Raw genomic sequence first — 57,671 nt, forward strand, 5'->3', positions numbered from 1 at the left:
TAATCAACATACCAACCAGGATCGCCTTCAGTTATTTTTCTAAAACAGTTTTTATCGCTATTTCTTTTTAATTTCGGAGATATAGAATTAAAGTAATCTATTAATTGGTCTTCAATCTTACTAATTTCTGTTCAATGTTTTATATTCTTTATATTAAAGAATATGAGATAATTTAATTGAGCAGTTTTAAAAGACTTTTCAACACTACTATTTATTACATAATAAAATATTGTTTCTAAAACCGTGCTATTTAAAATATTTTTTGCGTTTCTTTTAGCTTCTTTTCTAGTTGCTTTGTGTAAGTGCTCTGTTGCATGCCCCTTTTTAAAGTGGGTCTGTAAGAGTTTTAAAAGACATTATTGACCTTTTGTTCTATAATAAACTGCCATAGTAACATTTCTAGTTCTATCTGTAGGTGATCAAAAACAAAGGAACTAAAATCTCTGATTTTTTCAATTTCAGAATCTACTAGATCATCACCAAACTATTGTCTATATTTATTTCCTTTATTTTTGTGCGAGGCATTAAATGTCCCACTAAAATTTATAGATTTTTTAATTTTAAAAACTGTAAAACGGCTAACATCGTGTTTATGGCGATTTGGTTTATTTTTAATTTTTTCATTAGTTATATCGATATAAATACCTTTTCTTTTTTTCTCAAAATTTGTCAAATTATGGATTTCTATTTTTTTATATTTCCAAAATTTCTGTTACAAACATAAATCAAATATCACCATGTGTATTTAACTATTCTTTTAATTTAATGTCACCATAATTTTAGGCCCGTATCTTGTAATATAAAAAATATTTTTATTACCATGTTTCTTTTTATAATCATCATAACTATTGTGAATTTTATGAGGTATTTCACTTAAAAAATGGTTACCTCCACTTCCTTTTATTTAATGCGGGATGCAAATTAAAAGCGATTGGCTTAATAATGTGTAATTTATCATTAGCCGCATAACATGTTCTAATGATATTCAATGTATTTAGGACTAATTTCAAGCTCGTATAAAACTATATTAATCATATTTCTTTAACTTTACTGTATTTTATAAATTGATCTATGCATTTATATTATCAATAATATAAAAATCAATAAATGAAAAATAAAAACCGCCAGTGGCGGTAAATTCGGCATAAAGCCTTATTTTAGTACATACTATTCTTAAGCAAGATCAGATTGTGATCAAATTTCTGTACGTAATCATTATAAAGGATTTTTTAATAAATGTTAAAAAAATATTTTAAAACCCATTAATTAGCGTGAAAAATGAGCCACCAATATTTTGAACTTGTTTAATTATACATTTTGCATAATTTCTAATAAAAAATATAAAAAAATAGTTCTACTAGGAATAGAATAATTTATAAAATTACAATTTTATTTATATCTCCTCTTATTTTTTTATAAATCTTCATTAATTGATCGCATTAAATCTATTTCTCTTTGTGAAATAAGACCAGTTTTAACAAAAGATTCTAAAATTTCTGTTTTTTTAGATAACATTTGATTGCGCTAATATCTAGCTTTTTGGTGTTTTACATTTTTTAAGCCGCCGATATTTCAAGAGGAAGCTTTTTACTATATGCTATTTTCTCATACATTTGAATGTCATTTTCATTTAATTCAAAAGCTTTATATCTTTTATTGTTTATGTGAAAATAGTATTGTTGATCTGCACCGACCATAAAAGTTACATCATTTTTTGATGTGACTTTTATTTTTTGATTTTTTTCATTTTTAGGAATATATTTTTTATTTTTAAATGTTACAATTCCATTAAAAATTTGTCTTTTAATTGGCAAATCAAAATAAGCTTCAAGAGTTGCACTGTTTGGTTTTCTAAATTCATTTTTTTCAGAATCGGTAATTGATTTTCTTGTTTTTATATCATTAAGCATTGCAATAATTTCGTGTCTATATTTATTAGCGTCTTGGTTTGTTTTAATATTTCTATCTTTTAAAAATATTGGAATTCTATTATGTGAATTCTCTAAAAACTTTCTATATGTGGTTTTTCATTAGATACTGATGTTGTTATAAATTCAGTAGCTAATTTTGTGACTGCATTATACAAAATAGTGCTAGATTCAAGACTATTTATGAAAATTCATTCTATTATCACTAATCATTATCTTTGGTATCTCATATTTATTAATCATATTTTGAATAATAATTTAATAACCTTTTACTGATTTACGCTTTTTATCAAAATAAAGTGATAAAACTTTTGAACTTGAAACATCGCTACATGCAACAATTCTTCATAAGGTTTGATCAACAAAAAATGAATAGATCCATCAAGTTCAACACATTCGCCTATATTTACTAATTTTCTTTTTGAGGTTATGTTTAGTTTTGCAATCTTTTTTAGGCAAAATATTTGGCTTATAAGGTATATTTTTTACAAAAGTTCTTTGTCTTTTTATTGTATTTTTATGAGCAAAAGCACTTAGAAATCCGCTTTGCGTAAGTCTTCTTGTTAATTGACTATATGATATTTTTACATTAGTTATTCTCTCATAAAACAAACACTAAGACATATATTAATTACAAGAGCTATTTTTGTTCCAGTAATTAATTTTTTGCTTTCATATTTTTTTGATAATTGATAATTAAATCATTACTGTAAATCTTTTTCTATCGCCTCGTTGATTGCCATGTGCTAAGTTAACCTCTTTTTTGCATAATTTAGCATTTTTTAATTTTTGTTTTAATATTTTTTTGGTTGATATTGAACATTTTGCTTTCAAGGATAATTGCTTATTTGTTAAATTGGAATATGTAATTATAACATCTATTTTTTTGTTTTCTATTTAATTGAAAATAGTTTAATTCTATTTCGCGCATAATAAAACCACCTATTATATATGTTAGGTGGCTCATTTTTGTTGCGATTTAGCGATTTTTTATGAAATTACAATTTTTTTAAAGAAATTAGCCACCATTGTCTTAAAAACTTCTTCTAAATCATTTTCATTATCTTTTGAATAATAGTATGTAGTTAGTAATTTTGTGTTTTTACTCAAAAGATCCTTTGTTGAAGAAATAATAATTGGTGATTTTTTTTGTATACGCGTTTCAAATATGTTAATTAACAAGTCAAAAAATCATTGGGATTTCAAACCTAAACTAAGATTTGCAATGAATAATACATCAACATTATTCAAATAATAACATATTGATTGTTTTTCTTCTTTATTTGATGATAGAAAATTATATAGTTCATTAGCATTTAAAAAGGCTACTGTCTTGCCTTGGCTAATTACATTCATTAGGGCTATATATTTAATAATATCATTGCTTATTGTAAAATTGGTTCCTCATAATCAAATGTTAAAATCAAAAACGCCTTTTCCGGTGATCATTGTTCTAAATTTAGCTCTAATATCTTCACTAGCAATAGTTTTAGGCAATGAGTCGATAAAAATTTTTGTTGTTTTTTTTAAAGCAACAACATCAGACGAATTGTTATTTTTTTGAAAATATTTCTTAAATATTGGATCTAACTCTGTGATTGATGTTAATCAGAATTTTTCTAGTTGTTGGCTTCTTATTATCTCCTTATCATTACTATAATCTTCAGCCAAAAAACCATAAATATCAACAAACAGCTTATAGTCAGGCTTTTTATGATTTTTGATAACTGAATCATGATATCTTTGTAAGATACCCATACCCTTTTTTATTTGTTTTTCATTAAGGTTTAATCTTTTAATTTCTGCTTGAATAAAATCCTTTGAAAGAACTTCATTCCTTAATTCATCAATATTTATTTTTTCATTAGGTGATAATATTGAATCAAAAATCTTTTTCTCCATTATTTATTCCTTTTAGTCATCTCATGTTAGTACATCGTTTAAATCATCATTAATATTATTATATTTTTTACTAAATAAAGAATAGCTATTATTTCTATTTAGAGAAGCTTGACATAATTCATTATCGATTAAATATGCATCATATAAGTTTCTTCTTGCAAAGTCATTGGCTATTTTTAGGATGTAATTGCATATAATGGCATTATTTATAGAAATTGAATATTTTATTATATTGTTAATAGCATTATCCTTAAAATTTAATGACTTTATTTTTTTTAGCATCAAAATTTGCGATGGACTGAGTTCTTTTCTTGTATGGTAACTAATATATTCTTCTGAAGTGAGATCTTCAATTAATTCATGTTCATTAATAATTTTAAAATCAAAGCAATCTTCCTGCTGCAAAGAAATTTTTTCACTAGAAAAGACCTCAAAAAAGTTTTTTGAAACATTATTAAATTCTGTTTCATCATAATAATAAAATGCATTATTCTTAATTAAATTATTATATAAAACTTCACCTAATTTATTTTTTAACAAATTAGCGATAAGGGAATTTTTTACAATTCCATTGGCACATAGTGGTTTTATTAATTTAAATAATAAAGTGCCATCTTTGTCCTGCAGGGTTTTAATTAGACCTAAACCCTCTAATTTATTTTTAGCATCTTTTATTTGGTTTATCGACATAACTAGAAATTCTGAAGTTTTGGCTAAATCATATTTCTTTAGTCTATTTATATTATATAAATCATATAAATGTTGATAGAAAGCAACACCCAGACTTCCAATAATAGGAGAATAGAAGGTTCTTAAATTAATTAAATCTTTTGAAGAAATATCAGCTGAATTATCAACCAAAAATTTAATTTGATCCATTTTTATCCCCCTCTTGTTTATATATTTGTTTTTGCATAAAATTAATTTATGTTAAAACGCATTTTTACTTGATAGCAAAATTATTTTATGGGACTAAGAGAATGTTTTGTCTCATTTTTATTAGTTTTTTTTGGGCTAAGTATTTTTAGTGTAATTTATAGACATCGTTAATAGCCTTTATCATCTAAATTTAAGAAAAATTTATAAAAAAAATTCAGTTTTCTACATGAAAATGTTTAAAAAAATAACTGTTTTTGGGTTAAAAATGGCTAGTTTTGATTACTTATAAAAATATCTTTTTGATTTAAGTTGAATTCTATTATTTTTATTTAAAAATCATTATTATAGAATTTTTATTTAATATTTTTTTATATCCTTTCAACGTCTCTAATTTAAAATTAAACTTAATATTATTTTATAATTAAACTATGAAATTAAATAACTTACATCTTAATACGACGTTTTCTTTTTTAGAAAGTACAATAACTGTTGATGAAGCAATAAAACAAGCTCTTAATAGTGGTATAAATTATCTTGCCTTTACAGAAAAGAATCATTTTTTTAGCTTAGCTGAAGCTAATAAAAAATGCATGGAAAATAACATTAAGGCTAATTTCGGGCTTGATGTAAAACTAATGATTGATGACCAATGATACCAATTTATCTTGTTTGCTAAGCATCAAAAAGGTTTTGAGATCCTTAAAAAGCTATCTTATCAATTATTAAATAATGAAATAATTTATCTTAATGATATTCTTAATTTTGAAGATGATATTGTTATTATAGAAAACCCTATTTTAAGCTACTTTAAATTAACTAAAAATGTTATAAACAAATCGAATTATTATATAGGATTCACAATCATAGATATTGAAAAAAATAAAGAATTTTGTTCTTATTTTCAGAATATTTTGGTTGTAAATAATTTTAACACAGTCGATTTTCAGGATTTTATGATTATAGAATTACTGAATAAAATGAATAATAAGACAAATAATATATTGTTTGATGGTACTTTGTTTTTTGATGTTGATGATGGAGATGGCTTGATGAATAAATTAGTAAATAGAACTAATGCATTTGTTGAGTCAATATATTTTGAACATCAAAAAAATAAATATAATTTGCCATTTTTTAAAAACGAACAAAACCTTGATTCAAAAGGCTATCTAAAATTTTTAATATGAGAAAAAATTAAAAATAATACTAAAATTAAGGCACTTTTTGAAAACCAAGCTTATAAGGATAGACTATTAAAAGAATTTCAAATTATTTCACAATTAAGATTTGAGGATTATTTTTTAATTATTCAAGATTGAATTAATTGGGCTAGAAAAAAAGGGATTTCAATTGGCCCTGGAAGAGGTTCTGCAGCTGGTTCGTTGGTTTCATATATTCTTGGAATTACAGAAATTGATCCAATAAAATACAATCTTATTTTTGAGAGATTTCTTAATCCTAAAAGAATTTCAATGCCTGATATTGATGTTGATGTTCAGGATGACCAGAGACATGAAATTATTAATTATCTTGTACAAAAATATGGGTATGAATGTGTTGCTAATATTGTAACTTTTTCTGTTCTAGGTAAAAAATCTGCGATTAGAGATGTTTTGAGAACTTATAAAGATGTATCTTCCGATAAAATAAATCAAGTTTCAAAATTAATTTCGTCTGATGACAGAAGTTTATTTGAAGAAGCAAATAAAAATACGGCATTTATTAGTGCTTTGCAGCAAATTAAGCCAACAGATAATTCTTTTGCTAAGAACGTTATCAACCAAACGTCTCGAATTTCTGGTTTCTATCGTCAAACAGGAACACATGCCGCTGGAATTGTAATATCATCAAGGCCAATAATGGAGCTTGTGCCGACTTTTAAAAATATTGATAATTTTCAACAAACGCAGTTTAGCATGGAATACCTTGACTATTTTGGTTTAATAAAGATGGATATTTTAGGCCTTAGAACCCTATCGACAATTAAGCAAATTGAAGATGAAGTTAAAAAGAAAACAAAAAAGGATATCAATTGAGACATTATTGATTATAATGATCAAAAAACATTTGATCTTCTTTCACAAGGAAATACTTCCGGTATTTTTCAAGTGGAAAGTCCTATAATGATTAAGGCCTTAAAGCAAATTAAGGTAAGCACGTTTGAGGATATTAGTGCTATTATATCATTGAATAGGCCAGGACCAATGGCTTATGTATCAAGCTATGCAAAGAGAAAAGCAGGTATAGAACCAATACCAAGCATCTCGTTGGAATATGATGAAATTGTTAAAGATACATATGGAATTATAATTTACCAAGAACAAATTATGCAAATAGTTCAGAAAGTAGCAAATATGACTTTCGAAGAGGCTGATTTGTTTAGAAAAATTATTTCAAAAAAGAAAGCTGATGAAATGAATGATATTAAGGATTCATTTATTGGGCAAGCAACTAAAAATGGATATAGTTTAGAAGTGGCTAATAAAATTTTTAGTAATATTGAAAAGTTCGCTGATTATGGATTTAATAAATCGCATGCCGTCGCTTATTCAATGCTAACATTTAAAATGGCTTATTTAAAGGCGAATTTTCCATTAGAGTTCTATAGTTCATGCATTACAAGTTCAAACGGAGCCCAAGCGACGATTTCAAAATATGCAAATGAAGCAAAAACCATGGGCATTCAAATTGTTAGTCCAGAAATAAATCTTTCAACAAATAAGGCAATAATTTCTGATAATAAAATAATTTTACCATTAGGTTTAATCAAAGGCATTGGTCCCGAGATAATAAGGATAATTATTAATGATCGCAAAGTAAATGGCCAATATAAAAATTTCTTACATTGTTATTTTAGCCTGTTTAAAATTAAAACATTTGGCAAATCGACATTAGAGACATTGATTAAGGCTAATGCATTGCGAAATTTTAAATTAAGTCAAAAAACAATGCTTGAAGAGATTGATTCATCTTCGAATTCTAGTGTTTTTGTACAACAAAATTTATTTAAAAATACAGTTGATATTGTTGATAAAATCATTAATTGTGAACCACAAAATGTTTATGAAGATGAAACTCAAATAGTTGAAAAAAATGAAATTGAATTGCTTGGCCAAATATACAATTATTCAACAACACAAAACTACGAGATTGACGGCAATAGATTAATAGATACAAGACCTAATAATGAGTATGTAATGATTGTTCAATGTGTTAATGTAGTAGTTGGAAATGATAAAAATGGTAGACAATATCAAAGAATTGATTTTCAAGATTCAAGTTTTAAAGTAGTTGCTTTTATGTTTAGAGTTGATCCTGAGCTATCCAAACTTAAACGCAGACTTGTAAAAATTAAATTTATAAGAAAATTAGATAATAAAATTATTTTAAGAAATTACGAGGTAATTAAATAATGAAACAAAAAATATTAATTATTGATGGTACTTATTTAACGTATCGTTCTTATTTTGCAATAAATAAGAATAATACTTATTTAACAAACGCAGAAGGCGTTTCAACAAGTACAATATTATTATTTTTTAGAACATTGTTTAATCTTATTGAAGAATATTCACCATCACATATTTTTATAGCATTTGATGCAGCGGGAAAAACTTTTCGTCATAATTTATATGAGCATTATAAGGAAGGCCGAGCAAAAATGACGAATGAATTTTATAATCAAATGACTATAATAAGAAAATTACTTACATCTTTAAATATTGTAAATATAGAAAAAACAGGGGTTGAAGCAGATGATTTAATTGCCAAGGTATGTTTTGAATATCCCTTGATTGAAAAGATAATTTTTTCAGCCGATCAGGATCTTAATCAATTAATTAATGAATATACTTCAATAATTAAAAAAACAAAAGAAGGAATTGTTATTTTAACGCCAAAAAATTTTAAATCAATTTATGGCATTAACCCTAATCAAGTAGTTGATTATAAGGCCATAGTCGGTGATTCAAGCGATAACTTTTTTGGTGTTAAGGGTGTCGGGTCTAAGACAGCTATAAAACTTCTTGATCAATATCAAACCCTCGATAACATTTATGAAAATCTAGAAAATTTATCATCTTCTAGGCTTGCGCAAAAATTCATTGATTATAAATCTATTGCATTCAGAGATCAACATATTGCTAAATTAGTTACTAATTTTGAATTAGAAGGTATTGAATTAAATTTATTAGATATAGCGAATGTTGAGCTAACCCTTGACGCCGTAAAAATTATTGATGAGTTTCAACTTAATTCAATAAGAAGAGCATTTTTTAATAAAATAAAAATTATTAATTAAAGCCCTATTTCAGTAAGAAAAAACGCACAAACCAGGTGCGTTTTTTAATGTTATTATGAGTTATCTTTCTTGGTTAATTCTTCTTCATATACTTCTAAATTTCTTTGGTGAAGTGCTAGTTTTTCTTGTTTTTCTTTAATTTTATCCTCACTAGCATTTTTCATAAAGTTTGGGTTATTAATAAAAGTTTTATTAAATTCTATTTCTTTTTTCGTTTTTTCAATTAACTTTTTAAGTTCAATAATTTCGTTTTCCTTATCTTCTTTGCTTTGTTTAATGAAGACCTTGGCAAAGGAGGTTTGGATAGACAAGTCATTATTTTCACCAATAACAAAATTTGACAATTTAAAGATTATTAGTTGTTGATTTTCAGAAATATCGAAGTTTTCGATAAAGTAGTTTAATGTAATGTTTTTAGATATTTGTTTTTCTTCACGATATTTTCTAAACGTGGTAATTAGTTCGATTAGGTTGTTTATTTCATTTGAATTAAATGTATCTTCAATTGTGTAGTTGGCAAGTGCATTATCCCAAAGCTCCTCGTTGTATATTTCTTGAAACAAATAATCTGTAACAAAAGGCATATATGGTTGAAGCATTATTAAGATTTCTCTAAATAAATAATGAATAAAATAATCATTTTTTTTGAATTTTAAAAACTCTAAATATCATGATGAAAATTTATTGATCATAAATTCTTGAATATGTTTATAAACAACGGTGAATTCATAGTTTTTCATTGCTTCATCAATTTTAGATGTCATTTTTAAAAATTCTAGTAATATTCATTTATCGAAATTGTCTAATTTTTCATATTGCAACTCGCTTTTAATATTAATAGGAATATTTTTTATTAGGCGACCAATGTTTCAAATTTTATTGATAAATAACCTTGCGCTTTGAATTTTTTCATCTCCAAAATTAATATCTAATCCAGGTGTGCAATTAAATATTAAAGACATTCTCAAAACATCTGATCCATATTCGCCAATAACCTTAATTGGGTCAATACCATTGCCAAGTGATTTAGACATTTTGCGTCCGTGTGAATCCCTTACTAACCCATGCAATAAAACCTCTTTAAATGGTATCTTGTCCATAAATTCTAGGCTTTGAAAATACATTCTTGATACTCAAAAGAAGATAATGTCATATCCTGTTACTAATAAACTTGTAGGAAAGTATCTTTTTAATTTTTCTGATGATTGTGGTCAGCCCAAAAATACAAAAGGCGCTAATGCTGAGCTAAATCAAGTGTCTAAAACATCGCTATCTTGAATTCATTCATTACCAGGTTTTTCAGTTTGTACTTTAATTTCGTTGCCTTTGTATCATACCGGAATTCTATGACCTCACCAAATTTGTCTGCTAATTGTTCAATCATGAACATTTTCCATTCATTTGACTAGATTATCCTTAAATCGTTTAGGTATTATTTTTACACCTTCCATAGAATCTAGGTTTTTTAGAAGTTGTTCTGAAAGTGAATTCATTTTCACAAATCATTGTGGTTTTACTAATATTTCGATTGGTTCTTTGGTTCTTTCACTATAGCCAATATTTGAAATAATATTTTCTGTCTTGTAAATAAAACCTTTTGTTTCAAGATATTGTGCAATTTTTATTCTTGCTTCGAAACGGTCTAAACCCTGAAACTCCTTCGCTAATGAGTTCATTAAACCATCATCGTTAATACACTCGTTGATGCTAAGACCATAGTTTTTGATAATTTCAATGTCATCAATAGCATGAGCTGAAACTTTCATCGCCCCTGTCCCAAAATTGGGATCAATATTTTCTGAACTAATAATTGGAATTTCTTTTTTGGTTAATGGATGAATTACTGTTTTATTTTTTAGTGAATTAAAACGTTCATCATTTGGATTTAAGGCAATTGCAACATCGGAAAACATTGTTTCAACACGGGTGGTAGCTACAAGCAAGTAATTATTCTTATCATTTTTAAATGGATATTTAATGTAATACATTTTTTGATTAGTTTCAGTGGGTATTACCTCAATATTAGATAATGCGGTTTTTAGCTTTGGATCCCACAAAATCGCTTTTGTATCACGATAAATCAATCCTTTATTATACATATCAATAAAGACTTTTGCAACCGCTTCTGACGCATCCTTATCAAGAGTAAATCGTTCGCTATTATAATCAAGTGCTAATCCAAGTTTTGCTCATTGGTCATTAATGTTTTGCGAATATTCATCTTTTCATTTTCAAATCTCTTTAATAAATTTTTCTCGTCCTAGTTGATATTTATTTCTTCCGCTCTCTGATAATCTTTTTTCAACAACGGCTTGTGTTGCGATGCCTGCATGGTCTTTGCCGGCCACTCACATAACATCAAATCCCTTTATTTTTTTATATCTAATAATTGTATCTTGAATATATGTATCTAAGGCGTGCCCGATATGAAGCTTTCCAGTTACATTTGGAGGCGGTAAAATTATTGTAAAAGGAGGTTTTTTGATATCATGTGTTGAAAAGGTTTTCATATCTATTCACTTTTGATGGCGTCCTTGTTCAACGAGTTTGTGATTAAAATTCTTATCCATGTTATCTCCTAAATTTGTAGCAATGTTTTGTATACTGAAATCAATAATTTTCTCCTCATCGTAATTTCTTTTATCCTTAATAGCTTTTTCATTCTTATTTAATGAGCGATCAAATGAAAAAATATCTCTTATTTTTTTATTCTGAGTGTTATCTTTGTTTATTCATTTAGATAATTGATTTCACTTGCAACTTATATAATGATCTGGTTCAATTTCATATTCAAAAATATTTTCAATTTCATCAATATTATCAATAAATTCTTCATAGTTAGATAATAGGTAATCATCTTTTTTGTCTAACATTTTTTTAACAACCGGATTTATCGGGTTGTCTACAACAATGTTTGTTTTACCTCTCTCAATAATTCGCGAGTTTATCATTATTTGCAAATCTGTTGTTAACTTACTGGCCGTTTTTATATCGCTTAATAAGTAAATCCCGATGGCTTCATTTTCAAGAATGTATTCATTTATTTTATTAAGTACTTCGATTTGGTTTTTAGCATCAATTTTATCAATGTTGTTTCCGATTACAATTAAGCTTGGATTGTTGATTAAAATTTTACTTAGCTCAAGAGCAATTTTTTCATCCTTAGAAAGATAAGACAATTTCATAGTAAGTTTGTCCAACGAAAGGTTTGCATTTAAAAGGATTCTATAAATATTGGATTTAAAAATAATTCTTTTCATCGCTTCTTCAGCGTCGCTTGTTTCAAAAATTCTTTTATAGATTAGAAACTGATTAAAAAGATTATTAAGTAAGAAGTTTAATTCTTTTAGATTAAAAAATGCTCTTAAAAAAGGATTCAAAAAGGTTAATTCTTGATTAAAATCTTCTTCAAATTCAATTTTATTTAATGAGTGGAGGTTGGTTAATAATTCTTTTATATTTTTAAATATTTTTTTAGCATTTTCTATATTATTTTGAAAAACATTTGCTAATTTCGAATTGTAATTTTTTGTTTCATCCCTAATACTTTTACCGATATTTTCAACATTTCAATGAAATTCTGCTTGTTTTTCTTCAAACTTATACTCGTATTCCTTGATTGTTGAAATATCAATATAATCACTAGTTTTCTCATTATTGTCTTCTTTGTCTACAAGTAATAAGCTTGGGGAGCGATTTTTTTTATTTTTTAGCGATTTAAATCTTTCGATAAATGAGCTAAAATTGTTGGTTATCATTGAATTAGCAATTAATTTTATTTGCTTTTTTAATTGTGTTCTAGTTCAGTAAGTTCCTAATAAACTAATTTCATTGATTATATTTTTTCTCAAATCATATAAATCATCAATAAACGAAAGTAGGGAGGTGCGATTTAGAAGCGAAATTAGAAAGAAATGTTTTGTTAAAAAACGCTGTATTATTTTATTAATATAATATCTACCATAATAGTGATTAAAAGAATCAATTTTAAGATTTGTTTTTAAATGAAATTTATTTAAAAGAATTTCACTGCTGAAGCTTTTTCTTAATCTAGAAAAATATTTATTATTTTCCTTTTTAACTTGTTTTTTTTCTTTTAATTTGTCTATTATTTTTTTTATCTTAGTTAGTAATTTACTTTTAAAACCATGATTTGAGTTTATGTCTTTTTTGGAACATATTTCAAGATAATTAGTTTTGGCTTCTTTATATTCATTATATTGCATTAACGACTTTCCAGAAACATAGTTCTTTATTGTTTGCTCTATATATGTAAAGAAAGATTGCTCATGATTTTGTATATTTTTTGCGATATTATGAATAATGCCTGAGAGATTTTGCATTAGTAAAATTTGGTCATTTTGATTTAATTTATTAAGATTTTGCACATTATTTTTTGAGAGTATTAATTTTAATTCATTTACTAATGGTTCTAATGAGTATTGAAGTTGGTAATTTGTTTTAGAATATTCTAATCTAAAATGGTATCTCGAATCTTGGTAGACATCTTTTCAACTATTTTTAAAGATATTATTAAATGAGCTAGTAACTTTATTTTCTTTTATATAGTTTTTCAGATAAGCAAAAACAGTTTCTTCTGATTTTGTTTCAAATAGCTCATCGCTTTCAAAGCCATATGCAAGATTATCACGGAAATTTTGGTTTGAATCTATCATATAGAAATTTTCATCATCTTGTTTAAATTCGATAAATCCTTGAAAATCTTTGATTTTATTATCTCTATCTATCAAGAGATTGAAAATGTTTTTTTTAGATTGAATATTATCGGCAATAATGCCTAAAATACTGCTTTTAGAAAGCTTAAAATTTAAATCATTAATAAGATATTCGAATGAGTAATAATTATTTTTTTTGATCTTATTTATTTTTTTTAGTTCTTGAACTCTAAAACCAGTAATTTTTTTCTTATTCATTAGAATCTGTCACCTTCCTTTGTTTTAACTAGCGATGCAACAACTCTATATGTTGCAAGTATGACAGCTAGATTAAAGAAAATCTTAACAGGACCCGTTAATGTTTGACCAGTAAAATTAACTCAAAAATCAGTTTTTAATGTTTGAGTATCGGCTCATGCGAGTAACACGGTGTTTGCCAGTTCTAGTAGAGCACTAAATGAAATAATAGCCATAACTTCAAGGAACGTTTGGTATTTTTTTCTCACAAAAAGGCGATATATAACAACAAATAAAATCATTCCAATAAAACCAGATGTCGTTAGTAGAATATAAAATGTTTTATTTTTAACAAAACGATTGTGTTCGAATATTGAATTGTCAAGTTTAGAAAATATAGTTACAATGATTAAAATTTGCAAGGATAATAGCACTAAAGTAGAAATAAATGAGAAATTCATCATTGCCGTAGGTCTTGGCTTGTTCTCTAAAATAATGATTTTAACTTCATAGAATGCAATTTTTTCTGAAAAATATTGTAAATCTTCAGAATTCCCTTTTGCTAGTGCTTCAGCAAACTGAATTTTAAAAAATTCTACAATTTGTTTATATTTATATATTCGGTAGTTTCTCGAAAAGAAAAGTTCATTTATGTTAAAAAAGTAATATGATGCTATTCCTGGAATAAATCCAGCAATAGCCACTGCAATAGTATATAAGAAACTATAATATGTAGGAACTAGAGCAAATGAAATGAAATCTGCCAATACTCCTGTGATCATTCCGACAAACGGTCCGAAAATAAAACCTGTAATTTTTATTGGTAGGCCTATAAAACCAAATTTAAATGATGGTAGGGCGCTAATTGGTAAAATTCTTACTGAAATTAGAAAGAAAACAACAGAGATGGCAATTAAAACACCCACAAAGGCAATTCTCTTTGGGTTTCATTTTTTGAATGAAATATTTGTTTGTGATCTTAGCCATCTAATATAATGACTCAAGCCGCCTGGTAACTTTGAATTCATGCTTTTCCTTCGCTATCTTTTTAATAATAATTATATTATTATATTCTGAAACTACTTATAAAGTATGGTTATGCTTTGCTAATATTTTCTTGAAAATCACTTATTTTTTTCGAGAATGGGTAAATTAATAAAAGTTTTATAAAAGCTAGAATTAACTATTACGCCAGTGTAGATAAAATATGACATAACACTTAGTAATAAAATGATATACATAAATGATGCGACAACACCAAATTTCTTATAATCAAATACTGAGGTTAGAGATCCAAAAATTAAAATGTATAGGGTAGTTGGCACTGTTACTATTAGTGCGCCGGGATTTACATGTGAAAATTTTAGTTTAAAGTTAGGTGCAAATTTAAAGAAAAATAAAAATGCTACATATGTTATTATTGGTAAAAATAAAACTGTTGGAATTCAAAAAATAAGTTGAAATTCTCAGGGTAACATTTTAAGTGTTGTTGTGTGATCAACATTAATACTAAATACATTCTTTAATATAAAGTTAAGAAAAGCTGATGTAACTAATAAAAAAACTACGAGTAATACTGTGATAATTATGCTTGTTATAAATCCCTTGATTCGTGTTCTCCACATTGAGGATGAAGTTTTTTGTTCGTATAGAGCATCAAATGATCAAATAAATTTGCTATAGCCCTTTGATGATATTCACAATATAGATATGGTAAGAAAAATAAATGCAGCAATTCCGCCTGGGCTACTTCAAATTTCTGAAAATGCCGGAATAACGTTTTCAATACCGGGAATTAGCTGGCCTAGAATTGTGACTTTGATAACAATCTCTAACTGAGAATTTATTGCTCCAATAATTCCTATAACTAAACCTAGAGTCGGTATAAATGAAAGAAAAAGGTACATTGCGTATCCTGTTGGAACAAAGGCAAATTCATTTGAGTTTATTTTAGCATATGTCGATCTAACTATTTCTTTTCCTTTTACTTTCGAACTTCGCAAGTAATTTGGAATAGCAACAAAGAGAATCCCATATATAATTGCCTTTAAAGCCTTTTCAAAAAAGTTTTGTTTATTTTTATTTTTTATTACTTGTTTTGCTGAAATAGAATTAGCATTATTATTTAGTTTTTTTTCTTGGTTTTTATCATTATTTCAACCGGTCTGGAGTAAGTTTTTATTCCTTTTTTTCATAAAGATCCTTAATTATTTGGCTTAGCTCAATTGCATTTGCTTTCCCAGCAGTTTTTTTCATTACTTGGCCAAGCATAAATTTTGAAGCTCTGTTGAAATTTATTTCAAATTCTTTGTTTAAAGTTGGGAATTCATTTAAAATTTCTTTAATAATATCTGTTAATGAAATTTCCTTGTGTTCAATGAAAAGGTTATTTTGTTTAATTATTTCATCAATATCATTGTTTTCGTTTTGATTAATTAGAATACTTAGGATGGTTTTTATGCTGGTCTTTTGTATTTTTTCATCTATTGCATATTGAATGATTTTTGACATAACATCAATATTTAGTTTTAGCTTTGATAATAACAAATTATTCTGATTTAGAAATGAAACGATTTCGGCAAAGAAAATATTTACGCTCTTTTTAAAATCTGTTGTGTTGAGCATATCAATGAAACTTGCATATTCCATATTTTCAATTAATTGCATAATTTGAACATTATTTAACCCATATTTTAGATAACGCATTTCTCTTTCATATGGTAGTTCTTCAATGGTAATGCTATCAACAAATTCTGGTTTTAGTTCGATACAAGGGATATTGGGGTCTGGAAAATATTTATAATCAATTGAGTCAGATTTTGAACGCATTGTTATAGTTTTTAGTTTAGATTCATCAAATCTTTTTGTTTGTTGCGAGAAAGTTTGGCCGCTTTCATAACATGATGTTTGCCAATTATATTCATATTCTATTGCTTTTTCAATATTGGAAATTGAGTTTAAATTTTTTACTTCAACTCTTGTGTTTAGGTCATTAGTTCCTTTTTTTCTAACAGAAATATTTAAATCAACTCTTAAGCTACCTTCATTCATTTTAGCATCGGAAATGTCAAGAGCTAGCACAATTTTTCTTATTGCATCAACATATGCAACCGCTTCTTTAGCACTATGAAGAACTGGATTAGAGACAATCTCGATTAACGGAACACCTGAACGATTGTAGTTTAGTAAGGTTTGATTGCCTTCATGAAGAGATTTAGCTGTATCTTCCTCTAGGTGAATTCTCTCAATCTCAATATCTTTTCATTCATTATTGACTTTAATTTTTATTTTTCCATTTTTGCCAATTGGATTAAATTGTTGTGTAATTTGGTAGCCTTTTGTTAAATCTGGATAAAAATAGTTTTTTCTATCAAAATGAATATTATGGTCGATTTCCATATTTAAAGCTTTTGCTAATTTTATTGCCTTAATGATGGCTTGTTTATTTACGATCGGTAATGAACCAGGATATGCTAAATCAATGTGCGATACATAAATATTAGGGTTGGATGTATAAAGATTAGGTTGTGATGAAAACATTTTAGTTTTTGTATTAAGTTCAATATGTATTTCAATACCAATAACTAATTCTCAATTTTTATCCATTTATTTCTCCTAGTTTTTTTTCAAAATATAATGCTTGGCTAAATAACTTTTTGTCATTATTTCTTTTTGTATCAAAAGCAATATTGAATGGTAAATGGTTTTTTAAATCAATACCAAGTTTCATTGTTAATGATGGATTCCCAACTAGATTTGCATAAGTTAAAATAAAATCTAAATATGATTTATATTTTGACCCATTTTTAATATTGGGAGCAACATCATTAGAGGCAGGATAAACAAAAACATCAGCTGTGTTATGAATATTTTCAAAATATTCAACCAAGACTCTTCGCATCTTTTTGGCTTTTACAAAGTATCTAATTTGATTATTGGCTTTGAGAAAAAAAGATCCTAGAATTAGACGTGATTGAACCATTTTGCCCAGATATTTTGATCTGGTTTTTTTGAATGTATCAATCCAATCCTTGCCTTCTTCTCTTAATCCGAAGGAAACACCAGTAAGATTGGCGAGATTTGAAGAAGCTTCCGAAAAGGCAATTATTTTGTAAACTACATCTATTGAGTTAAGAAGCTTTATATTTTCTTTAATTTTAATTAGTTTAATTCCATCTTTTTCCATCACATTAAGAAAGTTTTTGTATGATTTAGCAATTTCTGGATTAAGTTTATCAAAACAATCTAAATAGGCAATAGATTTTGGCTTTTCTTCTTTAATCTCATCATATTTAAAACTAAGATCAATTGAAGTTAAATCATTTTTCAGATCTTGCTTATACAATATTGATGATAATTTTATTAGGTCCTTAATGTTGTGTGTAAAATAAGCCACAGTATCCAATGAAGAAGCAAATGCAAAAAGTCCATATCTACTAATTGCTCCATATGACGGTTTAAATCCAATCTCGCCGATATTTGAAGCAGGTTTTCTTACAGAGTCTCCGGTATCTGAACCAATTGCAAAGTCAATATCTTTACTAAAAGTGGCAGCAGCTCCTGACGATGATCCACCAACTAGATATTCTTTATTTAAAGGATTTTTTATTAAACCAAAGGCAGAATACTCCCCCGATCCCCCGAGACCGAATTCATCAAGATTTGTTCTAGCAACACATGTTGACCCATTTTCTTCGAGCAATTTAATAACACTAGCTTTATATCCAGGTCTGAAATTGCGCAAAAACAAGCTCGAGGCTTTACATTCAACATTTATGTCAGCATAGTTATCCTTTATTGTGTATATTGTATTGGATAGTGGAAGACTACTATCATTTAATTTAGCATCTTTGAAAATGTAGGATATAGCATTATTATCATCTTGTAATAATTTATCAATTATATTTTGAATATTTTTATTCTTCATGAACAACTCTTTTCATAATAACTAGATCTTCATTGCTATTATATGCGTTTTTAAGAAGTTTTTCTTTGTCAATTTTAGTGCAATCGCATATTTCGTCGTCTCTTAAGTCATTAAAAGAAATTTTAGATTCGTTGATATGCGATAACGGTTTTATATTGACTAGATTTATTTCATCAAGATCAGTTAGCGATTGGTTAATTGAATCTAATAATTTTTTGGCCATATTAATAACTTCATCAGATGGGTCTAGTAATAAATTATTTGCTATTGTTTTTAGTTCTTCATCGTTCATTTTTGGTCCTTTTTATCAACGCGGTTGAGATATAAAAATTTGATTATTATATTCATTAAATTCATCAGGTAAATTTTGAAATTTTATTGAATATGAATGCAAATATAATCTTTTTGCTTTTTTTCCACCATATTTAGTATCTCCCAAAATTGGAGATTTTAGATATTCAAGAGTAGCCCTGATTTGGTGCTTTTTTCCTGTAACAATTTGAGCGTAACTACGGTTTCCTTCCTTAAAGAAGATGGTTCTAGCTTTTATTCCAAAATCTGGATTTACTCGCATTTTTTCATTTTTAATATCTTTTTCAAGGCGTACAGTTATGTCAAGCTTTTCTTCGTTAAAGTCTGCAACAAATTGATAAATTTTTTCAAAATATTTTTGATACTCATCAAAAACTACTAAGGTTTTATAGTTCTTTGCATATACCACTAAACCACTAGTTTTTTTATCAATTCTGCCGATTGAAGCCGGTACAAAAGAAGAAGTTTTTTTAAAATTTAGATATTTATGAACTTGGTCATCTAGGCAATTTTCTTCTGAATGCATTGCGATGTTTGTTGCTTTATCAACAATTAAAATATTTTTATCCTCATATATAACTTTAAAATTAATATTTGCAGTATTTCTCTTTTTTGGTTTTTGAATTTCAGAAATTCCATAAACAATAATTTCATCGTCTAACTGTAATTTATATTGCTTATCGTTAGTTTTAACTCCATTTACTCTTATGTCTTTTTCACGGAAAATTTTTTCAATTCGTGATTTCGGGACATTGTCACATACTTTTAATATGTATTTATAAAGAATACGATCCACATCATCTTTTTTTGCTCTAAATTTATTCATTATATGTTTCCTCTACAAATAATTCATTATTGGATGCGTCGACTCTTTGAGAATCAAATAAGTCAAAATTTTCATCAGCCATTTCTTCTTCGATATTCGAGTAGCGGCTAAATTCAGGAAAAGGAGGAAGTTCAGCTAGTGTTTTAATTTTAAAATAATCATAAAATTTGTTAGTTATTCCATAAATGATGGGATTACCTGGGGTTTGAGCTACACCTACCTCCTCAATAATTCCTTTTTCTAATAAACTCGCAACAATTCCGTCACTAACAACACCTCTAATGTTTGAAATCATTGAACGAGTTACTGGTTGTTTATATGCAACAATTCCGGCTACTTCAATAGCTGCATTTGAAAGTCTTTGCTTCTTGACAATTGTAACTAGTTCAGATATATATTCCTTTACAGCCTCAACTGTAAGAAATTTATAAACATCATTGAATTCATAAACCTTAATACCATGATCTTGGTTATTAAAAAAAGTCTTGAAATCTCTTAATATTTTTCTGCCTTCTTGGATGGTGTTTAATTTAAAAATATCTTTCACTTGTTCCGAACTTAATCCTTCACTTCCTTGAACGAATAGTAGTGCTTCAATTATTTTATTCTTCATATTCTATTCCTTTTTTAAATTTGATAATACCTTCATCAACATCTTGTTCTAAAATAACAATTTGTTGTCTTGCAAGATCCAAAACGGCCAACATTGTTATGACAAAATGGCCTATTGTTGGGACATTAAAAATCTCATTAAACATAACCTCATTTTTATTAACAAAAAGACTGATTATTCTCTTTTTTTGATCCTCAGGATTTACAGCAACTGTTGATATAGTAATATTTCTAATTAATTCTGAATATGTTCGTTCAAACATTTTTCTTAATGTTATAACTAACTTCGAGCTATTAGAATGTCCATCAAGAATTGTTGAATCAACTTCTTTAACAAATCCCTCGGTTTCTTCTGGTTCTTTTGAAAACAAGTTTTGTCTTTGCTCTTCTTGTTTTTTTAATATTGAGGAAATTTCCTTAAACTTTTCATATTCCGCAATTTGTTCAAGCAATCTTTTCTTTTCTTGTTTGATTTCCTCTTCTGCTTCTGGGTCTTGTAATAACATCCTTGCTTTTAATTGAACTAGTGTTGCAGCCATAACTAAATATTCTGATGCAAGATCAATTTCATAACTTTCTATGTGTTTAATAATTTCCAAATATTGAGCAGTCAATTCAATTAAATCTACCTCAAAAATACTAATATTCTTTTCTCTTATTAGTGTTACTAAAAGGTCAAGTGGACCATCAAAATTAGAAAGTTTAAAAATATGTTTATCGCTTTCGGTACTTGTGTTGATTTTTTTGTCATCTTCTGAAGATAACTTACTTGATTTTGGTGTGTTTGTATGGTTCATAATATTGATTATTCTCTATTTTCTTTTCGTAAAAGTATTTTTTATGGTTTCATCTGATGAGATATTTTGATCTTGATATTTGCTTGAAACAATATTTTTAACTCAGTTAGCAAAATCTTTTTTATCTAGTGTTTGAAATTGCTGAGGTTTTATTGAAGGGTGAAAAATTACCTTAACAACAAGCTTTCCTTGTCTTTTATTATCAAGAGCATTAGCTGCATTATTTATTGTTACTGGTACAAGGGGAATGTAGGTTGATTGAGCTGTTAGAAATACACCACTATTAAAATGAGCTATCTTGCCATCTCTTGTTCTAGTGCCTTCAGGGAAAATAACACCACAAGTTTGGTGTTTTTTAACATATTGCCCAAAATCTCTTAGAATTGCTAACGCTTCCTTTGGCTTTTGTGTATTTATGTAAAAGGTGCTAATTAGTTGACTAATTTTGTAAATTGATTTCTTTTGTTTAGCTTCCTCTCTAGCAACAAATGTCATTGGTTTTGATTTTCTTTCGCCATTACCATGGTTTCATAAAGCTGAAGCAATAATTAAAGGATCTAGATAAGTTGAATGATTAGGCGTTAAGAAACAAGGCCCACTTGGAATATTTTCAAATCCTTCAACTTCAACCTCGACATTCAGGTGTCGCAAAATATTTGAACTATATTTGTGGATAAAATGTTGTTTTTCCACGTCTTTATAATAATCTGGCATTGCTCTATTTCTTTTTGCTTTTGCCAAAAGTCTCACAAAGTTGTGTAGTAAAGGAATAAATCTAAGAAATTTTCTTGTTTTTAGTGTCATAAGTTTTTCTCCTTGTTTTATTTTTTAGGATTTAAATGCAACAGCAACAATATAACCATCTTCACTAGTTGTAGATAATTGGTAATTGGCATATGTATATCTTCCAGCATTCGTTTTTTTGATTAGTATGTTTTTAAAACTAAATATTGAATTGTCAATTTTGAATATGCACTCTTTTAATGCCCATCTGGTTGCTAAAAATATTGGTTTTTTAGAGTCGCTGATTTTTAAATATTCTTCAATTTCAATTGGGTGTAAAATTTTTTTAATGGCGTTGGTGGATATATTTATAAACCTATTAATTTTAGCCATATCAATTGAAATCATAAAACTCCTTAATAAATAATTATTAATTATAATTTAATTAATAAATATTATGATTACAAAAGGAAAAAAATACCAAGCTATTAAACTGGTATTTTGCTATTAATTATTCATCACATAGTGGATCAAATGGAGAAATCGTAAAAATAGGTTTATTAAATGATTCAATTATTTCTTTATCTAAATATTTCTTATCAACAATAGCCATGTAATTATAATCAGTAAATCATTGGTCGCTCATTGACCAAAAACCTTTTGATCCCCGATCGCTTCCTCAACTATTTTCGACCTTTCAATTAATTGCTTTTCCTTGGGAATCTAGGTTTACTCCTACCATATTCATTGCATGAGCAATTACTGAAGCTCTTGATTCGAACTTTTCAGCTTTTGAGAAGTCTGGCGTTTTTGTTAGTGTTAGATCAAAATTGTAAAGTTCGGAATCTAGGATGCCCTCTCTATTTCCAAATGTAGAAACATCGCATCCAAATCATACCGGGTCCCCTGCTTTAATTTGATTAATCATAATTTTTTTCATTATCTCGATATCAATATTAATCATTGTTAAGGGAGTACCGCCAACCATATTATTGCATAGAGGGGCTTGGATGACAGAATTATGTGGAAACTTATTTCTCGGATCAGATACAAGAGTGATTTTTGTTTCAATATATTTGCTTAGGTATTTTTGATAAAACTCAACTGGCGTCATTTTGTCTAATGATACATATTTTTTATCCTTATTCATATATTCGAATTTGAATTCCTTCGGTGGTTTACCTAATGATTTTATTAAAATGTTATAAACATCTTCTAGTGCTTTTTCTTTTAGTAAAGAAACTTTATTTAAATCATTTGTTTGCAAAAATGTTTGTCTCATCTTAGCAGTATAAGCCTTTAATCTTCAATTAATTTGTTCTACCATTTCACTTGTGGCTTCAGAACTGAATGATTCATTCATTGCATCTTTTGTTACAATTCCATATTTCTTAATAAGATTTGTAAAGAAATCTCAATAGCCACCATCTGAAACTGGGTTAGTATTAAAATATCTAAATAGGCGATCTTCATTCTCTAATTTTAGTCCTTCATTTTCAATTCAATTTAAGTAGAAATTTGCCTTTTCTAATTTATCAAAGAAATGAATATAGTTTTGTGAAAGTTCTAATGATTCAACATTAAATTCTTCCATTAGTTTAGTTCTAATAGAGTTTAAGCCAGCAAAAATTCAACATCTTCCTGATGCTTTTTGATTAGTAATATTCCCTACTTTTGTTTCATGAGAAAAAACGAAATTATGTTTTTTTATTGCCTCATTGTTTATTGAGCTTTGTTTTAATCCATTTTTAAAAATGGCTGATTCAATAATTTTGTTATTTATATTATTTTCATAATTTTCTTCAAACTTGTTAATTAATTCAAAATTAATTTCTGACATATTTTTATATTTTCTCCTTATTTTATTTAGATTATTTTGATTTGGTACAAAATTCCGTCACTCTTATAATATCTTCAAGTTTACCAATAAACGTAATTAGGTCACCATTTTCTATTTCAAAGTCGCCGCTAGGAAGAAATCAACTTTCGCCTCTTTGAATTAATGAAACTGATACGGAGTATTTGCTTCTAAATTCTGTTTCTCTAATTTTCTTGCCAATTATTTCATGATTTTTAATCCCGACTTTTGAACTAACAAATCCATCTTGAATTTCAGTAATACATTCCGAAAAATTTGTCAAAGCATTATCTGAAACTAGGATAGCTGTTTTTGTTCCTGCTTCTTCTTCTGGAGAAACGATTCACTTGACACCAATTTGTTTTAAAACACGTGAATGACGAGAATTTGATGCTCTTGCAATTACTGTTTGCACACCTATTTCTGCTAGCGCTGCAACAATTTCAATGTTGTCTGATGTCGCAACGATAACGACATCAAATTCCTTAACATTAATTGATTCAAGAGTTTTTTTATCAGCACAATCAGCGACGTAAATGTTTTCAACTTCATCTTTAAATGGTAGAAGGTGTTTTTCATCTTGGTCAATTAGTACTAATCGAATATTGTTCGTTCTATCTAAAAGAAGTTTTCTTACAACCGCTTGTCCAAAACGGCCAATGCCGATTACACAAATTTCCCTTGCCTTTTTAAAAAGTTTCATATTTTCTCCTAAACTATTTTGATGATTACAAAATCATATACTAATAAATTTTAAGACTTTTATATTTAAATAAAGTAAAGTAATTTCAAAAAGATAACCCTAGCAAATGATTGAACTATTCAATCTAGTTGTCTGCAGATATAAATTATTAAATTTTTCTTTTTAATTTAAGTTGCCTTTTTAAATTTTAACATTTAAATTTTTTTAGTCAATTTCACCAAAAATATATTTTTTTACCTTTTGCTATATAATATAGCAATGATAAAAAAGCATCATATACCTAAAAAAACTAATATTTTCCTAAGATTTTTACGTAAGCTTGGGGTGGTAAGATATATTTTTATAATATATATCTTATTTACTATTCTTATGTCACTTTTGTTATTCTGAAACATATCCCATAAGGCCGATATAAAGGAACCAGTTAAATATATAGATGCACTTTTCGTATCTTCATCAGCATTTAGCGACACCGGGCTAACGCCATTAGTCACATCCGATACATTTAATACCTTTGGCCAGTTTTTGATTGCCTTAAGTATGGTTGTTGGTGGAATTGGAATATTTACATTTAAGATTTACATTTTTCAATCTATATTGGGTTTGAGATCTAACATCTTTAGCAATATGGTTTCTCAAACAGAAAGAGGTTCTATAACTGTTAGTGAAACAAGAAAGATGATTAAGATAGCAATTTCGTTCTTAATTATTACAACTGCTGTTGCTTCATTTATCTTTACAATGCTTTTATATTTGAGACCAAATTCAAATTTTATAACACAAGAGTTAAAAGAAACTAGCCCTTTATTGTTTAATAATAAAGTCGTTTTGAAGGCTAATGAGATACCATATAATAACTTTCTTCAATCATTAAAGTATGGAATTTTTCATGCGATTAGCTCAATAAATAATGCGGGATTTGACTTGTTTGGAAATAAGAGTTTACAACCTTTTTATAATGATTATGCTTTTCAAATAGTGACAATAATAACCTTTTTGATTGGCGGAATAGGCTTCCCGGTGATCTATGATATATGAAAAAAAATTCAATCAGTCAAGTTAGACCAACCACATCATAGATTTAATTTATTCACTAAATTTACAATAATAACTTATCTAATTACTACTGTATTAGGTTTTAGCATAAGTGTTATATTGGAATATAGTTCTAAATCAGAAACTACTTTTTGATATCAAAAGGAATATGGAACTGTGGGCGACAAACTCTTTGCTATATACTTTCAAGTTAGTTCAACTAGATCTGCTGGTTTTTCGACTGTAAATTACTATAATTTTACACACTCAACCGTTTTATTACATAGCATCCTTATGTTTATCGGCTTTTCACCAGTTTCAACTGCAGGTGGTATTCGAAATACAACAATAGCAGTTATTTTTCTAAGCATAGTTACAATGATGACTGGCCGCAGTAGAATTAACGCCTTTAAGAGACAAATTGGTAAGGAAACTCTTATTAAAGCAGTCAATGTTTTTACTCTATCTATTGTCTTGATATTTATTGTATCAATTGTTAGTTATTCAACTCTTCCGACTCAAACTAAACAAATTGGTGATGTTAATTATCCAATTATTTTTGCAACATTTGAAGCATGCTCAGCTTTTGGCAATACTGGTTTGACAACAGGACTATCTTCAAATTCACACAACTTGCATATTGCTGGCAAATTAAGTCTTATTTTTATCATGATAATTGGACAATTCGGTATTCCTCAGACTATCAAAATATTTGGTCGAGGAAGAAAAGCACCAGAATACTATCAATATATCTATGAAGATGTATCGATTGGTTAGGAGGTTTCTCATGAAAACGAAAGAAATGATTAAAAAAGTTACTAAAATAACTGTTGGTTTATCACTTGGATTAGTAATCCCAATTACTTCTATTTCTTGTGATAATAAAAAAGCATCAGATCAAGCAAAACCTAAAATTCAAAAGAAAAATATTCAAAAACCAGTTAGCGGAAAAATAAATTATGTTGCCATCGGTGATGATTATGCAGCTGGAAATAATAATAGTTTTAATGCTCATAGTAATAACTTTTTTAGCAAAGAAGATAATGAAGTATACGGAATTTCATATGCCTCATATTTAGCTAATTCAATCTCGCTAATCAATGATGATGAAACAATATTAAATAGATATGAAAATCTGGGTTTATCTTATTCTACTACTGATGCTTGATTGCATTTATTAAAACCAACCAATACTAGCAATTTAAATGAATTTAATGAGGTAATAAATCTAAATAAAAAATTAGGTTTGTATAATGCTAATTTGAATAGTAAAAAGGTTATTAGTAATATTAAAGAATCAAATTTTATAACCATTTCATTAGGATTTAATGATATCTTTAAGAAAGATGAAATTTTGTCATTAGTATTAAGACAATTTAAAGATAAAAAAGAAGAAAATCAATTTATTGTAGGCTATAATAAAATTATTTCAGCAAGAATTGCACAATTGTCAAAAAATTATACAGAGATAGTTAGGGAAATAAAACAAATAAATCCTAATATAAATATCAATCTAATTGGATATAGTGCGCCCTTAATTCATACTATCAATATTCAAGGTAATTTTCAAAATAACGTTTTGAAAACAACAACAGATTTATTGAATAAAACAATTAGCAATATCGCCGACAGTGAGAGTTTAAACTATTATAGTTTTTCATCTGAAAATAGCATTTATGAAAATGCTGAACAATTTTCGACTGATTATTTAAGTATCTTTCCAAGTGTCAACGGTTATAAAAAACTTGCGCAGGACATATTTGCAAAAATGTCTACAAATATTACAGAATATAATTCATTATTCAATAACAATGAATTTTCAAATCACAATAAAGCAATTTCATTTATAAAAAAAGCAACAACAATTAAATCATTAATTTTTGGAGTAGTTGGAAATAATGTAGATACATTTAAGAAACCGTATCCATTTGAAAAAAATTCGAAAAATAGTAGTCTTATTGCTTCTGAATCAAGCAATGTTTTTGCTCAAACTGTTTTGGCTGAATTTAGTAGTAAAATAAAAATGCTAAATAATGAACAACTTAAAACTTTTATTGATAACGTTCTTTCAATTATTGGCATTAATGATAAAGAGGCAAAAACATGATTTAATGAATTAATAAATTCATTGATATCTAAGCGTAAAAATAATTTAATAGTTTCATTATTTGAACAGCTGTTTGATTCAGTTTATGTTCAACACTTTCTTAATAAGGCGAATATCAAGGTTTCACAATTATTGGCAAAAAAATCTCCTCAAAATACTTTAACATCTGAAATTAGGAAAATTCTTACGCAAGAATTTCAAGATAAAAACAGCATATACTTAATCTTAAAATCAGTATTAAATTCTAACTATTTATCTAAAATTGAAAATAAGGTTTTTATTAGACAAAATTTAGCGTCATTAATTAAAATATTATTTTCAAACAAATCTATTAAGCAACTATTTCCACAAGAGCTATTGCTATTATGAGATAAGAAAACAATGGATAAAAATATAGTTGTAAAATTTGATAATCTTGTTAATAAGGCAGTGGATAATTTATTAAGCAAAAGCGAATTATATTTTGCTAATACTAATTTTGATGGTTTTATAAATGATATTTTGAGGGACTCTAAGAAAGAAATTATTTCTCTATTTCAAGCAATTGTTGATTGATTAACCAAAGATAAGGGATCTCTAAAAAAGATTATTGATAAGATTGCAACCTCCTTAAAAAATGTTTATAGAGTGCCGCAAGAAAGACTTGATGACATTAAATATTTCATTCAAACAACAGTGGAAAATCTAAAGGATTTTAAGTATTCATATGAACTTCTTGATCTTTTTGTAGAAACTACACTCGATTCATACAAAGATAATAAGTTGTTAGATACACATTCATTTATTAAAGCATTTGTTAAGGGGTTGCTATTTAATACAAAGGATGCCAATAAAAATAATCGTGTCTTTTTTGCTCTAATTAGCAATGTTCCTAGATCGCCTAATATTGATCTTAATAAATACTATAATGGAATAAAATATCTCGGAGTTGGATTGGTGCAAGCGGAAAACATAATAAATTCAAATAATATAAGTAACCTGCTTGATGATCAAACAAGAGAAGCTATGCTTACATTGCTTAGAAATATTGCAAATAATTCTGATAACATTTTGAATATAACAGGTAAGAACTATATAAAAGACTTATTTTCATTATTGATTGACGATATCACTGCAAAGGGTAGCTTATTTAACCAAATTTTAGATAGACTTGGAGACTATGTTGTTATACATCCATTAATTAATTTCATTAAAAAACAAGGTTATGAGAAACAAATACTATCAGCAAATCCCGAATTTAATAATATAGAAGAGTTTGTAAAGTCTAGTTATTCTTCATTATATAAATCAGTTAATAATAAGATAATTATTGATAAGCTAAAATTTTTGGTAAATGACATTGTTGATAATGGTAAGCTATATGACAAAAGTTCACTATTTGCTTTTGTTGTTTCAACCTTAAAAAGAGTACAAGAAAATGGATTGATAACATTAGTAGAGACTTTATTGCAACAAATATCGAGTAAGGAAAATACTAAATTATTAGTGAATGTTCTTACCTCATACATTAATTCATCGTTAAATGTAAAACTAACCAATGTTGAAAAAGAGCTGATCGAAACTTATATACAAAGCATTTTAAGAAACATTAAGGATTCAAACTTATTTAAACACTTTATTGATAATTTTAAGAAGATAACTAAAAAAATTGATATATCAAAAATCGATACTTTTGATAAGCTGGGTTTATATCTAAAAGAAGAATTAAGCAATCTTTTGATTGAATCAACAAACCCCGGTGCAATACAAATGTTTCTTGATTTTTTAAGCCTAAAGAATACAAAAGAAAAAGATGGATTTAACAAATTTATTAATGTTTTATCAATATTTTTAAAAAATGAAAATAATGTTGATTTTATTCTTGACAAGCTAAATCTTAAAAAAATTGTTGCGGGTATCCCTAAAAAGATTGATTTTGCAAAGCTGCCCCAAAATGTTAGAGATGATGTTAAAGGGTTATTAAATAATGTATTGGCATTAATAATTAAAAAATGAGATGACAAGATAAATCCAAAAATTAAGGAATTAATTAAAAATTCAGTTTCAAATGAAAAAATTAAAAATGTAAAAAATTTAAATGAATTATTTTTCTTATTAATTAATGAAAATAAGGAATTTTTGAAGGAATTTATTTTAGACATAATAAACAATGTTATTTTGGTTAATCAACAAAGCGAGCAAAAAACTGTTGATATAGTTGTTTATTTAATTTCTACTCAAATTAATTACACAAAATTAAGTGTTAATGAACAAGGAAACATCAAATCGATAGTCAAAAAAGCAATTGCCTTTGTTAAGGATAAAAAAATATTTGGCCCATTGGTCGAAAGTTTATTAAATACAATGACTTCAAATATTAAGAAATTTGGTATTGATTTTAATAAATATGACTGAGCAAAAATTGTTGACTTTATTGATGATTTAGATATTATAAAAATTGTTGAAGCATCTGAGGATTTCTTTATTAACAAGATATCAAAAGATGAGCTAAAAACATTATTAAAAACTCTCCTTCTAAATGCTGTGCATCTTTTTGCTTTGAACGAGAAGCCAACAAATGATGAATCTACAGCATCTTCATTGCAAGAACCAACTAAAAAAACTATTCCAAACATTAATGTTGAAAAAATTTTAGGTATAGTTCAAAAGATATTGAACAAACTTTCTTCTGAAAATAAGAAGGAATTAATACCTTATTTAGTTGATGCTATCTACGATCTAAAAGAAAATGAAGGTTTTAAGAAATTCTTATCTGATTTACTATCTAAATCTCTTAAAAATGGCAATCAGACAGTTATTAAGGAAATATTAAATAATAAAGGAGATTATTCACTATTAGCTAGTCTACTTATTAACAAGTCATATAGCCTTTTATTAAACGAAGAAAATAAACAAGGTTTAGTTTTAATTTTAAATAGTTTATTTGCCGATGACAAACCAATAGTTTTAGATGCAAATAAACTTGCGATTAAATTATTTAAAAATGTTAAAACAAATAATTTATTAAATTTCATTAAAACCAATTTAGACCGTATATTGGGTGACGAGGAATTGCTGGATGTGATTGCCAGATATCTAATTAGTTTAGTAAAACAACAAGCAAACATAAAATTTAGTGGCAATGAAGATTTAATAGTTCTTAATTATCTAAAATCATTATTAAAATCTATTCCAAATAATCCTTTAATCCATAAATTAAAGAAGAATTTGGAAGAAAAACTCAGCGAATTAACAGATACATCAAGTTATATTGATTTCCAAAAAAAATTGAGTGATGCCCTTAAACAAACATTTAGTTTTAATAAGGAAAATATAGAACAAATTTTTGATCTTTTAATTATAAAACAAGACAAGAAGGCACTAGGTGAAAAAAAACTTGTAGAAACTTTAAAAGTATTGTTAGGCAAAAAAGAGTTTTTAGAATTTATTTTAAAAAATATTAATCCTAAACAATTGATTAATAATATGTTTGATAATATAAATTTATCTAATTTAAATTTAGGAGAACACTCAAAAGGGGCTCTTACTTCAATAATTAAAGACACGAAAGATCTTATTAATCTAAAATATAATGATCTTGTTTCACAAAATATCAATGAAATTATTGAAAAATTATTGCTTGAGGATGTCCTAAAGAATGTAGATTCTTTTGAAGGCTGATTTAAGAATTTCTTCATAGTTAACGAGGATTGGATAATTAAAAAGGTAGACTTGATTCTAAATAATATTTTATTATCAAAAGAAAGCGAACAATTAAAGCAATCAATTGCTAATTTCTTAGTTGAATTTATTGCCGAAAAACTTAATGGCATTGAATTTAAAAACGGCCAAAAAGAATCGCTAAAAGCAATATTTAACAAGGCAATTAATTTCCTCCCAGATCTTAATATAAGCAACGCTATAACTAAATCTGCTATTAAATTATTAGTTAAAAATATTAACCAATATCAATTCAATTTTGAGAAATATAACTTTAATAGTGCGTTCGACTTTATTAGTATATTTAATAAAATAAACATAGATAAGTTAGACCAATTCTTATCAGGATTAGACTCGCATGACTTAGCTAATATTATTCTTTTAGTTATAAATAATTTTGATAAGCTAGAGTTGCTTTTTACTACTCCATCTGTTACTTTGCAAGAAAAATCAAAGAATAAAACAATTGTTGAGTTCAATAAAAAAGAGGGAATTAAGATAAATATAAATGATATTTTTAGATTAATTAAAGTTGGATTTTCAATTTTAAATGCCTCCGATCGCGAGTCTATCAAAAAAGAAATTCCTAGTCTAGTTCAAAAGATACGTAAATCTCCAAAAATAAAAGAGTATGTAAAAACTAAATTAGACTTTTTAACAAATCTTATTTTAAAAGTTGACTCAAACGCTCGAGATTTTGCTAACAAAACAAAAGAAAAGATTATTGAATTTATCTTTGATAAGGAAGATACTAAGGACCTTATAACTAACTTTATTAATACACTAATTTCCTTAGATCAAAAATCATTAGACAATATTCATAATATAAATGAATTAATTAAGAAACTTTTGAACCTAAATAAGTCTTCGATCAGTGATTTTATTAAAAAAATTGTTTCTAATACCACTTCTGATGAAGCGTATATTAATAGTTTAGTTAAATTTGTGTTGAATGCAATTCATTCAGAATTAAAATTTGATTCAACTAGCGACGAGTTTGAAAATATTGCTAACTTAGGGACCAGAATTATTAAAAATCTAGGTAATAAAAATATTGTATCAGACATAATAAGTAAGCTTTTTGAGAGTCTTGTTGACATTGATATTATTGATTCAAAGGGCCATTTTGATCAAAATATATTGATATCAAAAATAATTTCAGGGTTAAAGAAAATCGATTGAAAGGCTTTATTTACATCCCAAAATATAGAGGATATGTTTAAATCACTTATTGGAAATAACATATCAAAAGAACAGTTAGTTAAAGAATTTAGTTCTTTATATCATTATTTGGAAAGAAATATACCAAAATTGACTAATCAAATAAACAACCAACATACAATATCTAATAACACTCAAAATGTGCTAAATCCAGTTATTTCTGATGAACAAAAAGAGTTTTTAAAGAATATTGAAGGCACAATATTCAATGTATTAACTGGCTTGAATGGTTCACTTGATTCTAGCGAAACTGTTGGCAAGGAAGCAATAATCGAGGTTGTTCATACAATCTTTAAAGACCAAATTAAAAAGATAAAATGACAAGAAATAAAACAGGATTTAATACCTAAGTCCGAATTGCAAACTATAGTTGATAAATTTGCAGACAAACCAATTTTAAAAACGTTAATTAGCGATGTTATATCTGATTTTCTAACAAAACCAAAAGTCCAAGCAGCAAATATTGGTGAAATAGTAACTAAAACATTAGAAAAAGTTTCGCAAAAATTAAAAGATAATGTAACAAAAGTACTGGAAGCAGTTGTTGAAGACGATGATTTAATGAAGATTGTTATTGGTCATGTATTAAATTATTTAAAATTGGAAAATGTTACAGCCGAAGACATTTCATTTATCAAAGAATTAATTAGCGCTATTTTTAAAGAATTAATTGAAACTGATTTTTATAAACGAAAAGTTGTTAAGAGAACTATCGATCATATTGTTGGCTATAGTAAAAATTTCTCAATATTTGAACCAGTCAAATGACTTCTTGATGCCATTGAAAAAATTAAGGCCGGATTTTCATTTAATGATCTTAAGATTATTGCTTCTTTTGTTGGTGAAACTAAGGCTATTAATGGTGCTCGCTTGATTAAGCTTATAAATCTATTATTTGGAAAAAGTAATTTAAAAGATTCGGTTTTATATAATGGTTTGCGAAACATTAATATGAATCCTGATCCAACAAAGCGTACTAATATTAATACTCTACTTGATTTTGTAAGTATTGGACAATTAAGCAATTCGACTTCAACGAGTAACATTCAAAATGATGATCCAGATAATATTTCTCCCGACCTTGATGCACTGTCATTGATTAATGAAATCTTTAAAATGTTAAGTATTGAATATTATAAGAATAAAAATACTCAAGATAGTAGTTTTAAAGTCAGATCTAAGACACCTGAATGGCAGGCGTTATATCGTTTTAAGGTAGCGATTGATTATATTCTTTTTGAAACATTTGGACGTGAAACCGATATTGCTCAACGTGATGTGAGTCAAAGAAAAATTAATTTATATACAGGTGTTCGTTCGTTATTATGAGAGATTCAGGAAGGAACTAACATTTCGGCCATTCCGTTTTTAAGCTCTAAATTTTCAGGTATGCAAAGCTATTTTAAAAAAGATATTGATCGTCGTCAATTTACTAATTATGCAGTAAGTGAATCTGGTTTTTGATTTGTCAAGTCATGAACTTACTTTGATGATAGTAATTATGGTCCTGAATCAATTACTTATTTAATTACTAGTTCTGGTTATAATGATAAAGAAAAGGGTAATTTAACTAGATTTAAATATAAGATTAGCGAGGGCGGACAAGCATATGAGATTTCTAAAAAAGAATATATCTTACTAACTTTAAAAGAAGGCGGTTATGGTAAATTCATGAAATTAAATAATAAACGTTCGAATTCATCATGGTCTGGACTTGATAAAATTAATCCCGAAGATTTCTATTAGGATTTAGCTAAAAAAATAAAAATAGAGTAAAATAATTATGCACAGCCAACTGCTGCATAATTATTTTATGTAGAGGAAAATCCGCTCTAGCACTTGCTGCGATGCAAGTAGTGATCATGCTAGGCCAAATAAGCCTAGGCAGTTATTTAAATAATTGACGACTAGTGCAACAGAGACGAGCTTATTTAGTTAAGGTGCAACGATGTAAACTCCATGAGTTAGAAACCCAAATTTTGGTAGGGGAACCTGATTAATATAAATGAATAAAGATCGGGAAGCATATTATTTTAATATGTTTAGATAAATAGTTGGCGCTGTTAATTTACAGAACAAAAAGCGGTTTATCGTGCAAAAAGGCATTTTGTGCCTTTTTATTTTTTTATGCGCAGCATTTAGGCGTTAATAAATTTAGTCTAATTTTAAGAACTATATAAAAAATAAATTTATAGAGAAAAAGCGAAAACTAGAGCCTTTTATCTTTTTTTAACAAAAAATAAGTCACTAATTTTCATTATTTGGTGAATTGGGTATCTACATTATATTTTGGAATAAAATTAAATATATATGGATGTTAAAAAGGAACAATTATGAAAAGAATGAAATTATTATTACCTATACTAACTATAATGCCTCTATTTGTCATATCGGCTAAAATTTCTAATGATCAATTTCAGAGTGATGAAGAGAAACAACGTTTTTATGTTTTGCACGATTACATAAAGCTTACGGGTAGACAAAATACTAAAATAGTTAGAGAGTTTGATGTCGTGAGTAACCGTATCCCCAATTTTTTAACTGGTAAAATGTATTGATTTAATGATAAAGGTTATTCTGTTATTAGCAATAAAACCAAGAAAATTTATGAAGTAAATCCAGATTTGAAATTCGATAATTTTTATCTAAGAGAAGCCAGACAATTAGAATATCTTGGAAACGGTGGTTTTAATGAAACTATTATTATAGAACCTAAGGAAAAAATATTACCTCATGAAAGAGAAAGAGATCCTAACAATCTTATTTCTTCGGAATATATCCACTTTAAAAAAAGCAATTATATTGAAGTAAAAAATGCTAAAACGGAAAAAGAATTTAAAAAATATAAAATTAATAAGGAAAAAAACGGACTTATTTATGCTGACCATGAGGTTGCTAATTCGTGGTGATTTAAGGTAGCTGATTATAATAATTATGGCTTAAATAGTGAAGAAAATTCATTTATTCCAAACGATAATGATGAATTTCAATATTATAAGAAGTTTCCTTCATATTACACCAAAAGTGAACAATATTTAAAAAAATCTAATGGTGGAATTTGCGGTTATGTAGCTATTAATATGTTAATTTTATATAATGAATTATTTGAATCTTCAGGATATTATAACAGTTGAGAAAGAAAAACTTTTTTAAGGATTCCGAATGGTTCATTTAATTCATACAATGATTTAAAGACTAATTTAAATTATGCTCTAATTCCTCAATTAGATAGTAATTTTTTGAAATATTTATATCAAAAAACATGGTTTGGTGGCGGTGTTAATTATTGATGACAGGCAAAATATATTGCAGAATCAATATTAAATAACAAATGATATAACTCTAAAATTAATTATTCATATTGAGGTGACTATATCTTTGGCCAACCCTGGTCAACAATTGTAGATTATAAGAGGCCAACTGCCTTGGCGGGATTTTATACAGGGGTATCTCAAGATGACGGCGATAAGAAATTATGAAAAAGTGGGCATGTAATTGTTGCGTATGGTGCATATGAGGATGGAAGATTTTTGTGTAACTATGGATGAGACAAAAATTATTCGCAAATGATAATATCAAAAAATCATGTTGCTGGAGATTATAATTTTGTAATAAATAATAAGAAAAGAGATAAATTAGAAAAAATGTTTAATTATAATGGAGTTAAATATGATGGGAATGAAATGAATTTTTTACTAAAAGAAAAGGGGTATATTAAATAATGAGTAAAAAGAAGAAAATAATTATTGCTATTGTAACTATTTTGGTTATTGCTTACATTATATTTGTAATATTTGGTTTTGCTTCATCATTAGAAAGAAGATATACAGAATATAAATAATGGAAAATAAAAACAATTCTAAATCAAAATGAATAGCAATACTAACCATTTATACAATATTTGTAGTTTTATTTTTTATTATAACACTTCTATATACGCAGTATTTTTTGGATTATGAAGCCCGGCAATCTTATCCTCAAGTCATTAAACATGAGGAAGCAGTAGCAATATTTTGATATAGTGGATTTAGAGCCACAATTTTAGTTTTAGGGATAATATTAATCACATTTTCCGTTATCTTATATATATGTTTTAAATCAAAAATAAAAACTATATCTAAAACGAACACTATAATAATTAATATATTATTTGCAATTAACATAATTTTATTATCGATATCAGTTATACTAGATGCAACCTTACTCAATGCAATTGATGTTCTTTTATGAAAACTAAAAAGCAATAAACCGACTGAATTCTTAAATCCAAAGCACAAAGCCATTTCGATAATTTATTATGAAAATCTAGAAGTATTAGAAGCATTTCTATTTCTATCATCATCATTATTTGTAATTTTATCGTTCTTTAAAATTTACTATTTTGCAAGCGTAATTCATAAAAATTATTTATTAAAACAACATTAGAATAGAAACTACAAAAATGATTTGAAATACACTAGAATAGGCAAAGATAAATATTATAACGTCATTTAAGTATACTTTTGTTGTGTTATTAGCGAAATTTTAGATAAAAATTGGAGATGTATTTTATATAGCATATGGAATTTCATCTTTTTATAAAAAGGCATTTTTGTGTCTTTTTATTTTCACTGTTTTTTCCCAATTTGGTTGAAGAAATCATCTTCTTAGCATATTATGTTTATATGTGGAGGACGAATGAACGAAATACTATTATATTTTATATTTAAATACAAAGGTGATTGAAACGATGTTTATAAGGCAATAAAAAATAAGGAAGAAATTAAAGAAGAAGAATTTGATACATTTAAATTTAAAATTCATGAGAAAAATAAAAAATTTATAACTATTTTAGATGATGAATACCCTAAACAACTTTTAAATATAACTAAGCCACCATTTGTATTGTTTTATGAAGGAAATCTTAATATCTTAAAACAAAGCAATAGGCAACAATGCATCTACTTAACAGGATCATATGAAACTAAAAATATAATTGAATATATAGAAAAATACAAAAATGACAATGATAGCGTGTTTATTAATTTATATTGGACTGGATTAGAGCAAAAAATCCTAAAAACATTTTTGAAGCGTAATTTTAAGGTTATTATATTGCTTCCATGTGGAATTGAATATGCTAAAAACAATTTAAATTTAAAAGAATTTTTAAATGATAACTGTTTAATTATATCCGAATATCCTAGTGAATATCACATAACTAAAAATGCATTTTATAGTAGACAAAGAATTAACGCTTGTTTATGTCAAAAGATAATTTTGCTTTCTTCATTGGAAAAAAAATATAACGGAACAATTAATGAGTTTCTTGACCAAGGTAAAGATGTGCAATGCTTACTCTTTAGAGATCATTTAAGTGAAGATCAAAATATTGATTTAATTAATGAGGGGGCTACACTTATAAATGATAATAATCAAATTTGTTAGGACTTTTATATATCATAAAGATAATTAAAAACTAATTTTGTAATAAAATTTTTAATGTAATTAAAAATATGGAAATATATAAGAAAAAAATAAGAAAAAAGGAGATTTTATGACACCTCATATAAATGCTAAAGAAAATGCGTTTGCAAAGTTAGTTTTAATGCCTGGTGATCCCTTGAGAGCTAAGTATATAGCTGATAATTACTTAGAAAATGTTGAATTAGTTTCTAATGTAAGAAATGTCTTAATGTATACTGGTTTTTATCAAGGAAACAAAGTTTCTGTGTGCGCTTCCGGGATGGGTGTTCCATCAATTGGAATTTATGCATATGAACTATTTAAAGAATATGGTGTTGAAGCAATCGTTAGAATTGGTTCAGCAGGATCGTTTAAAGCAGAATTAAAAAATTATGAAATCGTTCTTGCATCATCTGCATATAGCGAAAGTACAGCTTTTAGAAGTTCAATTATTAAAGGAGATAAAAATAATATCGCAATACCAAGCCATGACTTGAATGAATTGATCTTAGATTATGCTAAAAAGTTGGGAATGGATGTTCATTTTGAAAGAATTTTAAGTGAAGATGCATTTTATACAGAAAAAACTATTAGCGAAAGAATTGAAACATCTGGTGGTGCGGTTTGTGCAGAAATGGAAGCATATGGTTTATTTACTGTTGCTGAAAGATTAAACAAAAAAGCTGCAACATTATTAACAATTTCTGATAATCTAGTTACAAATGAATTTACAACTAGTGAAGAAAGACAAAATTCATTTAATGGAATGATGAAAATTGCTCTTGCACTTGCTAAGGATTTTCAATAATGAGAATAATTGATATCATAAATAAGAAGGCTAATAGAGAAGAATTAACAAAGGAAGAATTAGAATTCTTTGTTGAAAACTATGTTAATGGAAATATTCCTGACTACCAAGCTTCAGCCCTTCTTATGGCAATTCGTTTAAATTCATTAAATGAAACAGAAACATCGTATCTAACTAATGCAATGATAAATTCAGGTGACACAATTGATTGATCATATTTAAAGACAACTATTGTTGACAAACACTCAACGGGCGGAGTTGGAGATAAGGTAAGTATTGTTTTATGTCCAATACTAGCGGCGCTTGGTCTTACAGTTGCTAAAATGTCTGGCCGTGGCCTAGGACACACTGGCGGAACATTGGATAAACTTGAATCAATTTCCGGATATACGATATCTCTAACGGACAATCAATTTAAGACTGTTGTTGAAAAACATCACATTGCAGTAGTGGGACAAAACGAGAGACTAGTTCCAGCAGATAAAAAGATTTATGCACTACGTGATGTTACAGGCACTGTGGAATCCATACCCTTAATTGCTTCATCAATTATGTCTAAAAAGCTAGCAACAGGTTCAAATTGTATACTTTTAGATGTTAAATGTGGTAATGGGGCATTTATGAAAAATATTGATCAAGCTGAAAAACTTGGTAAATTAATGATTGAAATAGGTAAAAAATTAAACAAAAAGATTGCAGTTGAAATTACAAATATGGAGAAACCTCTTGGCCGTGCTATTGGTAATAAAATTGAAATTCTCGAAGCAGTGGATACTTTAAAAGGTATGGGTCCTAAAGATTTTACCGAAATTATATATTCATCGGGTGCTACATTGCTTACTATTTCAAATAATGCTAAAGATGAGCAACATGCCAGAGCAATGATTAAAGAAGTTATCGCTAATGGTAAAGCATTGCAAAAATTCAATGAATGAATTAAAGCGCAAAACGGAAATGTTGATGAAGTTTATGAATCTAATTGATTTAATCCAACATATAAGTTTGAAATCATTTCACAAAATGAAGGATATCTAAAAATTAATTCAGCTATTGAATTTGGATTAGTGGCCATGAAACTTGGCGCTGGAAGAAGCAAAAAAGAGGATAATATTGATTTTGATGCTGGTGTTTATTTAAATAAAACAACAAATGATTTTGTTAAAAAAGGTGATGTTTTATTTACTTTATATTCATCTAAACCAATCGATGAAAAGCTATCTAATGATTTAATAGATAAAATTGAGTTTGGTTCAAAACCTTTTGAAACCAAAGAAGTTCTAACTAAATTAATGTAATTAAAAAACAAAAAATAGGAGAAAAAAATGCTAAATAAGTTAATTGATCATACCTTCCTTGGTCAAGCAGGAACAACAAAAGATATAGATAAATTAATAGAAGAGGCTAAAAAATATGACTTTAAATCTGTTTGCATAGCGCCTTCTTATGTTAAATACGCAAAAGAACAATTAAAAAATACTGATGTCTTAATTTGCACAGTTATTGGTTTCCCATTAGGATATAACGTTGCAAGTGTTAAAGTTTTTGAAACAAAAATCGCTCTTGAACATGGTGCAGATGAAATTGATATGGTTATGAATGTTGGGCGTTTTAAAGACAAACAATATGAATATGTTCTTAATGAAATTAAAGCAATTAAAGAAGTTTGTGGTAATAAAGTTTTAAAAGTAATTATTGAAACAGCACTACTAACAAATGAAGAAATTGCTAAAGCAACTGAAATAGTATTACAATCAGGTGCTGATTTTATTAAAACGTCAACTGGTTTTTCATATAGAGGAGCAAGTTTTGAAGATATTAAAATTATGAAGGAAGTCGCTAAGGATAATTTATTAATTAAAGCATCTGGTGGAATCAAATCACAGGATGATGCATTAAAAATGGTTGAATTAGGCGCTAATAGACTAGGTACCTCAAAATCAGTTACAATTATCGAAGGTAAAGTAGATAATAGTTCAAATTACTAGTTAAAAATTTAACAAATAAGTAAGGACAAAATATGGTAAAAATTTTTCAACACCCTCTTATCAATGCTAAGTTGACAAAGATGAGAGACGAAAACACCACTCATAATGAGTTTAGGCAAAATCTTAATGAAATAGCATCTTTAATGGTTTATGAAATGTTAAGAGATTATCAAACTAAGCCGTTAGAGGTCAAAACACCAACAGGTTCAATTTTTCATGGCGAGCAATTGGATAAGGAGATTGTCATTATTCCTATATTGCGTGCTGGTCTTGGTATGGTTAATGGTATATTAGATTTAGTACCACAAGCTCGAGTTGGTCATATTGGAATGTATCGTATCGAGGAAACCACACAAGTAGTTGAGTATTTTTTTAAAATTCCTAATGTTGAGAAAGATAGCTATGTAATTATTGTTGACCCAATGTTGGCAACAGGTTCATCGGCTTGCGATGCTATTAGTAGATTAAAAAAACAAGGTTTTATAAACATTAAACTTATATGTTTGGTTGGTGTTGAACAAGGGATTAACAAGGTTAATATTGAGCATCCTGATGTAGATATTTATTTAGCTTCAAAAGATGAAGAATTAAATGAAAATAACTATATTCTTCCTGGTTTAGGAGATGCTGGTGACCGTATTTTTGGAACAAAGAAATAGAAAGAGAGACTATGTGTCTCATTTTCTATTTTCTACCTTATTTTTAAAGAAAATAAATATTTAAATTTTGAAGAAAGGAAAAAAATGGCTTTTAATAAAGAATCAAATAATAGAAGATTTTTATTTGCTCTTGATCTTGATGGTACATTGTTAGCAGATTCTGGTGCTGGAACTATTCACCCTAAAACAGAAGAAGCAATCAAGAGAGCTATTAAGGAAGGACATATTGTATCTATCATAACTGGTAGACCATGAAGAAGCACAATGCCGGTTTATCAAAAACTTGGATTAAACGCTATTGTGGGTAATTATAATGGAGCTCATATACATAATCCTGCAGATCCATTCTTTATACCAACAATAACATATCTTGATTTGAATGAGGTTTTATACATTTTAGGTGATCAAAAAGTTAAAAAAGAAATTTCAAATTATGCTATTGAAGGGCCGGACTGAGTTCAATTAATGCATAGAGATCCGAACCTAGAGAAGGTCTTTGGTTTTAATCAAGCTACAAAATTCCGCGAATCAATAAATTTGGAAAAATTACCCTTAAAACCAACAGGAATAGTTTTTGATTGTCAACCTACAACTGATGTTCTTGATTTGTTAACATATTTAAAAAGAAGATATGGAGATCTTGGCGAATTTTCATCTTGATCAAAAGGTGAAGGATTAAGCCCTGTTTTTGATATTACATCTATTGGAGTTGATAAAGGTAAGGTTATTTCTTTAATGATGAGATATTACAACATTGATATTGACGATACCATTGTAATGGGAGATTCATATAACGATCTGAGCATGTATGAAATCGGTAATGTGGGAGTTTGCCCTGCGAACGCTGAGCAAGCAATTAAGAAGGTTTCGACAGTTGTGATGCCTCAAACAAATAAAGAAGGAGCGGTTGGATACTTTATTGATGAATTTTTAGATAATCCAGATAAATATATTGAAATGGCTAAGAACCTAAAAAACGAATCAAAGAAGAATTTAAAAACTGTAAAAGCCGATAATTTTTATAATAAAGACGAAAAATAATATGATGACAAAAGATTCTGATTATATTGGCGTTGATGAAACGGGAGTAGGCGATTATTTTGCTCCTATTGTTTCAGTTGCTTGTTTTATTCCGGAAGAAAATATTCAATTAATTAAAAATCTTGGCGTTAAGGATAGTAAAAAACTTAGTGATTCTAAGATAATAGGGATTGCTGAATACATTATTAAAAATAATGTTGTTTTGTTTAAGGATACAACAATGAGCCAGAAGGGTTATAATAACTTGATTAAGTTTGGAATTAATAATAATGCAGTTAAAACTCTTATTCATATGAATTCAATTGATAGATTGCAGAATATTGTAAAAAATAATAAAAAAGTTGTTATTGACCAATATACAACATTGAATAAGTTCAATGAGCATATAGCAACCCTTTATAATAAGAATCTTATCAAGAAGAATATTTTTGAGAGAATTAGTTTGGTACAAGAAACAAAAGCTGAGGATAAATTTTTATCCGTGGCTTGCGCTTCCATTTTAGCAAGATATATTCTTCTTAAAAAGATGGAAGCTCAAAAAGCTAATTATGATGGCTTTGATTTTATACTTGGAGCAAGCGATTTGGTTATTAAACAAGGAGTTAGTTTTGTGAAGAAATTTGGGATTTCTGAGTTATATAACGTCGCAAAGTTTCAATTTAAAACAACAAAGAAAATTCTTGAAGAACTAGAAAAATAGCTGTGTTTTGTGTAACTTAACCATAAAATTTATATATTGAAAAAATCCCTATATTTTCTAGTAAAATAATTAGGTTAAAATATTTTAATTTTAAAAAATTATTAACAAAAGGGTGAGACTCCTTGGCCAAATATAAAGGCCCAAAAGTCCAAAAGGAGAACTATAATGTCAAAATATGAAATTATGATTCTAGTTAACCCTACATCAACAGAAGAAAGTGTTAAGGATTTAATATTCTCAGTATTAGATGAAAAAAACACAAAATTCGAAAGATTAGAGAGAACTGAATTAGCGTATCCAATTAACAAATTAACACGTGCAACATATTTCTTGATTTTAACAAGTGCACAACCTGAATTAATAAAAGAATTAACAAGAAAATTTAATATTGATAAGTCAATTATTAGATCATTAATTATTAATTTAAATTCAGAAAAAGGTTTGAAGCCAAGAAAACAAAGAAGATTTACAAAAAGAAATTTTGAAAATAGAAGATCATTTGATAAAAATGAAAACAAAGAAGCAACATCAAATGATAGAAGAAATGAACAAAGAAGACCATACATTAAAAAACAACAACCAGTGGCTAAATAGTTAATTTTATTTTATTGGAGGCAAAAGTTATGAACAAAGTTATTTTAGTCGGAAGACTAGCTTCAAAGCCATATAAGGGGATTACTGCTTCAAGCGTTGAATATTCAAGGTTTACAGTCGTTGTAACTAGAACATATTCGACGCCTAACTCTGAACCTGTTGCGGATTTTATTCCATGCGTAGCATGAAGAAGCAATGCATCATTTATTAACAAATTTTTAGATAAAGGGTCGTTGATGCTAGTTGAGGGAACTTTCCAATCAACAAGAACAACTGATCAAAATGGGCAATTAATTAATAATTATGTTGTTAGTGCTGATAAAATACAATCTCTTGAATCGCGAGAAGTTACTGAGGCTAGAAGAAAAAATAATTTTAAAGAGTTTAGCATTTCCAATGAAGAAAATAACAAGGTTCCAACTAGTGAACAACCATCTACGGAACATACAAGTGATGTTGATGATGCCATAGATGGTTTGAGTTGAGACTTTTAAATAAAGGAGAAAAAAATGGCGAGAATTGTTCGTAAGAAATTATTCGTTCGAAAACGTCCATGTCAATTTTGTTCAAATAAATTACCTGTTGCTTATGTTGATTATAAAAATGAAGAACTATTATCAAAATTAGTAAATCTACAAGGAAGAATTATATCTTCAAGAATAACTGGAACATGTGCTAAACACCAAAGAGCGGTAGCATTGGCAATCAAAAGAGCAAGATTAGTTGCTATTTTGCCTTATATTGGTCCTGTTAAAAAAGAATTTGTTAAGAAGGAAGCAACCCCAAAACCAGTGGTTGATACTACAACACAGGAAACAAAATAAATTTATTTTATAAATAAGTGCACACGAAAGTGTGCGCTTTTTTAATGGCAAAATTGAATGAGAGTTGCTTTTAAAACACCATCATAGAATATTCTTATAGTTTTTTAATTTCAATTATAATTAGTAATATGAAATTAAACCTATCTAATCAGTTGCGCCCTAATAATTTAGATGATTTTGTTTGTTCAAAAATTAAAAGAAACCTTTTCAATTCTATAATCAAAAATAAAGACCTTTCTTCATTTATTTTTTATGGTAAACCAGGTTGTGGCAAAACTACAATAGCTTCAATTCTTGCTAATCAAATGAATGTTAATTATGATTTTTTTAATGCTGCTATTGATAAGAAGGATGATTTACTTACAAAAATCAAAAATAACGACATTTTAATAATTGATGAGCTGCATAGATTAAATAAAGATAAACAAGATATTTTGTTGCCTTACTTAGAAGACGGTTTTATTACCATTTATGCCACAACTACTGAAAATCCTTATTTTAAAATACAACCAGCATTGCGTTCAAGAACTCATATTATTGAAATGGATTTTCCAACGCAACAAGATATGAAAAAAAGACTACAACAGATATCTATACAAATGCAATTCGACTGATTAAAAAATGTTGAAATACAAGATTTTATTGCCACGCAGGCTAACGGCGATTTTCGAGGAGCCATAAATATTGTTGATCTTATAAGTAAACTTAGCACAAGTGATAATATTACATTGGGAAAAATTAAAGAGTTGGTCCCCTCAATAAATTTTGCAAGTGATAATAATGCCGATAATCATTATGATTTGCTAAGTGCTTTTCATAAGTCATTGCGAGGTTCCGATCCTGATGCCGCTTTGTATTGAGGGCTATTAATTTTAAAAACTGGAGACACTAGCGATTTATTTCGTCGAATGTTATGCGCTGCTTATGAAGATGTTGGGTTAGCAAATCCAATGGTCGGCCCACAAACGCTAGCAGCAATTGAAAGTTTCGAGCGATTAGGATTACCAGAAGGTTATTTGCCGATTGGTTTTGCGATTCTTAATATTTCTTTGAGTCCCAAATCAAACTCAGGATATCTTGCTATACAACAAACTAAAAAAATATTGGAACGTAATTTAATTTATCAGCCTCCTTACTATCTTAAGGAATTTAATTTGTCTGCAAGTTTTAAAAAAGAGAAATATAAGTATCCTCATGATTATCCTTATCATTGAGTCCAGCAACAATATCTGCCTAATGAATTGATAAATTTAAAGACATATGAATATCAAGGCCAAGGTTGAGAAAAGAAAGTTAAACAATACTGAGAAATAGTTAAAAAAAAGGAGAACAATAATGTTTAATTTGGATAAAATCAATAATTTAGAAGACTTAAAAAATATTAAAAATCAATTTAATAATTCTCCTGAATTAAAACAATTAATGGAGCAATTAAAAACAGCCTCTAAGGAATTAAAACCAGAAATAGGTAAAAAAATTCAAGAATTAAAAAAACAAGCAGAAGACTTTTTTGATATAGCAAAGGATAAACTTAATAATTTAGAAATCCAAAAACAACTAGAAAAAGATTTTGTGGATTATGCCACTCCTGTTGAAAATGAAGGTTCAATTCATCCCGTTAATCTTGTTTCTCAAAAATTTAGAGAGTGGCTTTTATTTAATGGTTATATTGAGCTAAGTTATTCTGAAATTGAAAATGATAGATATAATTTCGAGAATTTAAACATTCCTGCATCACACCCAGCGCGAGAAATGCAGGACTCCTTATATTTAAATAATAATGAGCTTTTAAGAACACATAATACAGGAATAAGCGCTCGTGCACTTGAGAAATTTGCTAATAAGGAATTTTCACAGTTTGCCATTGGTAAGGTTTATAGAAATGATGAAGAAGATAAAACACATACTCACCAATTTACACAACTTGATTTAGTGAGCGTGGGTAATGTTTCCTTTGCGTCATTAATGTATACATTGAAAGAAATGCTTTCTTATGTACTTGAGGAAGACATAAAAATTAGGCTTCGTCCATCATATTTTCCATTTACAGAACCTAGTGTTGAGGTTGATATTTTTTTCAAAAATAGATGAATTGAGGTTTTGGGGGCAGGCATGTTAAATGATAAAGTTTTAAAATCTGCTGGTTATACTAATATGATGAACGGGTTTGCAGCTGGCGTTGGAATTGAAAGAATTACAATGATTAAATATGGTATTGAAGACATTCGAGAGTTATATACCAATGATAAAAGATTTTTAAATCAATTTAAATAGAGGTTTAAGGAGTTAAGAATATGATTTTTTCATTTAAAACATTATGTAGACTAGCTAATTTACAAACTCATACTATCGAGGATGTTGTTGAAGCAATAAATTCAATTGGTTTTGAAGTGGAACAATATTATAAATTCAGCGATGTTGAAGGTATAAAAATATGTCATGTTACAAATACATACAAGAATCCTCAAGCTGACCGTTTAACAGTGTGTGAGGTTGAATATAGTGACGGACATAAAGCTATTATTCAAACAACTGCAACCAATATGAAAAAAGGTCAGTATGTTCTTTCTTTTGTTCCTGGTTCGAGAAGTAAAGAAATTATCTTTGCTCCAAGAAAAATGAAAGGCATTACTTCGGAAGGTATGTTTGTGAGTTTGGATGAATTGGGTTTTAATTCGAATGTAATTCCAGAGGAATTTGGCAATCAAATATTTCAATTAGATAAAATAGATTTAAATATCGACCCAATAACCTATTTTGATTTAGATGATTATATGATTGAAGTTTCAATTCTTTCTAACCGTGCTGATGCGCAATGTTATCTTGTTATGGCTAGAGAATTAGCGGCATTTTTTGATACCGAGATAAAATGACCAAAAAAGGCAAACCCTAACTTGATTTCTTCATTTGAGGTCAAAAAGTTAAATGATACTCATTCTTTTTCATTGGTTGAAGCGTCTAATAGCAATTTAAGATGTTCATTACAAGAACAAATGCTATTATGAAGACATAACATTAAAACATTTAATAATGCTGTAGACCTTACCAACTTAGTGCTTTTATTTGCCGGCGTCCCATGTCATATTTATAATAAAGAAGACCTACAATCAAATATGTTTAATGTTGATTATTATAGCGGTAAGCTAAATATTTTAGGTAATAAAGAAGTTGAATTAAAAAATGCGCTTTGTGTATTTAATAATGAAACGCCTATATCTATTGCTGCTACTATAGGTTTAGAACAATATCAATTTAAGAAAGAATCTCAAAAAGTTATATTTGAACTTGCTTCGTTTAATATTATGAGTGTTAGAAAAAATGCTAAGCAAATCAAATTAAATACAAATTCATCAATGCGTGCAAGTCGTGAGATATCGGATGGCTCTTTGATTTTGGCTTATAATTTTTTAGCTCAATATTTAACTGATTACTCGCATCAAATCAATGTTCCCAAAACCCACAAGAAGAGTATCTTAATAGATAAATCATATTTGAATAAATGCGCAGGGTTTTCAATTAATAAAACTAAAAAGTTTAATGAGGTAATGAAGAAAATATCTAAACTTGATTTTAAATTTAAAAATGATGAATCAGTTGTTGTTTTTCCAACTTATCGCTATGATTTAAATACTTTGCAAGATTTCGTTGAGGAGGTCTTTAGATTTTATGGTTATGATAATTTTCCACTAAAACAACCTAAAATAGCAAGATTAAATTATGATATTAACAACGTTTATGAATACTATAGAACATTAGCAAATAAAAATTATTCAAATGTTAGAACATATACACTAATAAAACCTGAGGACAACATTTTCGATCCTTTTAATATCAGAGAAATTTTGAATGCAGTGGATGCAAAAAATTATGATCACTCGCAGGTTCGTCTATCATTTATTCATAGTTTGAATGAGGTGGCTATTCATAATGAGAAACAAGGTTTTAAAAAAGGGTCTTATTTTGATATCGGAATGATCGGGCGCAAAATGAATATTTTGGGTCTTTGTTCAAATATTAAATCATTTGCTGAAATTAAACAAGATGTTATGTCATTGACTAATAAACAATTAGAGTTTAAAAAAACACATAGCACAATTTTTCATCCCAACGCATCATGTGTTATTTATCTAGGGTCAGAAATGATTGGATATATAGCTAAAATTCATCCCCAAATTATTAACTCAGATTATATTTTTGCAGAAATAATGCTTGATAAATTATTAAATGATTCTAATACTTTTATTAATTATCGACATGAACCTATAAAAACAAGGGATATTACTTTTGAACTAAATAAACACGAAACTGTTGAAAAAATCATTGAAAAAATTAAGTCAATAAAGGGCATTTATTCATACAAAATTATTGATACTTTTTATAAAAATAATGATACTAAAAATGTTACATTTTCCTTTTTAATTGAGGATTGAGCAATTAAAAAACTTGAGCAAGTTTTTGCTGTTTCTAAATAATTCAAATTTATATTTTTTTCATCTGTTTTCGCTATTTTTTCCTAAAATAACCTACTTTAAAAGCGAGTATTGCAAAATATTAGTGGAGGCAAAAATATGAATGAAACAAACACAAAAAAGGTTCTTAATATTGATCAAATTTTGAAGGAAATTGAAAAAGAATTCGGTAAGGAATCAATTATGTTATTAGGAGAAGAACCTAACATAATTCCAGAAACTTTTAGTTCCGGTTCTTTAAACATTGATAATATTCTTGGAATTGGTGGATGACCAAGAGGCAGAATTGTTGAGATATTTGGTCCTGAAAGCAGTGGAAAAACTACATTGGCATTACATGCAATTGCCGAAATTCATAAGAATGGCGGTATTGCTGCTTTTATTGATGCTGAACATTCTATTGACCCAATATATGCTAAAAACCTTGGCGTCGATATTAAAAATTTAATTCTAGCTCAACCAAATTCCGGTGAAGAGGCATTAGAAATAGCTGACAGATTAGCCAAAACCGGTGCAGTCGATTTGATTGTTATTGATTCAGTGGCCGCATTAGTTCCAGAAGTTGAACTAAATGGTGAAATGCGAGACCAAACAATTGGTGCTCAAGCTCGATTAATGTCGAAAGCATTAAGAAAAATTACCGGTACATTATCTAAAAATAAAACAACGATTATATTTCTTAATCAAATAAGGGAAAAAATTGGAGTATTGTTTGGTAATCCAGAAACTACAACTGGCGGTAAGGCGCTTAAGTTCTATTCTTCGATTAGGCTTGAGGTAAGAAAGTCACAAAATATAACTAGCAACGGTGATATAACGGGGAATCAAATTAAATGTAAGGTTGTTAAAAATAAATTAGCCCCACCATACAAAAGTGCACAAATTGAAATTGTATTTTCAAAAGGTGTATCTAGGGTTAATGAGATTATTCAATTAGCAGAGGAATTTATGATTATTTCTCGTAAAGGTTCATGATATAACTATAATGGCCAAAATATTGCCCAAGGTCAAATTAATTTATCGCTATTGTTACAAACAAATAATGAACTTTATAGTGAAATTTATAATCAGGTCATTGAAAAATTAAACAATGTCTAATGTTTATTAACAATGTGTTTACTTATAAAGACTTGTTTGATCTAAAAAAACGTTAAATTATATATAATTTAAAACTATGAAAAAAGAGAATATAAACATTTTATTTCTTGGTGATATATTTGGAAACCCAGGTATTGATTTTGTTATAAAGAATTTAGACAAAATTATTAAAGACGAGAATATAGACTTTGTAATAGCACAATCTGAAAATGTTTCTGGTAGAAAGGGCTTTATTCCTGAACATTACTTTCAATTAAAAAATGCGGGGGTTAATGCCTTTACATTGGGTAACCATGTTTGAGCTAAACATGAAATAATGGATATAATTGATAATAATGACTTAATTAGACCTGTTAACATAGATCAAGGCTATCCAGGGTCAGGTATTAGACTATTTGATGTTAAAGGGAATAAAATTGCTGTTATATCATTTATGGGGATAACTTTTAATCCCCTATTGCAACCTTGGAAACAAGAGGTTGCCAATAACTTTTTTGATAAGTTTGATGAGGTATACAGCTTATATAAAGCTGATTATTATATAGTTGATTTTCATGCCGAAACAACATCAGAGAAATCTGTTTTTGGTTTGTATGTTGATGGAAAAGCTGATGCACTTATCGGTACCCATACACATATTCAAACAAATGATGCTAAAATTCTTCCGCATGGAACATATTATTTAACTGACGCCGGAATGTGCGGCCCAAGGGATTGCGCTATTGGTTCTAATTTTGAAGAAGTTTATCAAAAAATGAGATATGATGCAAGATTGCCATTTAAAGTATCAAACAATAAGTGTCAGTTTAATGGTGTAGTTTTTACGCTAACTAAAAATAAAGATAAAAAAATGATTAAATTAATAAATTTCTTGGAGAAGTAATGAAAGAAAAAAAACAAATAAGCATGAAAGGCAATTTTCTAGTTAAAAAGTATAATTATCGAAAAAACATCATTTTTTATCTTTATCAATCAGAACTATTTAGTGTGCATTTAGATACGAGCGTTATTGTTAATAATCCTCTAAATGAAATAAATCCTTGTGAAATACAAGCGTTGCAAATAATAGAGTCAAAATATGAAACCTTAAAAAAAATTATTGAGAAGTTTATACTAGAAACATGAGAGTGAGAGCGAATTAGCCCATTAATTAGAGCAATATTAATATTTGGTGTTTATGAACTAACTTACAATGATAGTAGCGTAGTGATATATGAATTGGTTAATATTACTAAGCTTTTTTCACCTGGCAATGATTATAAATTTGTTAATAAAATTCTCGATAAAATTTCTAAACAAATAATTAATAAATAGTATGAAAAAAACCTTGAAACAGTTAATAAAGGAAAAATTTTTATTGGATGAAAAAACCATCGATTCTTTAGCAATGCAAGGAAGGATAATTGTAAATAATGAAAAAGTTTTTTACCCAACATTAAGATTTAGTGATGATTGTGTTATTACCATTAAACAAAAAAAGGATAATTATGTTTCACGTGGCGCATACAAATTGAAAGAAGCAATTAAGGAATATGGTATTAACGTGGAGGATAAAGTTTGTTTAGATATTGGCTCTTCAACGGGTGGATTTGTTCAGGTATTATTAGAAAACAAAGCAAGAAAGGTTTATGCTCTTGATTCGGGCACAAACCAATTAGCTTTTTCTTTAAGAATAAATGATAAGGTCGTTGTATATGAAAAGACAAACCTTAAGGTAATAAATAATAATTTATTCGGTGAGGATATAAACTTAGTGACTTGTGATGTTTCTTTCATAAGTTTAAAATATGTTTTTGAGGTTTGCAATAGGACCTTTGGTAATGGTGTTTTATTAGTTGCTTTAATTAAACCTCAATTTGAAGCAAGCAGCAAATATGTTGAACCTGGTGGATATGTTCCTAAACAACATCATGAATATATAATTAATAAAGTGATTAATATAGCTAGGGAAAATAATTTTATATTACTAAAGCCTATTATTGAGAGCCCAATCCGTGGGGAGAAGTCAAAAAATATTGAATATCTTTCTTTTTTTGTTAAACAGGAGAAAAAAAATGACTAATGAACAAAGAGAAAAAATTTTTCCTATGTTTAAAAATAATCCTAATATTATCTATTTAGATAACGCTGCCTTAACATTTAAGCCTAATGTAGTGATAAAAAAAGGGATGGAATTTTATGAAAAGTATTCAATTTCAACTCGTACTGCTGATTCGAAACTAGGAATAAAATTAAACAGTGATCTACAAAGAATTAGACGTGATGTTGCTATGTTTATTAATGCTGATCCTGAAGAGATAATTTTTACTTCGGGTACAACTGAAAGTTTAAATTTGGTGGCGCAGATGCTTTCAAAGGTTGTAGAGAGTGGTGAAATATTATTTACTTATTTTAACCATTCTTCTGCAATTGTTCCCTTTCTTGAAAATTTTAGCATTAAAAATATAAGATTTAGATATTGTTTTGACGGTGAGGACATTATAAAATCTATTAATAAAAATACACGAATTATTGTTTTACCTCAATTAACAAATAATTTTCAAATAAATCTTGATATTAAGAAAATATACTCACTTTGTAGAGAAAATAATATTATTTTAATAAACGATGCAGCCCAAGCTATTGTACATAGTAATGTTGATTTTCGCTATTGTGATGTTATTGCATTTTCTGGCAATAAATTATATGGTCCAACTGGGACTGGAATATTAGCTATAAAAAATAATATTTTAAAAAATCTTCGACCTTCAAAATGAGGTGGTGGCCAGGTGCAAAATATTTTAGAATCAAATAATTGAGTAATGAGAAATTCATCCTCTAAGTGAGAACCCGGCACACCAAATTTTGCTGGCATTATCCAATTAGGAAGGGCAATTGAATTTTTTAAAAGTTTTAATGTTACAGAATTATTTAAATATGAGAAAGAAATTGCGATATATGCCTATGAGAAATTGCAAACTTTGCCTAATGTTTTAATTGATTCTAAAAAAGGCGATACGATAATTTTGTTTAATATTAGAGGCGTTCCGGCCCAGGATGTCGCATCATATCTAGGGAACAGAAATATTTATGTGAGATCTGGTGCTTTTTGCGCTTATAAATTTAAAGATACAAACAAATATTGTAGTTCATATGTAAGAGTATCGTTAGCAATGTATAACAATAAAGGAGATATTGATAAATTAATTAAGGAATTAAAAAATGGGGGTAATTTTATTGAAATCATTTAGTACCCAAGAAAAACAACAAATAATATTTAATTCTTATTCTGAACCAAAGCATAGTTTATCTATTCCAAGAGGAAATGGTATAAAAGAACATTCAAGAGTTTGCGTTGATGATATAGAGCTAAATTTACTATTTGAAAATGATAAATTAATTGATGCAAAGTATTATGCAACCGGATGCGCTATTTTTATTTCAAGTGTGGAATTGATGATTGATCAAGTTTTAAATAAAGATAAGAGCGAAATTTTATGTATTCTGGAAGAGTACTTTAAATTAATTAACAGAGAAGAACAAATAGATATAAATATTGATTTAGGTAAATTGTTGGTATTTGAAAATGTTAAGGTTCATCTTAATCGTTTAGAATGTGCCTCAATAGTTTATCGCGCTTTTAAAAAAGGATTAAATGGCTAAGGTTATATTTCATATTGATATGGATGCATTCTTTGTAAGTTGCGAGAGATCAAAGAATGAAAATTTAAAAAACAAACCAGTGGTAATTGCTTTGAATTCAAGAAGAGCAATCATTTCTGCTATGTCTTATGAAGTAAAAAAACAAGGCTTTAAAAGTGGAGATCCCCTTTTTAAAGTAAGAGATAAGATTAAGGATTTAATTGTTATTTCACCTCATTATCAACTTTATTCTTTAATGTCTAAAAAAATTTTTAATTTTATAAAAACAAACTATTCTAATATGTTGGAAGTTTATTCAATTGATGAATGTTACTTAGATGTTACTAATAATATTAAAAAGAATGGCAATGCGATAGATTTTGCTAGAAAAATACAAAATGATATCCTTAATGTATTTGACATTCCCTGCTCAATAGGTATTTCTTATACAAAATTTTTAGCAAAAATGTCTACAAACAAGGCAAAACCATTTGGTATTTTGGAAACAAAAAAGGAAGATATTAAAAAACATTTTTATGATTTAGGTGTTGAAAAAATTTTTGGTATTGGTAAAGCTAATTCAAAAAAAATAATTAGTTATAACATTAAGACTTGAGCAGATTTAGTAAATTGTGATAATGATATTTTTTTAAGAAGCGTTTTTGGCAAAAATTATTTTAAACTTGTTGAAAATTTAAAGGGAATTAATACAGGGATTGATCATATATTTTATAGCGATGCTAAAAGTATAAGTAATAGCAAAACATTTATTACTGACGACTCTAGTGATAGACTTTTTTTGCTTAATGAATTAAAGAAAATTACTCAAAATGTATGTCTTAGAGCGAGTGACGCAAATTTAGAGGCTAAACAAGTTTCTGTTATGCTAAGACGCCAAAATAAGATATGGATTTCAAAAAACAAAAGCATTTCAACTTGAACTAGCAACTTTGATTTGATATGAAAAAATGTTGAATTGATTTTTGATTCTTTGTGAGATGAAGAGCCACTTCGTGGTTTGGGGGTAAGTATTGGTAATTTAAGGACAATTTTTAATTCTGATTCTTCATTTGATATACTTTCTAGCGATTCAAAAAATATGGTTGAAAAAATAATTAATGAACAAAATTTTATAAATGGTAATAATTTATTAAAAACTTTATATCAATATAGCATGGAAAAAAATATCAATACAGACAATATAAAATTTCTAAGAAAGAATTCAAAGACAAAAAACAAGAGAATTAGTTTGGAGGATTAAATGAAAATAGGAATATATGGTGGTAGTTTTAATCCAATTCATAAAGGCCATATTAGCTTAGCAAAATTCGCAATAAATGAGCTTTCATTAGATAGGTTATATTTTGTGCCCACTAATAAAAACCCCTTTAAGAATAGTAGTGAGTATGTTGCTAATAACCATCGCATTAATATGATCAATATGGTCTTGGAAGATAAAATGTTTTTGTCTGAGTTTGAAACCAATAGAAAAGGTAATTCATACACAATTGATACAATAAATTATTTTAGAAGCAAATTCCCTAATGATGAACTTTATTTATTTATTGGCACTGATAATGTACCCATGTTAAATAAATGAAAAAAAATTGATGAGATTGCTAATAAAGTAAAAATTTGTGCATTTAACCGCGGTAATAAGTTTTCAAAAGTTAATGCGAAAAAATTTAATGTAAGAATTTTGAACAATACTATTTATAATTTTTCTTCAACAAAATATAGAAAAGGTGATTTTTCGCAAGTAGAAGATAGAGTACAAAAATACATCGGTGAAAATTTTTTATATTTTGAGGAAATTGCTAAAAATCTAATCTTTGATATTAAAGATAAAGAAAAGCAATTTAGATATTTTCACTTAAAATGGACGGCAGAATTTGCTATAAAGCTTGCAAAATTAAATAATTATAAAATAAAAAATGCTTACCAAGCGGGTTATGCTCATGATATAACCAAGAATTGGAATGAACAAGATGCATATGATTTTTTGGAAAAATACGGATTTAGTCGAACAAATTTGGAGCCATATAAATTGCATCAAACCACAGCCTTTTTTTGGTTAAGAGATGTTTATAAATATAATAATCCGGAAGTCCTCTCAGCAATTAAAAAGCATACTTCATTAGATATAGAATTATCGTTGCTTGATAAGATTCTTTATGTTGCTGATAAGATAAGTCAGGGTCGTAGATGAGAAGGAATAGAAAAAATAAGACAACTAAGCTTTCAAAATTTTGATAAAGCATTTTCATATATTGTTTCAAGGTGTGCAAAATATGAATCTGATGTTAGAGGTCATTGCTTCAGTGAGGCGCAAAAAGAAATATATAAAAAATGAGGTGAAAATTAAAACCTCATTTTTTATATATCCAAGGTTTTTAGAGATAACAAATCAATTAGCAATAATTCGCTAATCAATGAAATTTAATAATAAAAATAAAAATTAGCACTCATTTTATTAAAGTGCTAAAAAATATGGTACAATTATTTTATAAATTATTGAAAGATGATTTAAATATGTAAAAAATCTTAATCTTAAATTTAAAAAAAGGAGATAAAGAATATGACAAAAGAAGTTATTTTAGGAATTGACCTTGGTACAACTAACTCTGTGGTTTCGATTGTTGAAAACGGAACTCCTAAGGTTTTAGAAAATCCAAATGGTAAGAGAACTACCCCATCTGTTGTTGCCTTTAAAAACGGCGAAACAATAATTGGTGAGAGTGCAAAAAGACAATTAGAGACAAATCCAGATAGTATTGCCTCAATTAAAAGATTAATGGGTGGTTCAAAAACTGTTAAAGCAAATCAAAAAGATTATAAACCTGAGGAAATTAGTGCCTTAATTCTTTCATATATGAAAGAGTATGCGCAAAAGAAAATTGGGAGCGCAGTTAAAAAAGCAGTTATTACAGTTCCAGCGTATTTTGATAATGCGCAACGTGAAGCAACTAAAAATGCCGGTATTATTGCAGGTCTAGATGTTGTTAGAATTATCAATGAACCAACTGCAGCAGCATTAGCATTTGGGTTAGATAAGTCAAAAGATGAAAATCACAAAATATTAGTATTTGACCTTGGGGGCGGTACTTTTGACGTTTCTATTCTTGAAATGGAAAATGGAACATTTGAAGTGTTATCAACCTCTGGCGATAATCATTTAGGTGGTGACGATTGAGACCACAAAATTGTTGATTGACTAATTAAAGAAATAAGCAATAAGTATAAATACGATGCTAGAAATGATAAGATGGCGATGGCTAGATTGAAAGAAGAAGCAGAAAGAGCAAAAATTTCACTTTCAGAATCATTGGTTGCAAACATTTCACTTCCATTTTTAGCTATGAATGAAAATGGTCCAATTAATGTTGAATTAGAGCTAAAAAGATCAGAATTTGAGGCAATGACTTCGGACTTATTAGAAAAAACTAAAAAGCCATTGCTTGATGCATTAAATGAAGCAAAATTAAATTGAAATGATATTACCGAAGTTTTATTGGTTGGTGGTTCAACAAGAATGCCAGCTGTTCAAAAAATAGTTTCTGATATTACTGGCAAAAAACCAAATAATTCAATTAATCCTGATGAGGTAGTTAGTGTTGGCGCTGCTATTCAGGGCGCAGTTCTTGCTGGCGATATTCAAGATGTTCTATTGCTTGATGTTACTCCG

45 protein-coding genes and 1 other RNA gene (1 of these 46 running past the window's edge) are annotated in these 57,671 nt (G+C 27.7%); 28 read left to right on the plus strand and 18 right to left on the minus strand.

Annotation, left to right across the window (positions count from 1 at the left end; all coding sequences use genetic code 4):
* Window positions 1-1,556: 1,556 nt before the first annotated feature.
* The 4 genes from ACWXVQ_RS02240 to ACWXVQ_RS02255 all read right to left on the minus strand — a co-directional run bounded on the left by ACWXVQ_RS02240 (window position 1,557) and on the right by ACWXVQ_RS02255 (window position 4,709).
* Window positions 1,557-1,910 carry a hypothetical protein gene (locus tag ACWXVQ_RS02240; protein ID WP_455966092.1) on the minus strand — a complete coding sequence of 118 codons (354 nt, stop codon included), beginning with the start codon at window positions 1,908-1,910 and terminating at the stop codon, window positions 1,557-1,559.
* A gap of 276 nt (window positions 1,911-2,186) precedes the next feature.
* Complete coding sequence (locus tag ACWXVQ_RS02245) at window positions 2,187-2,540, minus strand: hypothetical protein (RefSeq protein WP_455966094.1); 354 nt, start codon at window positions 2,538-2,540, stop codon at window positions 2,187-2,189.
* Between the two features lie 378 nt (window positions 2,541-2,918).
* Window positions 2,919-3,830: a hypothetical protein gene (locus tag ACWXVQ_RS02250; RefSeq protein ID WP_455966096.1), complete on the minus strand. Its 912-nt coding sequence runs from the start codon at window positions 3,828-3,830 to the stop codon at window positions 2,919-2,921.
* A 12-nt stretch (window positions 3,831-3,842) separates the two neighbouring features.
* Window positions 3,843-4,709 carry a hypothetical protein gene (locus ACWXVQ_RS02255; RefSeq protein ID WP_438340421.1) on the minus strand — a complete coding sequence of 289 codons (867 nt, stop codon included), beginning with the start codon at window positions 4,707-4,709 and terminating at the stop codon, window positions 3,843-3,845.
* 428 nt (window positions 4,710-5,137) lie between these two features.
* Here ACWXVQ_RS02255 and dnaE point away from each other — a divergent pair, with 428 nt between their 5' ends.
* Both dnaE and ACWXVQ_RS02265 read left to right on the plus strand, forming a co-directional pair.
* Window positions 5,138-8,122 carry a DNA polymerase III subunit alpha gene (gene dnaE / locus ACWXVQ_RS02260; protein ID WP_456013471.1) on the plus strand — a complete coding sequence of 995 codons (2,985 nt, stop codon included), beginning with the start codon at window positions 5,138-5,140 and terminating at the stop codon, window positions 8,120-8,122.
* Window positions 8,122-9,009, plus strand: coding sequence for a 5'-3' exonuclease (locus tag ACWXVQ_RS02265; protein ID WP_456013473.1), 888 nt, complete (start codon window positions 8,122-8,124; stop codon window positions 9,007-9,009). The genes dnaE and ACWXVQ_RS02265 overlap by 1 nt, the downstream gene beginning before the upstream one ends.
* A gap of 53 nt (window positions 9,010-9,062) precedes the next feature.
* Here the strand turns inward: ACWXVQ_RS02265 and ACWXVQ_RS02270 are convergent, their stop codons facing one another.
* The 13 genes from ACWXVQ_RS02270 to ACWXVQ_RS02330 all read right to left on the minus strand — a co-directional run bounded on the left by ACWXVQ_RS02270 (window position 9,063) and on the right by ACWXVQ_RS02330 (window position 24,680).
* Window positions 9,063-13,943: a valine--tRNA ligase gene (locus ACWXVQ_RS02270; RefSeq protein ID WP_456013475.1), complete on the minus strand. Its 4,881-nt coding sequence runs from the start codon at window positions 13,941-13,943 to the stop codon at window positions 9,063-9,065.
* Window positions 13,943-14,950, minus strand: a complete 1,008-nt coding sequence (locus ACWXVQ_RS02275) for a hypothetical protein (protein ID WP_438340417.1) — start codon at window positions 14,948-14,950, stop codon at window positions 13,943-13,945. Before ACWXVQ_RS02275 ends, ACWXVQ_RS02270 begins: the two co-directional genes overlap by 1 nt.
* Window positions 14,951-15,028: 78 nt before the next feature.
* Window positions 15,029-16,117 carry a YhjD/YihY/BrkB family envelope integrity protein gene (locus ACWXVQ_RS02280; RefSeq protein ID WP_438340416.1) on the minus strand — a complete coding sequence of 363 codons (1,089 nt, stop codon included), beginning with the start codon at window positions 16,115-16,117 and terminating at the stop codon, window positions 15,029-15,031.
* Complete coding sequence (gene gatB / locus ACWXVQ_RS02285) at window positions 16,101-17,528, minus strand: Asp-tRNA(Asn)/Glu-tRNA(Gln) amidotransferase subunit GatB (RefSeq protein WP_456013477.1); 1,428 nt, start codon at window positions 17,526-17,528, stop codon at window positions 16,101-16,103. Before gatB ends, ACWXVQ_RS02280 begins: the two co-directional genes overlap by 17 nt.
* Entirely contained in the window at window positions 17,521-18,849 is a 1,329-nt protein-coding gene (locus ACWXVQ_RS02290; protein ID WP_455966106.1) for an amidase family protein, read from the minus strand. The genes gatB and ACWXVQ_RS02290 overlap by 8 nt, the downstream gene beginning before the upstream one ends.
* Window positions 18,839-19,141, minus strand: a complete 303-nt coding sequence (locus ACWXVQ_RS02295; protein ID WP_438340413.1) for an Asp-tRNA(Asn)/Glu-tRNA(Gln) amidotransferase subunit GatC — start codon at window positions 19,139-19,141, stop codon at window positions 18,839-18,841. The genes ACWXVQ_RS02290 and ACWXVQ_RS02295 overlap by 11 nt, the downstream gene beginning before the upstream one ends.
* Window positions 19,142-19,153: 12 nt before the next feature.
* Entirely contained in the window at window positions 19,154-19,987 is an 834-nt protein-coding gene (locus ACWXVQ_RS02300; protein WP_456013479.1) for a pseudouridine synthase family protein, read from the minus strand.
* Window positions 19,980-20,600: an SMC-Scp complex subunit ScpB gene (scpB, locus tag ACWXVQ_RS02305; protein ID WP_438340411.1), complete on the minus strand. Its 621-nt coding sequence runs from the start codon at window positions 20,598-20,600 to the stop codon at window positions 19,980-19,982. The genes ACWXVQ_RS02300 and scpB overlap by 8 nt, the downstream gene beginning before the upstream one ends.
* The gene (locus ACWXVQ_RS02310; RefSeq protein WP_456013481.1) at window positions 20,590-21,396 is read right to left on the minus strand and encodes a segregation/condensation protein A; all 807 of its coding nucleotides are present in this window, start codon (window positions 21,394-21,396) and stop codon (window positions 20,590-20,592) included. The genes scpB and ACWXVQ_RS02310 overlap by 11 nt, the downstream gene beginning before the upstream one ends.
* 15 nt (window positions 21,397-21,411) lie before the next feature.
* Window positions 21,412-22,200, minus strand: a complete 789-nt coding sequence (locus ACWXVQ_RS02315; RefSeq protein WP_438340409.1) for a 1-acyl-sn-glycerol-3-phosphate acyltransferase — start codon at window positions 22,198-22,200, stop codon at window positions 21,412-21,414.
* A gap of 24 nt (window positions 22,201-22,224) precedes the next feature.
* Window positions 22,225-22,527 (minus strand): 4'-phosphopantetheinyl transferase superfamily protein, encoded by a 303-nt coding sequence (locus ACWXVQ_RS02320; RefSeq protein WP_456013483.1) that lies wholly within the window; start codon window positions 22,525-22,527, stop codon window positions 22,225-22,227.
* 103 nt (window positions 22,528-22,630) lie between these two features.
* Complete coding sequence (locus tag ACWXVQ_RS02325; RefSeq protein WP_456013484.1) at window positions 22,631-23,959, minus strand: C1 family peptidase; 1,329 nt, start codon at window positions 23,957-23,959, stop codon at window positions 22,631-22,633.
* 31 nt (window positions 23,960-23,990) lie between these two features.
* Window positions 23,991-24,680, minus strand: coding sequence for an NAD-binding protein (locus tag ACWXVQ_RS02330; protein WP_438340406.1), 690 nt, complete (start codon window positions 24,678-24,680; stop codon window positions 23,991-23,993).
* Window positions 24,681-25,049: 369 nt separating this feature from the next.
* Between ACWXVQ_RS02330 and ACWXVQ_RS02335 the strand changes: the two genes are divergently transcribed.
* The 4 genes from ACWXVQ_RS02335 (at window position 25,050) to ACWXVQ_RS02350 (ending at window position 36,464) form a co-directional block, all read left to right on the plus strand.
* A complete protein-coding gene (locus ACWXVQ_RS02335; RefSeq protein WP_438340405.1) occupies window positions 25,050-26,492 on the plus strand; it encodes a potassium transporter TrkG in 1,443 nt (480 codons plus the stop codon).
* Window positions 26,493-26,502: 10 nt separating this feature from the next.
* Complete coding sequence (locus tag ACWXVQ_RS02340) at window positions 26,503-34,488, plus strand: hypothetical protein (protein WP_456013485.1); 7,986 nt, start codon at window positions 26,503-26,505, stop codon at window positions 34,486-34,488.
* Window positions 34,489-34,525: 37 nt separating this feature from the next.
* Window positions 34,526-34,837: RNase P RNA component class B (gene rnpB / locus ACWXVQ_RS02345), an RNA gene on the plus strand.
* A gap of 238 nt (window positions 34,838-35,075) precedes the next feature.
* Window positions 35,076-36,464, plus strand: a complete 1,389-nt coding sequence (locus ACWXVQ_RS02350; protein WP_455993836.1) for a putative cysteine peptidase — start codon at window positions 35,076-35,078, stop codon at window positions 36,462-36,464.
* A 249-nt stretch (window positions 36,465-36,713) separates the two neighbouring features.
* On the opposite strand, the gene ACWXVQ_RS02355 is transcribed toward ACWXVQ_RS02350, so the two are convergent.
* Window positions 36,714-37,025, minus strand: a complete 312-nt coding sequence (locus ACWXVQ_RS02355; protein ID WP_438340403.1) for a hypothetical protein — start codon at window positions 37,023-37,025, stop codon at window positions 36,714-36,716.
* 394 nt (window positions 37,026-37,419) lie between these two features.
* Between ACWXVQ_RS02355 and ACWXVQ_RS02360 the strand changes: the two genes are divergently transcribed.
* The 22 genes from ACWXVQ_RS02360 to dnaK all read left to right on the plus strand — a co-directional run.
* Complete coding sequence (locus tag ACWXVQ_RS02360; protein ID WP_438340402.1) at window positions 37,420-38,169, plus strand: DNA-processing protein DprA; 750 nt, start codon at window positions 37,420-37,422, stop codon at window positions 38,167-38,169.
* A 109-nt stretch (window positions 38,170-38,278) separates the two neighbouring features.
* A complete protein-coding gene (gene deoD, locus ACWXVQ_RS02365) occupies window positions 38,279-38,995 on the plus strand; it encodes a purine-nucleoside phosphorylase (RefSeq protein ID WP_438340401.1) in 717 nt (238 codons plus the stop codon).
* On the plus strand, window positions 38,995-40,290 hold the full coding sequence (locus tag ACWXVQ_RS02370; RefSeq protein WP_455966125.1) for a thymidine phosphorylase: 1,296 nt from the start codon (window positions 38,995-38,997) through the stop codon (window positions 40,288-40,290). Before deoD ends, ACWXVQ_RS02370 begins: the two co-directional genes overlap by 1 nt.
* Window positions 40,291-40,317: 27 nt before the next feature.
* Entirely contained in the window at window positions 40,318-40,980 is a 663-nt protein-coding gene (gene deoC, locus ACWXVQ_RS02375) for a deoxyribose-phosphate aldolase (protein WP_438340399.1), read from the plus strand.
* Between the two features lie 32 nt (window positions 40,981-41,012).
* Window positions 41,013-41,639 (plus strand): uracil phosphoribosyltransferase, encoded by a 627-nt coding sequence (gene upp, locus ACWXVQ_RS02380; protein WP_438340398.1) that lies wholly within the window; start codon window positions 41,013-41,015, stop codon window positions 41,637-41,639.
* Between the two features lie 84 nt (window positions 41,640-41,723).
* Complete coding sequence (locus ACWXVQ_RS02385; protein ID WP_438340397.1) at window positions 41,724-42,680, plus strand: HAD-IIB family hydrolase; 957 nt, start codon at window positions 41,724-41,726, stop codon at window positions 42,678-42,680.
* 1 nt (window position 42,681) lies between these two features.
* On the plus strand, window positions 42,682-43,380 hold the full coding sequence (locus ACWXVQ_RS02390) for a ribonuclease HIII (RefSeq protein ID WP_456013487.1): 699 nt from the start codon (window positions 42,682-42,684) through the stop codon (window positions 43,378-43,380).
* A gap of 165 nt (window positions 43,381-43,545) precedes the next feature.
* The gene (gene rpsF, locus ACWXVQ_RS02395) at window positions 43,546-43,974 is read left to right on the plus strand and encodes a 30S ribosomal protein S6 (RefSeq protein ID WP_456013488.1); all 429 of its coding nucleotides are present in this window, start codon (window positions 43,546-43,548) and stop codon (window positions 43,972-43,974) included.
* Window positions 43,975-44,003: 29 nt separating this feature from the next.
* A complete protein-coding gene (locus tag ACWXVQ_RS02400) occupies window positions 44,004-44,468 on the plus strand; it encodes a single-stranded DNA-binding protein (RefSeq protein WP_456013490.1) in 465 nt (154 codons plus the stop codon).
* A 15-nt stretch (window positions 44,469-44,483) separates the two neighbouring features.
* Window positions 44,484-44,798 (plus strand): 30S ribosomal protein S18, encoded by a 315-nt coding sequence (rpsR, locus tag ACWXVQ_RS02405; RefSeq protein ID WP_438340393.1) that lies wholly within the window; start codon window positions 44,484-44,486, stop codon window positions 44,796-44,798.
* Between the two features lie 128 nt (window positions 44,799-44,926).
* Complete coding sequence (locus ACWXVQ_RS02410; RefSeq protein ID WP_456013491.1) at window positions 44,927-46,141, plus strand: AAA family ATPase; 1,215 nt, start codon at window positions 44,927-44,929, stop codon at window positions 46,139-46,141.
* Entirely contained in the window at window positions 46,134-47,072 is a 939-nt protein-coding gene (gene pheS, locus ACWXVQ_RS02415; RefSeq protein WP_456013493.1) for a phenylalanine--tRNA ligase subunit alpha, read from the plus strand. Before ACWXVQ_RS02410 ends, pheS begins: the two co-directional genes overlap by 8 nt.
* A 20-nt stretch (window positions 47,073-47,092) precedes the next feature.
* A complete protein-coding gene (locus ACWXVQ_RS02420) occupies window positions 47,093-49,270 on the plus strand; it encodes a phenylalanine--tRNA ligase subunit beta (protein ID WP_456013495.1) in 2,178 nt (725 codons plus the stop codon).
* Between the two features lie 96 nt (window positions 49,271-49,366).
* The gene (recA, locus tag ACWXVQ_RS02425; RefSeq protein ID WP_456013496.1) at window positions 49,367-50,365 is read left to right on the plus strand and encodes a recombinase RecA; all 999 of its coding nucleotides are present in this window, start codon (window positions 49,367-49,369) and stop codon (window positions 50,363-50,365) included.
* A 76-nt stretch (window positions 50,366-50,441) separates the two neighbouring features.
* Window positions 50,442-51,248 (plus strand): YmdB family metallophosphoesterase, encoded by an 807-nt coding sequence (locus tag ACWXVQ_RS02430; protein ID WP_438340388.1) that lies wholly within the window; start codon window positions 50,442-50,444, stop codon window positions 51,246-51,248.
* On the plus strand, window positions 51,248-51,679 hold the full coding sequence (locus ACWXVQ_RS02435) for a transcription antitermination factor NusB (RefSeq protein ID WP_438340387.1): 432 nt from the start codon (window positions 51,248-51,250) through the stop codon (window positions 51,677-51,679). Before ACWXVQ_RS02430 ends, ACWXVQ_RS02435 begins: the two co-directional genes overlap by 1 nt.
* A gap of 1 nt (window position 51,680) precedes the next feature.
* A complete protein-coding gene (locus tag ACWXVQ_RS02440; RefSeq protein WP_438340386.1) occupies window positions 51,681-52,427 on the plus strand; it encodes an SAM-dependent methyltransferase in 747 nt (248 codons plus the stop codon).
* Complete coding sequence (locus ACWXVQ_RS02445; protein ID WP_456013497.1) at window positions 52,420-53,595, plus strand: aminotransferase class V-fold PLP-dependent enzyme; 1,176 nt, start codon at window positions 52,420-52,422, stop codon at window positions 53,593-53,595. Before ACWXVQ_RS02440 ends, ACWXVQ_RS02445 begins: the two co-directional genes overlap by 8 nt.
* Window positions 53,567-54,007, plus strand: a complete 441-nt coding sequence (locus ACWXVQ_RS02450; RefSeq protein ID WP_438340384.1) for an iron-sulfur cluster assembly scaffold protein — start codon at window positions 53,567-53,569, stop codon at window positions 54,005-54,007. Before ACWXVQ_RS02445 ends, ACWXVQ_RS02450 begins: the two co-directional genes overlap by 29 nt.
* Window positions 54,000-55,247 (plus strand): Y-family DNA polymerase, encoded by a 1,248-nt coding sequence (locus ACWXVQ_RS02455; protein WP_455993822.1) that lies wholly within the window; start codon window positions 54,000-54,002, stop codon window positions 55,245-55,247. Before ACWXVQ_RS02450 ends, ACWXVQ_RS02455 begins: the two co-directional genes overlap by 8 nt.
* Window positions 55,248-56,351 (plus strand): nicotinate-nucleotide adenylyltransferase, encoded by a 1,104-nt coding sequence (locus ACWXVQ_RS02460; RefSeq protein WP_456013499.1) that lies wholly within the window; start codon window positions 55,248-55,250, stop codon window positions 56,349-56,351.
* Between the two features lie 213 nt (window positions 56,352-56,564).
* Window positions 56,565-57,671: the 5' portion of a molecular chaperone DnaK gene (dnaK, locus tag ACWXVQ_RS02465; RefSeq protein WP_438340381.1), read on the plus strand. Its footprint extends 693 nt past the window's final position; the window shows 1,107 of its 1,800 coding nt (coding positions 1-1,107); its start codon is at window positions 56,565-56,567; its stop codon lies off the right edge, out of view.

It is taken from the genome of Mycoplasma sp. 527, assembly GCF_053851595.1.